Here is a 57671-nt window from a genome sequence, read left to right as displayed (position 1 = left end):
TAACCTCATTCGATCCATTCATCTGCCTGATAGTACCTGTACCTTCATAGCCAATATGCTCTTCAACGGCACTGATATTTTTGTCGGAAAGAGAAAAGATAACGTTTGAACCATAACTGTAGCCCACATTGAAGTAATCCGTACCGATTGATAACCAATTCTTTGAAAGGTTCCCTCCGTCAATATTTAGCGTACTAGCTCCATCGCCGCCTGTGATATTTCCTTTTACGTCAAGAATCCCGCCATGGAGATTATATGTGCCTTTGCCACCGGAGTTTTTACCGAGATAGAGGTCATTTGTTACCGTATTGGTTCCACCGTTCTGGGTGAAAATGCCCCTGCCGGAATTGCCTATAATCTCATAATCAGCCGACAGGCTACCTGTACCGCCTAATTCGTATGTTCCGTTGCTGCCAGATTGATTGCCTAAATATAGAATATTGATCAGCTCATTAAAGCCACCTGTCTGGGTAAAGGCACCTGCACCTTCATCACCGATAATTTCCGAGTTGGCAGCCAACTCTCCTGTGCCGCCTAATTCATATGTGCCAACACCACTGGAATTAAAACCGAGGGTTAGAAAAGCAGGGTTATTCGTCCCACCCGTCTGAGTAAAGATTCCTGAGCCATCATAGCCAATATACTCGTTCATAGCGGTGAGGTTCTTGCCGGACATAGCAAAAGCACCATTTGAACCGCTGCCGTAACCCACATTGAAGTTATCCACATTGATCCCTGCCCAGTTGTCCGAAAGTGTCCCCCCATCAATATTTATAATACTTGTTCCGGCTCCGCCTTCGATATTCCGTTGTACATCAAGAGAGCCCCCGTTGAGATTATATGTGCCTTCGCTGCCGGAGTTTTTGCCGAGATAGAGGTCATTTGTTACCGTATTTGTTCCGCCGTTCTGTGTGAAAGTGCCTCTGCCGGAATTGCCGATAATCTCCTCGTTAGCCGATAAACTGCCTGTTTTGCTTAATTCATACGTTCCAATAGCTCCGACAATGAAATGATTACTACCAAGATAGAGAGTGTTAGCCACCTCATTCGTTCCACCCATTTGGATGAAAATGCCTATACTATTGAAGCCGATGTATTCATCTTTGGCCGACAAACTTCCTGTACCGCTCAATTCATATATCCCCTTGCCTACACCGTTGAAAATATCAAAATACCTGCCGAGATAAAGACTTTCAGCTACCTCATTTTTCCCGCCAGTTTGGATAAATGTTGCAGTATCGTAATGTCCAATATATTCATTGTTGCTAGATAGGTAACCTGTGCCGCTTAATTCATACGTTCCTTCGCTGCCGGAATAATAGCTCATGTAAAGGCCATTTTTTACAGTGTTAGTTCCTGATGACTGGATATAAGTCCCGCTGCCGGAATAACCAACATATTCATTATTAGCAATCAAGGGGTGACTATAACCGCCGTAGCCCTGATTAAAAGTAATACTACCCGTTTCTGTTGCATCAATTCGGAAAGTATTTAAAACAGCAGAAGGGTAAACGCTGTTCCGGTAATAAACCGTATAGTCGTTAGCAACTATTTGGGTGAGATATACGTTATCACCGTTCATAGGTTGGCCGTGGGGATCCCAACAGGCGTAATCCCACCAGTTTGATCCCCCCATCCAATATTTGTCCGTAGCACGCCCTGTTCCAAGCATTGCAAACAGCAACACTGGCATAAACACCATCCATAAGAAAACATTTCTGTGAATAAATTTTCTCAAAGAGTGTAGTCTTATTTTATTGAATATCCTCAATCTGCTATCCTCCTTTATATTAATATTTTAACCTTTGGATGCAAGCCCTTCTGCGGATAACCACTAAACCGATAAAACCTGATATAAAAAGCCAAACCGCAGGTGGAACCGGCACAGCGGACTCAGTTATAGGAATTAAAAATCCGCCGTCGGTCAGGTTATATTTCAATCCGTCCAAGTATTCATTCCCCTCCGCTGAGGCTAAATAATAAATATTCAGTCCGTCCTGTCCGGATATATTGCTTACAATGTCACCAAGTAAAACTGCTCCGTCAAGAACAGAGAGGTATTGCGCCCCGCCTTCTGTTGCATTGCCGTCAAAAAGGTTTAAATTGCCTTCTACATTTAATGTGCCCCATGCAAAATTATCGGTATATCCTGAAATGTCTGCCCCCAGATCTTCACCGGCAAGATAGTATTCGTGTAAACCTGCGCCTGTAAAACCAAGAAGCGCCTCATCGGTATCCCAGAGTGTATCCTGAGTGCTGTTGTTAATGAAATCGGTTTCAATGAAGAAATTGTCCCCCAAGCCACCCAGCAGATAGCCTTCGGCTTCTACAGAGAGCGTATTGAAATAGTTTGTTGATGGGTCGGAGATATAGACACCGTGTTCCGAATATGTTCCGATAAAACGAGCAATGGTATCCGTGGTTTTTACAGTTCCATAGTTTGTTACGTTGCCGAATACGGTTCGTACACCCCCTCCGCTAATGTTAAAGTCAGCAGCAGCGTTATTGATAATATTTGCCTCCAGATTGCCGCCTGAAAAGTTGTAGCCTTTATTATTGGTAAGATTTAAAACTTTAAGACTTCCGCCCGACTGGTTGACAGTGTCGTTGTTAACAAGATTCAATGCCATAAGGCTTCCGCCGGAAAGATTGTAAGTTCCTTTTTTTGCGCCTGACGGTTTAATAAAAAGGTTATCGGTTGTAATAGCTCCTCCGCTCTGGTTAAACTCGCCTTCTCCTTCATAACCCACATAAGTGTTTTTTACAGTAAGGCTGCTTCCGATGCCGCTATCACTCAAAGAATAGGTTCCTTTACCTGTTGTTTCATAACCGAGATAAAGATATGTTGTGTCTATGATGCCCCCGGTCTGATTGACAGTTCCCGTTCCGGCTTTTCCAACATAAACCATATTTGCAAACAACATGCTGCCTTCACCGCCGTCACTCATGTTATAGGTTCCCTTACCTGAACTCAGTTCACCAAGCGATATTTTAGATGTTGTATTCAATCCGCCGCTTTGAGTTAATACTCCTGTACCGGAGTAGCCTATATGTTCATATTCTGCCGACAAATTACCGGTACCGCTCAATTTATAGGTACCGCTGGAGCCGGAGTTATTGCCGAGATAGAGAATATCTTTTACTGTATTTATACCACCACTTTGTGTAAAAGTTCCTTTACCAAAATCACCAATGTATTCCCAATTAGCAGACAAGCTTCCAGCACCACTGAGCTCATACGATCCTTTGCTACCGGAAGCATAGCCCAGACTAAGGTAATCACTTACTTCATTCGTACCACCCGTCTGGATAAAGTCACCAGTACCGTATCTGCCAACAAATTCCCTATATGCAGATAAACTTCCTTTGCCACTCAATTCATATGTACCGGTACTACCTGATTTTGAACCTATATGTAGATATGTTGTCTTATTGTTTCCTCCTGTCTGAGTAAAAACTCCTGTTCCGTCATAACCAATGACTTCAAAATCAGTAGTCGACAAGACTCCTGTTCCGTTTAATTTATATGTCCCGTTGCCGCCGGACTGATGACCTATATAGATGCTACTTACCTCATTAGTACCGCCAGCCTGATTGAAAGTGCCAGTACCATCATAGCCGATATACTCTTTATTTGCGTTGAGGTTCTTGCCGGTCATGTTAAAGTTACCGTTGGAGCTGCTGCTGTATCCCACATTGAAATTATCTACATTGATTGATAACCAATTGTTTAAAAGGGTTCCTCCATCAATATTAAAGGTACTTGTTCCTAAACCACCTACGATATTCCCTTGTACGTTGAGGATGCCGTCATTAAGATTATATGTACCGTAACTGCCTGAAGAATGACTGAGACTAAGAACTTTTGTTACCGTATTTGTTCCACCTACCTGGTCAAAAATACCTGTGCCGGAAACACCGATATTTTCATTGTCTACAGACAGGTTTCCTATACCACCCAATTCATAAGTACCTTTTCCTCCAATAAATATGCCAACACTGAGATTTTGAGTTATCGTATTCGTCCCGCCTGTCTGTTTGAAGACACCCGTGCCGGATTGACCAATGAATTCCTTGTTGGCGGACAAACTTCCTGTACCGCTTAATTCGTATGTTCCGTTTCCGCTAATAGAGCCACCAAGAATGAGGTTATTATTTACCGTGTTGGTCCCATCCATATGGATATAAGTACCATTGCCAGATTGACCGATGTCTTCATGTTCTACATTCAAGGCGTGACTGATACCATAAAGCCCTTGAAAAAGAGTAATCATACCTGTGCCTGTTGCATCAATACGGAGAGAGTTAAGAACTGCAGAAGGATAGGCCGTGTTATAATAATAGACTCCCCTGTTTATAGCATCCGTCTGGGTTAGATACACTTTATCACCGTTTTGTGGTTGACCACTCGGATTCCAGTTGGATACTTCATCCCAAGTGCCTGTTCCCCCTATCCAATACTTGTCCGTCGCCTGCCCTGATCCAGGCATTACAAGCATAAATACCGACATCACCAAGATCCATCTTAAAATATTTTGAGTTATTTTTTTTAGCATATTCATCCCTTTATCCTCCTTTATATTTATAAATTTATTCATAGCTATTATTCTCTTTCTGCCTGGTTCAAGATTAGAACCGATGCGGATATCGTCTTAATTATGCTGGATACCGGCTTTCGCTGGTATGACGAAACATGATGATTTTCGGCCTTTTATGAGTTAGGCACGACAGGTTGGGAGATTTTTTATGATATCTTACCGCTTACCTATTAAATATGTATTTGTCTTGCCATTTGCAGCATGTCTGGAAATGTCCAAAAGCAGCATAATTAAATATAATATACTGATTATTTGAGATATAATGCTAATTTACAGGTGGTTAATTTATGTTAGAAATTTGTTAAAGGTTTTTATTGCAAGGTTTAAGGAGAATGGCTTGCTAAAATAGGTTCAAGGAGCATGGAAATAGATTATTTCAGAATTTTGCTTTTCTCCCTGTATTTTGTCGGAGTATCGCCCATGATGCGGAAAAAAATCCGGTTGAAGGTACGAAGGCTTTCAAATCCGGCGATAAAAGTTATTGTTGTGTCATGCATCAATTGTCATCTCGACTGAAAGGAGATATCTTGCTTTTAAGAGATTTATAAAGATTTCTCCCGTTGGTCGAAATGACAGGTTGGTACATTTCATAGTTGATGTAACAATATGTTATTTATATACACTAAATTTCTTCTTGTAAAATATATAAAAACTTATATAATATTTTATTATGAAACTCCTGAAATTTATCGGATCAAGCCTTGATGATCTCCGTAATTTTCCGTATGAAGCACGTAAAGCAGCGGGTTTTGAATTATATTCCGTTCAATGCGGTCATGAACCAAGCGATTGGAAACCCATGTCCGGCATAGGTCGTGGAGTGAAGGAAATTCGAATACATGTTTTGGGAGAATGGCGTATTATCTATGTGGCAAAGTTTGAAAATGCTATTTATGTTCTTCACTCTTTTCAAAAAAAGACTCGGAAAACGGATAAACATGATATTGAAATTGCTCGCAGGCGATATAAGCAAATTGGAGGGTAGTATTATGAAAGAACCTGTTGTTAATTCTTCCGACAATGTATTTGCCGATCTGGGATTTCCTCCCGAGGAGGCCGCAATTCTTCAAATGCGTTCGGAAATAATGGCTGATCTCAGGAAGCTCATCAAAAACAAGAAACTTACACAGGCTGAAGCGGCTGAGATTTTTGGTGTCAGCCAGTCACGGGTTTCTGACCTAATTAGAGGCAAGTGGGAAAAATTCAGTTTGGAAATGCTTATCATTCTTGCAACAAAGGCCGGTATGCGTATCAGCCTTAAAAGAGCCGCATAATACATGAAATTTTGTATTGATATTCGGCCTTGTATATTTACTATTACTTATATCCGATGTTGCTTTCTTTCTGAATTTTGCTTTTCTCCCTGTATTTTGTCGGAGTATCGCCCATTATGCGGAAAAAAATTCGATTGAAAGTTCGCAGACTTTCAAATCCTGCATCAAAGGCTATGTCGATCACCTTTTTGTCGGTTTCCGACAGTTTGTCTGCTGCATAGCGAATCCGGCATTCATTCACATAATCGTTTATGGATTTTCCTGTTTGTGATTTGAAGCGCTTGCCGAGATAATCCGGATTCAATCCACACATGCCGGATAGTGTTTCCCTTGAAACATCCTGATCAAAATGGTTATCGATATAGTCTATTATTTTTTGCAGATTATCATCCTGCCTTGCTTCTTGAACACGTATGGGTTTTTCCAGGCTGAGTTCGGCCAGTTTTTCATTTAACAAAGCGTTTTCAATGGCGATGGCTGCCTGGGAAAGCAACAGATCAAGCAGTTTGACATCTTTTTCGGAAAACACACCTTCTGCCAGTAGGTTGTAAAGATAACACACACCATTTATCAGGTCGTTGTATTGAACAGGAACGCATAAAACGGATTTTAACTTGTTTCGTACTACGCTGTCTTGTGCGGCATATTGTGCATCCGCTTCAGCATTTGTTGTTATAACCGGCAGTCCGCTCTGAAAGACCTTATCTACTATTGTCATAGAATATAATGCAGTTTGTTCCGGGTTAATGCTTTGCCATGTTTTCAGTTCAACGGCATTGAAATCATCACTGCTGAGAAAAAGACCACCGGCCTGTGCGCCTGTGATCTCCAAAGCCTTTTGCATCACCAGTTCCATCATATTATTCAAACCACGACAGTCTGCAACTGCTTTTCCAAACGTCAGCACAATCTCCTTACGCTGTTTATCTATAACAGTATAGGCATTATCCTGTTTTTCTTCCTTAAGACCCAATGCTTTGGCTACCCGTTTTTTCCAGAAAGGCACATCAGTTTCATCGAATAAAGAATAGGCGGATTCAAGCTCATGCACAGCTTCGGCATCTTTGCCTGTATCCTTTAGAAAACAACCATAAGCATATCCGGCCCGTGCCTGTTTATAGCGCTGTTTGTAGTTTTTATGATGAGCAATTGAGAGTTTGAAAAAATCCTCAGCCTTTTTTATATTGCCTGAAATAGCATAATACTCTGCGTTTACTTTCAGCGTTCCGCCGAAAAGATTGGGGAAATGCTTGTTCTGCTTTAGCGCTTTATTACAATATTTCCCGATTTTTTTAAGTTCCTTTTTGCGGTTCTTTTCGGTCAATGCATGCTTTGTTTGCTGGAAAGACCGCAATAGCGCTTCTGTAAAAAGATTTTCCTTTTCGTTTATCAGATGCCGCATGAATTCATTTTTGCGATCTGCTTTATGGGCGATTTTCAAATAAAAAATCGCCTGTTCTATATCTCCTTTTTCCAGAAAAAGCTTTCCCAGCCAAATATTTGTTAAACAGTATTCAAATGTGCGTTCAGGCATATCGCAATATTTTTTCAGGCGTTTTTCAGCTAAATCAAAATCACATGAACAGATGTAGGCTAATGCTGCAAACCCTGCTGTAGATGACAACATTTCATCCGACTTGTTCATTGCTGCTTTTTGAATAAGAGCATCTAATTTCACAACTTCCCGAAATTCAGAAAGTTCGTATTTACCCATAGACAAGCCAATTGCTGAACTGTAAAATTCTATGAATTCTCTTGTTTTACGAAAATATTCAAAAGCTCCCTGTTCACATTTTATACTGTCCTGATATTTACCGGTAATCCCATAAAGAAATCCCAAATTAAGATAAATATAAAATTTCAGTCTTTCATCGTTTAATTTTCTGTTGATTGCAGCAGCCCGCCTGGTAAAGGCAAAGGCTCTTTTATACAGGCGCAATATTCCGCAAATCACGGAATATTGTACCAGACTGAACGCTTGTTCGTAAGACGGTCCGATACAAAATTCGCTGATATTAAGTCTGCGCAAAACCGTTCGGGGTAATTTCCACATTTCGTAAATATTATAAACAGGAAACAAAGCATATAAAAGATCGGTCTTTAAGCGGTCTTCTTCTTTTACGCCTTGTGTATCTTTTTTTAAAAACACCCCGGGGAGCATATGAAAAAGGAGATGAATACATATTTCTCTGATTAAACCTGTTATAACTCCAATTTTATTTACCGGCAGCCATTCACCGATTAATTTTAATCCTGTTTTGGCGGATGTTTCTGCCTTGCGATAATCGCCATTTAAGAGATTAGCTTTTGATATGCATAAATAAATCGATGCCTGTTTCACACGTTCAGTCATATGCGGCAACAGCATGTTTAACAAACTTAAAGCCTCATCACATTTGCGGGCCTGCAGATAAGTTTCGGCTAAATACCTGGTGCATTCAAGCCAATCCGGCTCACCCGGTTTACTTTTTTTTGCAAGAATATTATAAACCGCAAGCAGGTATTTAATAGCATCATCATAGGCATATTCGGCATTGGCCCTGCGTGCAGCCGGATAGGCCCAGGTCATAATGCTTTCATCATGGCCGCTTTCCATGTAATGATAAGCCAGATCAAACAGGACCGATGTGGTATCGGTGGAATGCATCTCTTCCATGGCCCGTCCGATTTTAAGATGCAGCGCTTTACGTTCATCGGAAGACAGCCTTTTGTAAAATGCCTCCCGTATTCGATCATGGGCAAATACCATAACTTTCGGCTGCAAAAAATTTTCTTCAATTATTTGATGGGCAAGTGCTGTATTCAGAGCCTCAGTAACCCGGCGGGTACTATCCTGTTCCTGATTTATATTTAATAGAAGCCAAATATCAAAGCGCTTGCCTATTACGGCTGCCATGCAAAGTATATTAATATCTTCCTGTGCAAGCCTGTCGATTCTTTTAAGGAGTATATCTATCATATCCTCAGAAACAAAGTTGTTTTCCATCCGCTCAAAATCAAATGACCATCCGGCTATATTTTTAAACAGCAGGCCTTCTGAAATCAGATAGGTTATAAGCTCCCGACTGTAAAACGGATTACCCATCGAGCGTTTATAGATATAGCCTGAAAAGCGCTTAAGCCACGATGCGTCCGTATTCAGCAAACATGAAATAAAAGATTGTATTTGTTTGTCATCAAACCGGTTAACAATAAGATGTTCTGCTGCATATCGTTTTTCATCGGGACGGATGAGGGTATAAAGTTCATGTTTTTCATCAACTTCATTGTTTCGGTAAGCACCGATAATTAAAAGCGACTGATCGGATATATTGCGGGCGATTTCCTTAAGAAGCATGAGGCTTGAATTATCGGACCATTGCAGATCATCCAACAGCACAACCATAACACCTTCGGCAAGAGACAGCGTATATGTAAACCGGGTGGCTGCCAGGCAGGTGCGTATTGACTCCTGATCGGGCGACAATTTGGCCGGTTCGGAGCAGTTGCCCAACATTGCCTGTGCAGCAGGATAAAGATTTACAATAATTTTCCCAATATCTTTGCAAGTTCTTTGCATTGTCTCACATACAACCGCCTTTTTATCCGGATCATGCCGGCTAAATCCATTAAGATAATCCCCAAGCGAATCCCTGAAGAGTCCCCAGGGAGTTTTGCTGTCTCTTTCAATGCAGCGGCCTTCGACAATAGTGATGTTTTCGGTTATGACAAAACGCCTGAATTCATCGAGAAGCCGGGTTTTGCCTATACCGGGCTCACCGGCAATCAAACAGACGGAGCCTTTTCCCTTACGGGCCAGGCTCAAAGCCTTTTTTAATTGCTTTAGTTCAGGCTCTCTTCCGATAAGCTGCGATGAAAGATGAACAGAGGAATTTGATTCCAGTTCGTCCGGCATAAATTCCGTATCGCCGGAGAGCAGTCGTTTTAAATCGTTTGAAAGCCCGATTGCACTCCGGTAACGGTTATCAGGATCTTGGGCAAGCAACTTCAGTATTATAGTATCAATTATCGGTAAAATTTCAGGAACTATCCGTGAAGGAGGTTCCGGTTTACGGGCTATTTGCTCGTGCAAGAGCATGGAAAGGCTTTCCGTTCGAAATGGATGGTGCCCGGTTAGAAGCTGATAAAATATAATTCCAAGCGAATACAAGTCGCTTCGTTCATCCACATTGCGACGAATCAGGCCGATTTGTTCCGGTGACATATATTGAAAGGTGCCACGGATTTTTTCATCTGACTCAATTGTATTCGGGTCCTTTATTCTGGCAAGGCCAAAATCCAGCAGCTTCATATGTAAATCCGTGTTGCCCACAATCATAATATTGGCAGGTTTCAGATCACAATGAATGATTTTTTTACTATGAACAAGATCAAGAGTATCGGCTATTTGTTTAATAACCGACAGGCGCTCATTTAAGGAGGGATTAAATTCTTCGTTCCATCTGTCAAGGGACTTGCCTTCGACATATTCCATTACAATGTAACATGAAAGCCCGAAAGATCCGTCAATTATTTTTCCGGTATCTAATATTCTGACAATATGTGTATGATTAAGTCGTGAAAGTATTTCAGCTTCAAGGCGTAAACGGTCGATATTCTCCGGCCTGCATTTATGCATCGGCAGAATCTTTATGGCCACGGCTGCGTTATGTTTAATGTCAAGTCCACGAAACACTGCGCCAAAATCGCTTTCTGCGATTTTATCGTATAGTTTGTAACAGCCGTTTATAATATTTTCCGTTAGATCTGTTTTCAAAGCTTTCCTATTTAAACCGGTTTTGATTTGACTCGATTAAGTAAATAGATATAAAAAGAAAGCTACCGAAAGGATTAATATTACATTCTCATTTTCTTTGCAAAAAGAAATTTATCAGAGCCAGTTTCAAAACGCCCCATTTTGGCCGATCTTAAGCGTTGGGCTCAAATTTCGCACGAAGTGACACGTAGTGAAGTATAGCGCTAACCTTTAGCGCTATCCTCGAAATACTAAATGTATTCCTGTGGTTGAAATTTTCGCCCGCCTTGAGCTTGACCAAACTGAAATGTTTTGAAAGTGGCTCTAAGAAATCAGGTTGAAATCCTGCACTTTTATCAAGGGACAATCTGTGACAAACCTTTCTCCCCGAATTTCATGGGAAGAAAAATGGCACAAATACTTATAATAATTACTGCTGAAAATGAAACTGCCGCCCATATCAGTTCGTAAAAGCGAAGAGATCTGTTATGCATTGAGGCCATGAATATATGATATACGGGGCCTGCTTCAAGAACTATTACTGCTGCAATAAACCCTGCGCAAATCATCATAAATAACAGACCGCCAAAACTTGTTACCGATTGTTCGGGATTTTCACACTTAAAGTCAGGGTATGCTGCTCCGAAACCTATTCCTATGGCCACGATTCCAGGAACCATAAGGAATACGGTTATAACAGATAAAAGCATTATAAAAGTGTCCGCTTTTAATATAATGTTTGTTGCCACAATAAGAATCTCGGAAAGAAAGAGCAAAGGGAAAAAATATATGAAAAATTTTATCCAAAGTACCGTTCTGATTTTAACAGGAGATGCTTTCACAAGCCAGAAGGCCTCTTTTTCTGAGCTTACAGCCGGATATGCAAAGCGGCCGGTTATGGCAGTCAGCACAAACATGCAAAGACCCATGTTAAGAAAAGACAAGAGATTTTGAAGATATACTGTTTTGATTGGTGCTTTTTCCAGCGGAAGTACATTAAAATTATAAATATATATTATAATAAGGGCTCCGATTAAAAGTATTTGTGACCATTGAGTCTGGTCCCTGAAAAAGGTTTTTATCTCTTTTACAAGAAATGCTCTGGTCGGGCCTGAAAGAAATTTTGAAAAAGGAAAATGCACAAATTTATATTTATACAACTTGAAAGAAACCGTTTGAGTTTTGGAAAATCCGTTAAAATAAGTAAGATCTGCTATAATTATATTTATCAAAAATATGACAGCAGAAAAGCTCCATGTAAGTCCGGAGTGAAACAGGCTTGCTTTTACAGACCCAAACAGGGCTTGATTTATGCTGTCATAGACCCAGGTGCTTGGAAGAAGAGGTGAGGAAGGAGCTTTTAGATTATTTAGATATACAACAACGGTTGCAAAGGCTTCAGGATCAACAAGCTGCTCCGGTTTTAAAAGCCTTAAAGCTAAAAACAGGATTAAAAAAAGGGCGAACCCCAAAGCCATTGTTATATTTTTCATACGATTTGCTGGAACAATAAAAACTAAAGCCATAACAAGCAAAGAACTTATACCGGATGAAATAAGCGAAATGGATATCAGATTACCGGCAATATTCAGATAAAAAAAAGGTCCGGCCTGGTAAACAATTCCGCAAGCAATAAGTACAGGAAGTATATATAATATTACCATCCATGAGCTGTCTATTGTGCTTTCGAGCCACCTTGCTATAAAAACTTTATAACTTGAAAGCGGCATGGAATGTATAAGGGGAAGATCTCTTGAAAGGTAAAGCTTGGAAAGTGCGGTAAGAATACTGCTGAAAATAAGAAATGAAAAAGAAATCAGAATAAGCATGGATAAGATTTTAAGAATAAGAATATCACCAAGACCTTCAATCCTTTTAAAGTATTTGAGCGTTCTTAATGTAATGACAAAGATGCCGCTCCAAAATATTACTCCTGCCGTTGCAAGAAAAAAAGTGCGGTAAATATCATTTTTAGATTTCTTTGAGATTAAGGGATTTTTAAAAGATAAAAATTTCGGCCTTAAAAGGATTAAGATTTCTTTAATGGATTCATTCATCTTATTCCCCCTCACCCTGACCCTCTCCCGCCAGGGGCGAGGGTAGTAGTATATATAAAATAGTGATAGAGCGACGCGAATCCATACTTCGATATTCCTTATTCGATATTCAATATTCAATATTTCCCGGACAAGCCTTTTTAGTTACGGCTTGTCCGGGTTAGGATGTAAGCTTTATAAACGCATCTTCTAAGTCAGGATCAATAAGCAGAGACTTTTTCTTCAAATCATCAGCAGTACCTATTGCAATTACAACTCCGTTTTTAATGATCCCGATACGGTGGCACACATCTTCTGCGACTTGCAGGGTATGGGTTGACATAAAAATAGTTAGTCCTTTTGTTGCAAGATGTTTCAGCAAATCTTTGACCATTCTTGCGGCAACCGGGTCAAGCCCTACCATAGGTTCATCGATTATTATTACTTCAGGATCATGCAAAAGTGCTGCCGCCATAATAAGTCTTTGTTTCATGCCGTGCGAGTAAGACTCGATAAGTTCATCCGCCCATTTGGTAAGAGAAAACATATCAAGAAGATTATCAGCTTTTTCGGAAAAATGATTATCACTTACACCGTAAAGGTTTCCGATAAATCTTAAAAATTCTTTTCCAGTAAGTTTTTCGTAAAGGTATGGTCTGTCCGGAATAAACCCGATAATTCTTTTTGCTTTTTCAGGTTCATCTTTCATGCTGATTCCGCCTATTTCAATCTGACCCGAAGTAGGCTCCATTATTCCGCCCATCATTTTTATGGTTGTTGTTTTCCCGGCACCATTAGGTCCCAGAAAACCGAAAATTTCGCCTTTGGGAATTGAAAGGCTAAGATCATTTACAGCAATAAATTCGCCATATTTTTTCGTAAGATTTTCAAGAAGTATCATTTGAATTCAATAACCTTTATTTTTATCTTTCCTAATAAGCTTAATATATCAAGCTGCTCTTTAGGTCCTCCTGTTGAAAATCGTATGTGGGTTACATCGGCAGGTATCTGACCAAAAAGAGGATCAATTGCAACCCATCTTCCAAAATACAAACTATTCCATGCGTGGTAATAAAAACCGCCATTTAAATATACTAGTCCTGCTTCTACTCTGGCAGGTATTCCTGCAGCGCGTGAAAGAGCGGCCATTAAAACTGCATGTTCGTTGCAATCCCCCGCTTTATTTTTAAGGGTTGAAACTGCATCAGGCAAAGATATTACCGGTCTTTTTTCGATATTGGAGTTTATCCAGCTTACAAGTTTTTTTGCTTTGATTATCGGCGGATCATCCGGGTTTACAGTTTTTTTGACGATGTTTTCTATCTCTCTGTTATCTGATTGTATGAAGGGCGTGGGCTTAATATAATAATATGAGGCTATATCCGGCACATAGACTTTATATTGTTTTGAAAGATGTTCTATGCTTTCTTTTTTTATGTGTAAAATACCGTTTTTTAATATTTGCCTGTCATCATTTATTTTAACAGAATCAAGCTCAACGCCTTTGATTTGTATTTTAAGGAATTTAAGCTTTTCAGGATTATTTAGTATAATATTTGAAGGTATGGAAACAAGTTTAGTAAGATCATCGCTTGCCGTAACAGGCATACCGTTTAATGCATCATCTTTTGTGGTTTTTTCAAGGCTTATGCCAAGAAATCCTTTTTCCTTTAAGATTTCTCCTTTATCGCTTACCCACAGTATCTGAGTCGTACCTTTAAATGATAGAAAAGTCTTGAATGCCTTATGATTTATCTTTCCAATTTGAATATCTTCTTTTTTTACTATCTTTAAAAGTACCGGTACCTGGCTCATTGAGGCAGGGTCGAAAACATTAAAAGTAAATACTTCTCCTTCTTTTAAGCCTGATGCAAATGCGGCATTTACTAAACCTGCCATTAGATATGGTTTGGTCTTAACAGGAATATCTATTTTTCTTTTATCCCCAAAACTTTGAGTCTGAATGGACAATATATCTTTTTTTGTTTCACCTTTTGCCGCAAAAGCAAACCTGCCGGAATTTATTTCAAAAGCAAACGTCCGCAAAGTAAAGTCCGGGTTTAAGTTCCCAAGAGTTTTAACATATATATCATGAAGCAATCCCATAGTATTAATCTTCATAAAGACATTTTCTTTTATTTCATATCCATTGTCATCTTTTAAAATAATTGTGTGGGAAAAGCCGATTTTATTATTATTTTGAAATATATTCATCCATGTATCTTTTTCAAAAAGTGCAATGGCAGAAGCTGATAATGAATGCTTATGAATGTTTTTTTCGAAAAGGCCAAGCCGTATGGAAAGCAATGATGCAAATACCAGAAACATTGCCAGACCGGTTAAAACAAGATATTTATTTTTATAAAGAGGCATTGATAAAATAATATCACAGCTTGTGCTATTTGGCCAGTTTGTTAAACTGTTGAGCCAGTTTCAAAACGCCCCATTTTGGCCGATCTCTGCGTTGGGCTCAAATTTCAATCCTCGAAATACTAAATGTATTCCTGTGGTTGAAATTTCCCCCCGCCTTGAGCTTGACCAAACTGAAACGTTTTGAAAGTGGCTCTGTTAACATCTTTCTTTTTAAAACAAATAATACTAAAGTGGAAATTGTAATTTATAAAGAATTTTGATAACGGATAAAAAATGTTCAGGAACTATTTTGTTTATTTGTTTACAACTTGTAACTTGATTTAAGAGGATATTAATGTACATAAAAAAAATTATCATAATGATTTTATTTATTATGTCAGTAACATGCAATGTGTTTGCCGATGAAATCCGGCTGAAAAACGGTGACCATATAACCGGCACGATTATTAAATTAGATGCGGAAAAGATGGCATTAAAAACATCTTATGCTGGCGAAATCAGTATTGTTTTTAAAGAAATTGCAGGAATGCGAACAGATTCCCCGATAGATGTAATATTAAGTGATGGTACAAAAGCAAAAGGTATAGTAACTACTGATTCGGATGGAAATATTAATATAAAAACAGAGTTGATAGAAGAACCTATATCAATTGCCCTCATACACATTAAACAAATTAACCCGCCGCCGCCACCTCCTGCTGTAAAACTAAAAGGCAGGCTTAATGTTGGAATTAATATAACGGATGGAAATACCAACACTAAAACATACAATGGTGACGGTGAATTAATTGCAAGAACCAAAGACAATCGTTTCACACTTGGCGGCAGATATAACAGAGCCGAAGATGATGGCGAAACCACAGTAAATAACCAAACCGCTTATATGAAATATGACCACTTTCTTTCCAAAAAATGGTATTTTCTTGCAAATGTTACGGGCACAAAAGATAAATTTAAAGATTTGAATTTAAAAACTTCTCTTGGTGTAGGCATGGGCTATCAATTTATTGAGACAGAAACGACTAATTTGTCTGTTGAGGCCGGGCCGAACTATGTAAACGAAGACTATATCGATGCCGAAGATAAAGATTTTATGTCCGCCCGCTGGGCAATAAACTTTGATCATTATATTTACAAGGATTATACGCAGTTTTTCTGCAATCATGTTGGTTTAATAAGCCTGGAAAATGCAGCGGATGTAAGTATTCAAAGCCAGACCGGATTTCGTTTTAAAATATACAATGGATTTAATGCAACTACTCAGGTAAACTATGACTGGGATAATAATCCTTCACTTGGAACTGAAGGGTCCGATACCACTTATATTTTAAGTCTTGGGTATCAATTTTGAAAGTATGGAGGACAATATGAAAAAAACAATTATTTTGGTTTTTATTATAATTTTTTGTACGTGTCCCGGTTTTGCAGATGAAAAAATATATAAATGGACAGGTGACGACGGGGTCTTGCATTTCAGTGATCAACCCCCGGAGGATGAAGTGGAACAATACGATACGATTAAAGTTGCCAAAGATAAATCATTGCCTGATACAGCAATAAATAATGAATCTGAAGAAACCCTTCGTCCCGGATATAATCAAATGGTTGAAAACGCCAAACAGGAAATGTCGCAATATGAGCAGGAAGAAAGGGTGCTTGAAATAGCTAAGGCGAAAGAGGAAAAAGAAAAAACCGAAGCTGAAAGATTAGCAAAAATTGAGGCAAAACAAAAAATACTCAGGGATAAAATTGATAATATAAAAAAAAGGCCTTTCGATAATAAACAATGGACCCCGGGGTTTAAAAATGCACAGATAAATTTAATGCAAAAGCAAATTGATGAACTTGAAAAGTTAAAATAAATACTATCTGATTTATTAATGAAAAAAGGCGAAGCAAATAATGCCCCGCCTTTGTATAAGTTGCTATAGCGCTTTAAGGAATTGTATTTGAGCCAGTTTCAAAACGCCCCATTTTGGCCGATCTCTGCGTTGGGTTTAAATTTCAATCCTCGAAATACTCAATGTATTCCTGTGGTTGAAATTTTCTCCCGCCTTGAGCTTGACCAAACTGAAACATTTTGAAAGTGGCTCATTTGAATTGGAATATTTATAAGTGGTGGTCCCAGCGGGGTTCGAACCCGCGTTACCGGCGTGAGAGGCCAGCGTCCTAACCACTAGACGATAGGACCATTATTTTAGAATATTGGGATAATTATAGAAAAGGTATTAGCTTGTCAAATGTTATTTTGAAATTATCAGTTACCGGTTTCATTTGAAACGGAATTTTCCGGAGTTTCTAACGGAATTTTTTTCCCCTTTCTGTATCCAATGGCAAAATATATAAGCGGCCCCAAAAAAGGTACGAGAGCTGTGACACCCCAGATAGCCTTTGTGGCGGTACTGCCAAAATTCTTTTTTGAAATATCTATTACAGCCCACCAGGTCAGAAGAAGAAAAACAAGCCCGGTACCAATAATTATTTTCGCCATTTTAAGTTATCCTTTCAGCTTTGCTGTTAGATTAAGTATTGTATTTATATAATAGCTGCTAGGGTTATACTGACGAATTACCCATCGGGCTTTTTTATCTTCTATTCCCTGCCGCCATCCGCTCTTACTAAGAAAGTTTGCGACACTGGCTATTGCATCGGCGTGATTGGTAAGATCCACACTTCCATCCATATTTCCATCTGTTGCGTATCTGATAATGTTGCTTGGAACAAATTGCGGAATCCCAACGGCTCCTGCATAAGAGCCATTTATTGTAAGAGGATTGATTTTCTCTTTTTCCGCATAAATAAGAAAAGACTTAAGTTCATTGTATGCCCAATTCGATTTTCTCATTGCTTTATTTTCAAATTTTTCAAAAGTAAGAATTGTTGAGCCGGAGATATATTCCCAAAACCTTTTTCTTATATTTACATCGAAAAGAGAGGCCATTGTCGAAAGTGTATTTAATACCGGCCGCTTTCCAATAGATTTTCCCAGCTTTGATTCTACAAGAATTATTGCGGTAATAAGTTCCTCTTCAACCCCATATTTTTCTTTAGCTTTAAAAAGCTCCGATTCATATATTTTCATATACAGTTTTGCTCCGGCTATTGATAGAGCTTTGGGGTACTGATTATAATTTACATTGGATTCCTTGTGAACAAAAAAAAGTGATACTCCCTTTGTATCAAAATTTACACGGCCATCATTGTAAATCCGTGCAAGCTTTTTCCTGTCGAATCCATCTGAAACAAGTTTATCCTGAAGCAACTTAAAATTGTAGTTGAAATCTTTGGTTGCCGTTTCTTCGTTTTGTGCGGATAAGGTTATAATGAATAACAAGCACAAAACAAAAATAAACCTTTTAATATATAAGGAAACAATGCCCATTATGAAGTATCCCAGTTCATTTGGCTGAAATTTCAATAAAAGAACGTTTTCTTTCAGTAAATACACAAACTTGTTTATATCCTGCTGAACGAATCAAAGGTAAAACTTTTTCATAATGACGGCCAATATTATCAGGTTCATGCGCATCCGAACCTATTGTTATTCCAACGCCATATTTGCAGCATTTTTTTAAAATATCAATAGAAGGGTAAGCATTTTGCGCAGTGTGGTCGTACCCGCTTGTGTTAACCTCAACAGCAATATTATTTTTTGCTATTTTTTTAATTATTTCATCAAGCTCTTTTTCAAAGCAATCAGGAAGATCCCTGCCGAATTTTTTCATAAGATCGATATGGCATATAAAATCAAAATAATTATTATCTAACATTTTATCAAGATATTCAAAATAAAGCCGGTAAATTTCATTGGTTTCGAGTCCTCCTTTGCTCCAGTCCGATTCGTAGCTTACCACATCCACCCCTTTCGGGAAATGAAGAGAACTTCCTATAACATCAAAAGAAAAAGTCTCTATAATTTTATTAATAAGATCAATATGATCAGGATGATAATCAGTCTCAAGTCCGGCTTTTATGCTTATGACTTCTCTGTAACGGATTTTTAGATTTTGGACAGATTGAAAATAAAACGGTACCTCAGAAGGTGCCATGGATTGTCTGTTTCCAGGCTCGCTTATAGTTAGATGATCAAGAAAACATATTTCATCAAAACCTGACAAAACAGCCTTTTTAATATAAGCCTCCATACCATATTTGGCATGATTGCAAAGCATGGTATGAATATGATAATCAATTTTGCAGGATATATTTGAATTTTCTTGATTCATCAGAAATTGCCATATTTTTTAGTGCAATAGGCAGTTGTTATGTTATATTGTTTTGAAAGTTGCTCGATAGAAATTATTTTCCATCAACAATATAATAACCTAAAACATCTATGGATAATGCGCAAGTTGAAAAAAAACACAAAAACAGTTTATACATGCCAGTCCTGTGGATATCAGGCCCCCAAATGGCTGGGTAAATGCCCGGACTGCGGCCAGTGGCAAAGCTTTGTTGAAGAATATCAAAATGCAAGACCTGCCGGAGTTCCAATAGACGGACTGCTGTCGGTTATGAGAGAGCCGGTTTCTATTGATGATATAGAATTTGAGGGCGAAGAACGCATTCTAACCGGAATAAGCGAGTTTGACCGGGTCCTTGGAGGCGGCATTGTTCCAGGAACAATGATTCTTATCGGCGGAGATCCGGGAATAGGCAAATCAACATTGATGCTGCAGGCTTTTTGCAGCCTAGCCGAAAAAGGTCTTAAAGTCTTATATGTTTCGGGTGAAGAATCGATAAGGCAAATAAGTTTAAGGAGCAAGAGGCTTTCTGCCAAAGCACCCGGACTTCTGGTTGCATCGGAGATTGATATTGAAGCAATTTTATCTATGGTTGGTTCCACAAAGCCCGATGTTCTTGTTATAGATTCGATACAGACGATGTTTTGCCCCGATCTTTCTTCTGCTCCCGGAAGTGTAAGCCAGGTAAGAGAATCTGCAATGAAACTCATGCTTTTGGCCAAAAAAACAAACCTGCCCACATTTCTTGTCGGGCATGTTACAAAAGATGGTGCCATAGCAGGGCCTAAACTTCTCGAGCATATGGTAGATACGGTTTTATATTTTGAGGGTGACCGGAATCATATTTTCAGAATTTTAAGATCAGTAAAAAACAGATTCGGTTCAACAAATGAAATAGGTGTGTTTGAGATGAAGGGAAACGGGCTTGATGAAGTTTTAAATCCTTCTGCCGCTTTTCTATCCGAAAAGCCCCTAAGTTCTCCAGGGTCTGTTGTTACTGCCAGCATGGAAGGTACAAGGCCAATTCTCATCGAGCTTCAGGCCCTTGCGAGCAGCACAAATTTTGGCACTCCCAGAAGGACAATTCTGGGTCTTGATAATAACAGAGTGGCATTACTTGCCGCTGTTATGGAAAAAAAACTGGGGATGCACCTTATGGGCTATGATATTTTCATGAATGTAGCAGGAGGAGTTAAGGTAGATGAACCTGCCGTTGATATGGGAATTATTGCAGCCATTGCCTCAAGCTTTCTGGATCGCCCTGTATCGGACGGGACGGTAGTTTTGGGTGAGGTAGGTTTGACCGGTGAGGTAAGAGCAATAGGTCATGCCGAAACAAGAGTTGCAGAAATTCAGAAAATGGGTTTTAAAAGATGTATTTTACCATATAGCAACCTAAAGCGTATAACCGGAACCGGCACAATAGAACTTTCCGGCATTAATAACATCACAGAAGCTATGGAGGTTTTGTTTTGAACGCAACAGAAACGGTAGAAACGCAATATTTTGAATGCGACAAGGCCTGTAGAGACGCAAAAATTTGGAGACGCAAGATTTTGGAGACGCAAGATTTTACGTCTCTACAGGTCCTCTATGCAAATATTCGTCTGTTCTTGACTTGGAAAGTACTTAAGAGTATATGAAGCGTTTATCCCCTAAGGCAAATAAATGGGAAGATCATTATTCCCGCCTGGCTAAAAAGGAAAATTATCCTGCAAGATCGGTTTATAAACTACAGGAAATTCAAAGCAGATATAAGCTAATAAAAAAAGGGGGCAGGGTTCTTGATCTGGGCTGTTATCCCGGTTCCTGGACTGTTTATGCTTCTTCTCTTGTAGGCGAAAAGGGAATTATAGTAGGAGTCGACTTAAAAAAGCTTGAAACAAATAATTTATCTAATGTCATAGCTTATCAGGCAGATATCCTTGATATAGATGACAAAACTCTTTTAGCAATAGGAAAAGATTTTGATGTTGTAATAAGCGATATGGCACCTGCTACTACTGGAAACAAAAATGTGGATGCTGTAAGGTCTTATGATTTATGTGTAGCGGCATTAGAAATAGCAACAAAAGTTCTTTTGTATAATGGTGCATTTTTATGTAAAATATTTCAGGGCGAAGATTTTAATAATTTTTTGGAAATGGTAAAAGCTGTATTTAAGTCTTATAAAATTTTTAAACCGCAGAGCAGTCGTAAATCCAGCAAAGAAATTTATATAATTGGTTTGGGTAAAAAATAGGAGGTTGGTATGTCAGGTCACAGCAAGTGGTCTTCCATAAAGCACAAAAAAGGCGCGGCAGACGCAAAGCGTGGGAAAGCATTTACTAAGATAATAAAAGAAATTACGGTTGCAGCACGAATGGGGGGAGGAGGCGATCCTAATTCAAACCCAAGACTAAGAACGGCAATGCTTGCTGCAAAGGCAGAAAACATGCCCAAGGAAAACATCGAAAGAGCCATTAAAAAAGGAACGGGCGAACTTGAAGGCGTAAGTTATGAAGAAATCACTTACGAAGGATATGGCCCATCCGGAGCAGCGGTTTTGGTTGAGTCTTTGACGGACAATAAAAACAGGACGGTTGCAGATATACGCCATATTTTCAGCAAAAGCGGTGGAAATCTCGGTGAGAACGGTTGCGTGGGCTGGATGTTTGAAAAAAAGGGGTATATTACTGTATCAAAAGAAAATGTGAGCGAAGAAACTATTATGGAAATCGCACTTGAAGCAGGTGCGGAAGATATAAGAGAAGATGTTGAAGTATTCGAAATTATCACAGCTCCGGATGATTTTGAAACGGTAAAAACCGCTTTAGATAATGCTTCTATCATTTGTGAGGAGTCGGAAATAACCATGCTTCCCAAAACCACAACAAATCTTGAAGGTAAAGATGCGGAAAAAATGATAAGACTTATGGAAACTTTGGAAGACTCTGACGATGTCCAAAAAGTATACACAAATGCGGATATCCCGGAAGACATGACATGAAACCTCGGTGTAATAGCTAATTGACTATTATTTCTTAAGGACATTGCCCATGCTTAAAACAGGAATAATCAAAGATTCTCTTTATCTTGAACATATCGCAGATGATTATCATCCCGAAAGTCATCACCGGCTTGAAGCAATTTATGAAATGCTTGAAGAAAAAGATATGGCGGGAAAGTTTGTCGATATAAAGCCGCGCGATGCCACAAGAGAAGAGCTGGGATATATACACACGCCCGAATACATTTCAAGAGTGGCTTCTACTAAAACAAGGTCAAGAGTAATGCTTGATCCGGATACTTATACTTCTCCAAGATCATGGGAGGCGGCTTCCCGTGCTGCCGGCGGTTTTCTGGAGCTGATAGATAAATTGATGCAAAATAAGATCGATAACGGATTTGCTTTTGTAAGACCTCCGGGTCACCATGCAGAGTATGATCGGGCTATGGGTTTTTGTCTTTTCAATAATGTTGCCATAGGAGCAAAATACGCTATCGAAAAATATAATCTGGAGCGTATTCTTATAATAGACTGGGATATTCATCACGGCAATGGCACTCAGCGATCTTTTTATGATGACCCAAAGGTACTCTATTTTTCCACTCACCAATACCCCTACTATCCTGGAACAGGCGATTTGAATGAGTTGGGAGATGGTAAAGGAGAAGGGTTTAATATAAATGTACCCCTTTCGCCGGGTGCCGGTGATGATGAATATGCCGAAATTTTTTTAGATATTTTAAAGCCGATCACCCTGGAATACAAGCCTCAGTTAATACTGGTTTCTGCGGGATTTGACACTTACTTTGATGACCCGCTTGGAGGAATGAGAGTTACCCCCCAAGGTTTTGCCCACCTTGCAAAAATTATATTAGAGCTTGCCGAAAAAGTCTGTGAAGGAAAAGCGCTTTTCATACTGGAAGGCGGTTACAATCTTAATGGCCTTCGTGACTCGGTAAAGGCTGTATTGATAGAGCTTCTGGGCGAAAACAGTCTTTTTAAAGGAAGGGCTTTACTTGATGAAAAAATCGATAGCAATGCAATATCCTCAAGGATCAAACAGGTCAAAATTGCTATTAAGCCTTTTTGGCCCGACATTATTTAAAGATTTTGTAAAAAGCTCCTAAACCGTTATGTAGTATAACCACATTTGGAATTTACCTGAAACCAAAAAGCGTAAACCATGTACCCGGTCTAAAATGTAATCGATGTTATTGCTGCACACTACTCTCAAATTCCCCCTTATAAAAGGGGGACAAAGGGGGTTGTATAAAATTGAAAGTACTACCAATAAAACTCTGCTACTAAACAACCCCCTACACCCCTTTGTTAAGGGGGAATTTAAAGACTTTCCTTTCTTCTTGCGAAAATAGTCAGAGTGAGGGGAATACAAACAGTGTTACTAAGGTTATCTGTTGGAATCAATTGAATTACTATACAGCAAAAAACCATCCTCCGGTTTAATTTTGGCTTTGATGAATCCGGTTATATACGATCATGCGGTAAATGATTGCCATCTGATCGAAACGCATGCCTCATGGATTATCCTCACAGGAGATTTTGCTTATAAAATCAAAAAGCCTGTTAACCTCGGTTTTCTTGATTTTTCTACCCTTGAAAAAAGGCATTTTCTTTGTAAAGAAGAACTTCGCCTAAACCAAAGACTTGCACCGCAAATGTATCTGGAGCTTGTAACTATTACTGGTACACCGGAAAAACCTGTTTTAAATGGAACAGGAAAGCCTGTTGAGTTTGCTGTAAGAATGCTTCAGTTTCCGCAGGAAGTGCAACTTGATCGCATGCTGGCAAGCGGTGAAATCGGAACTTTTCATATTGATACCATTGCCCGCTTGGTTGCTGATTTTCACAAAAAGACAATGGTTGCCTCAAAAGACAGTACTTACGGAGACCCGGAACACATCAGAAAACCTGTTGAAAATAATTTTATTCAAATTAATAAAAATAGAAAAAAGGCTGAACATCCCCTGAGCAATGAATTGGAAGCCTGGTGTAAATCCTTTTTTGATGAGCTTAAGCCTGTTTTTATAAAGCGCAAAGCCGAAGGATTTATCCGTGAATGTCACGGAGATATGCATTTAAGAAACATCGCCTGGATAAATAATACACCTGTAGTATTTGATTGCATAGAATTTGATCCGGACCTTAGGTGGATTGATGTGATAAGTGAAATTGCATTTCTTGTCATGGATTTTGAGGCACGTATGCATCCTCAACTATCAAGACGCTTTTTGAACGTTTACCTGGAAGAAAGCGGAGATTATGCAGGTGTTAGGGTTTTGCCATTTTATCTGGTTTACAGAGCGCTTGTGCGTACCAAAATAGCTGCAATAAGGGCCGGGCAACAGGATATCAGCGAAGAAGAAAAAGCAGAAGCCGAAAAAGAGTTCTTCAATTATCTCCAACTTGCAAAGAGTTCTTCTAAAATATCTGCTCCTAAACTTATAATCACCCGCGGACTGTCAGCATCGGGTAAAAGCACGATAACTATGCAACTACTTGAGCAAATGGATGCAATCCGCATACGTTCAGATGTTGAACGCAAAAGAATCTTTGGGATAAGCCGGAAAGAAAGCATTGAGACAACTTACTGTCAAAATATATATAGTCCTGAGGCGACAAAAAAGACTTATGATAAACTTGCCGGGCTTGCAGAAAAGATATTGGATACCGGTTATCCGGTGATTGTTGATGCGGCATTTCTTAAATTTGAAGAACGTGGGAAATTTAGAGAATTGGCGGAAGCAAAGAAAGTACCGTTTATCATTCTCGAATTCTTAGCCACACATGATACTTTACGTCAGCGAATAATAAAGCGTGAAAAAAATGTATCTGATGCCGACCTTTCAGTATTGGAACAACAGATTGCAAAATGGCAGCCGCTTGACAAAAGAGAAAAAGATCGGGCAATTACTATAGATACCGAAACTCCTGTTGATATCATGCTGCTCGCAGAAAAGGTAAAGGACTTTTATTAAAGGCTTTTCTTCTTATTTCATTACTCCGGATATATTTGCAATTATTTCAGACGCAGCGCCACTTTTCCAAAAATATAAACCTGCACCAAGAACTATGAACGCTATGACATAGAACACACGATTCTCACCAATACTTGCAGTGAATACTTTTGTTAAATTATAGATCATCAGGAATACTACTATTGCTGTAATTATATTTACGGTATTAATATATTCCATGCGTAGCTCCTTGTTATAATATATTTTATTCATTATTCTCAGTTCTCATATAATAGGGTAAATGCGGACAAACCCCGGCCAAATGAGAGCAGAAGAATTATTCTCCGGTAATAAGCAAGAAGTATTTAGAGCCAAAGTCAAAAAAGTTTATTCAAAACCTGGCCTGTTATAACCTTTGGATAGAAATATGTTGATTTTCTCGGCATAATCAGGCCTTCCCCGGCAATTCTTTGTACCTGTTCTATCTTTGTGGGATTTAATATAAAAGCAATATCGTATTTGCCGGAAATTGTTTTTTCCATTGCTTCTTTATCGGAGCTTGAATAAGAAATAAGATTTTCATTATCTAAACCTGTTTGATCAAATCCAAGGACTTCGGTAAGAATAAGCCTTGTAAGTACTGTTACATCAAGATCCATAAGAGATTCGGATAATTCATCTCCAAACAATTTCTTCATAATTCCCGTTTTAGTAGAGAGAATGTAAAAATCATTACTGCTTTTCAGAAGTACTCCGATTTTATTTTTTGGCTCTTCCGATCTTAGTGATGAGATAAATTGATCTTTTGCTTTTTCAATATCATTAGTATCGGTTGCAATTGTTGTAATATCAAAATACTCCGAGGCCTTTTGCACAAAGCCGGAAAGGGTTTTAGCATCTACGCCGCTTAACAAACGGTGAGCCGGCAGTATAATCATTCCGGGATCTTCCATACTACAGATAAACATCATTATAAAATTGGCAGGATGTGTTGGTGAAAACTCAGGATTGTTTTTTGATACCCACTCCTTGTAGTTTAAAGCAGTTTCATACCGGTGGTGTCCATCGGCAATATAAAGAATTTTATCATTAAAGGCTGATGTAATACTTTCCTGTATATTAGCATCGGTTATTTTCCAAAGTCTTTGACGGTGACCTTTGCCATCTGTGAAATCAAAATCTGCAGAGCTTTCGGAAGCTTTCTTTTCTATAATATTAAGGGCGTCAATTTTACCTGAATACAGGGAAAAAATCGGGCTGAAATTGGCATGACAGGCTTTCATAAGTTTTAGTCGTTCCGACTTGGTCTTTGAATAAGTTTTCTCGTGAGGAAGGATAATTCCCTTTTCGAAAGGCTCAAGACCAACTAAGGCTGTAAGACCAAAACGCCTGAACATTTTGCCTTCAACCATAAAATCAACAGCAGTAAGATAATAAGCAGGACTTTTATCTGTAATAAGAGTTTCTTCTAAAAGCCAATTGTTAAAAAAAGCCGCTGCCCTTGTATAGCGGCTATTTTCTTCATTATCTTCCTTTGTTTCAGTGCCCAGAATAAGGCGGATTATGTTTTGAGGATGTTTGTTATGAAAATTTATCTGTTCTTCTTTAGAAATAACATCATACGGAGGTGTTGTAACATCTGCCAAATCGCCGATCTTTTCCGGGTTGTAAAGAATCCCACTGAAAGGGATTACATTTGCCATTTTTATTTTTCCTTCCCTGTTGATTGATAAAAGAATTTACGGAACTGATACTAGAAAGAATCTGACTGTTCAAGCAAAAGATTTTCAAAATATGCCGGTGAGATAAAAAAAGGAGTATTATTTTTTGATAATTAACCATATACCTCCTTGTTCTGCAATTTTGCATTTGCTTGTTAATTCCGAATCTTTTACAATCTTTTCCAGTTCTTTTATGCTGATCCTTCGTCTTCCCAAATTATCATTTAATCTGCGGGATTCATCAGCAATTTCGTCTATTATCTTTTGCGGAGTGTCTTTTCCGAATCCACCGCCCACAAAGGCCATGCCTCCGGGTTTTAAAATGCGAAATATTTCACCAAGAAAGTTATTCTTTTCATTTAAGAAAAAAAAGGCTCCTCTTAATATTACCAAATCAAATTGAGCATCATCAAAGTCAAGGTGATTGAACTCCGTTTGCTTAAAGTTTATTTTATGGCAGCAGCCGGAAATTGAAATCTCCTGTTTTAAATATTTCAGCACTTCCTTTGAATTATCTGCAATTGTTATATTAAATTCAGGGTATAATTTTAATAGCTCAACCGAAATACCACCTGAAAAAGGGCCGAGTTCCAAAACTTCTCCACTGTTTTTCAGATAGCTTTCCATTAGTTGTGAAACAAGGTATGGATATATATTTATCCAAAGGTCGTTTACCTGCTTAAGTTCATTAATATCCATATGAAATATATATGGATATTAGTATATTATGTCAATAAGAAACCGGTTCCGGAGTCCAAGGATACGATTCCCATATAGAATTATAAAATTACTGCAATTTTATAATTTCTTGTTGATAAATCTAACTAACTGCTATAATTTAATTTTGATTACTTGCCCTGTTAGAGAGCGATGAGAATTGAACATTTCAAAGGCATTGAGGCCTGGCAACCGGCTTGTGAATTTACTCAAAACGTTTACCCATATGACTCCGGTATTTATATATGAAGGGTTCAACGCAATCAACCGTGAACCGTGAACCTTGAACCGTGAACTTTGAACCGTGAACCGTGAACTTTGAACTTTGAACCTTGAACCTTGAACCGTGAACTTTGAACTTTGAACCTTGAACCTTGAACTTTGAACCTTGAACCCAATAACCTGAATAATAACTATGTATAATTATTTTTCATTTTTTTCAACAATCGGGTGGCAGGATGTAGTTGATATTATATTAAACAGCTACATCCTGTTCAGATTCTATATCCTTTTTCGAGGAACAAACGTTTTTCGGGTTCTTATAGTAATAGCCTTTCTCTGGTTTTTCCAGAGGATAGCTTTTTCTTTAGAACTTATAATAACTAGTTGGGCTCTTCAGGGCATTACCGCTGTTGCAGCGCTTATAATTATAGTTGTTTTTAGAAATGAAATCAGAACTGTATTGCAGGCAAAAAATTTAAAGTCATTTTTATGGGGTTTTCCACAAAAAACATCTATAACACCTGTCGAAATAATTTCAGAAAGCGCTTTTGAACTGGCTAATAAACGTATAGGAGCACTGCTGGTATTTCCTGCAAAAGACGATCTGGAAGAATATGTAAAAGGCGGTTTATCATGGCGCGGGGTTATTTCCAAAGAAATGATAATGAGCATTTTCTGGCCCAACAACCCTGTGCATGATGGTGCTGCAATACTCAGAAAAGATAGAGTTGCAGAGGTATCCTGCATTCTCCCTCTTTCACACAAAAATAATCTTCCTTCACATTATGGAACAAGGCACAGAGCAGCACTTGGACTGGCTGAAGCTACCGACGCAATGGTTATAGCCGTTTCCGAAGAAAGGGGCACGGTTTCCGTAGCTAAAGATTCCGGAATACATCGCGTTAATCGAAAAAAGGATCTTGAGCGTATGCTTATGGAGCATATGGGCGACGCTCCAAAACCTGATAATGATAAGCGCAAGGAAAAACTTGAAATATTCTTTGCAGCTCTTGTTTCATTTCTTTTTATTGTGGGAGTATGGTTTAGTTTCTCAAGAGGTTTGGAAGCCCTTATTAATATTGAAGTGCCTGTTGAATATATGAATCGCGATTCAGAATTGGAAATTATGGATACGTCGGCAAATTCTGTTATTCTCAACATGGGGGGTTCGGATTCTCTGATTAAATCAATCCGGCCTGAACAATTAAAAGTCAGAATAGATCTGGCAAAAGCAGCTGCCGGAAAAAGCTCTTACCTGCTAACAGATAAAAACGTAACTCTTCCGCCTGGAATAGTACTGAAAAAAATTAATCCATCAGCCATTAAAGTTACACTTGGAGCTTCTGCAATAAAAGAATTACCGGTAAAGGTTGTTTGGGCAGGAAAACTTCCGAGTAACTTAATGCTTGATAATGTCAAAATTATTCCGGATAAAGTCAAGGTGGTGGGTGTAAGGCGTACTCTGGATGGGATTAAAACTGCAAATACGTATAAGGTTTATCTTAACAATATTAATGAATCAGGAGCAACTACCGTTAAACTTGCTCTTAGTCCACCCTCTCTAAAAATTGCGCCAGGCTCAAATGATATGGTTACCGTGGAATATACTGTCAAAACAAAATAAATCAAAATGTTATATTGTTATCAATAACCGAATTCCTTTCCACTAGTACAGGTGTATTACTTGTATTGTTTATTGATATATTACCAGTAATTTTTACATCTTTTTCAAAAAAAACATCCCCAAGTATTGACAAAGATTCACATTCTACTAAGGAGGGTACTCCTTCTTTAAATCTGTCATCAAATTGATCTATTTTGCCATAATACCTGGAATCAAGGTTTATTCGAATTTCAGGAAGTTTTCTTTCAGGGTTATAAACTAGTTTTTCATCTCTGATCATATAGCAATCAGATCGTACCGCAAGCAGGTCACTGCATTTTTTAACAGGAAAAAATCTTGTCCTCGGAACCCTTACTGCATTTGCTCCGTCAAAAAGAGAAATTGCAGAACCCATAGCGGTTTCTATCTGATATACTTCAGGACTGGTCTCGTTTCTTGGATCCAAAGTTTTCGGGTTCAAGATTAACGGAAGATAAACAAATCCTTTTTCTCTAATAAGTTCTTTCAAATATACTATGTTTATCCAGATATTGTTTGTATTAAAAAAACTGTAACAACTTATGTCTCTAAAAGCATCCAACTCACTATCAATACATTGTGCCGCCTCGCGCAAAATAAGATGACCGTTTTTGTGTCTTGCGATGTGCCCGCCTTTTAAATCAGATTGGGTTCTGTCTGATACTTCCATCAAAAAAGGGAAATTGTTTTGAGCAAAATAGCCCAAAATAGCTTCATCAACTGTAGCTCCCAGGTTATCGGAATTTGAGATAAAAGCGTATTTTACTCCTTGCATGATTAGTTGTTCAAGCACTCCTGAAGTATAAAGAGCGGCATAAATATCTCCATGGCCGGGCGGGTTCCATTCCATTTTGGCGTTTTCCGGCCAAACCGCAGGGCCAAAGCTATTGCGAAGTATTTTTGGGTACTTATGCTGAAGAAACATAATGGGCAAGACAGGTAAATCCATTTTCTGTAAAGCATCAGATGTATCTTTATCGGTTCCGAAACTGTTCATAAAAGCAAGTTTTATATTACTTTTTTCAGCTTGCTGTACTATTATGTCAAGGAATGTTTTTCCTTCTCTTACTTTAATAAGTGATTTGGCTTTGCTTAAGCCCATACTTGTTCCCAGGCCACCGTTTAACACTATCCTGACAGTATTGTTTATCGCTTTTTTCCCCGAAACCGAATATCCGGATAAATCATTTGAATAAACGATTTCATTTTCCCTCATACATTCAATATCTTTGTCATATATTATACCTGTTTCACCATTTATAACTTTATGGTAATAATACAAAAAGCTATCAACAACCATCCGGGGTAGTTTTTCGTTTTCTAATTTTTCGATAAAAGATGCGATATGGTTTTGTGTGTCAGGAATTTTCACCTATCTTCTCCATAAGTTTCTACAAGTTATACTTGTCATGAACTTTAAGAGGCAATTGCTTGATCAATCCACCCCATAGTATCTTTTTCTTTTCCATACTGAATACCTGTTAAAGCTTTAAACAGCTTATTGGCTATAGGGCCGACTTTCCCATCCGAAACCGTGATAATTTTATCTCCATATTTTAGCTCTCCGACAGGAGAAATTACTGCTGCGGTTCCGGAACCGAACACTTCTTTAAGTTTTCCCGCGGTATGAGCTTCCATGACCTCATCAATACTTATCTGGCGCTCAACCGTTTTAATTCCCCAGGATTTGGCAAGAGCAATAACCGAATCCCTGGTGATTCCTGAAAGAATGCTGCCGTTTAAAGCAGGTGTTATTATTTCATCATCAATCACAAAAAAGATATTCATAGAACCAACTTCTTCAATATATTTCTGCTTAATGCCGTCCAGCCATAAAACCTGGGTATAGCCTTCTTTATGGGCTGCTTCGCCTGCATAAAGACTTGCTGCATAGTTTGCGGAAGCTTTTGCTTCGCCCAGACCACCGCGAACAGCTCTGACATGATCTTTGCTGACAAGGATTTTAACAGGGTTAAAACCTGCCGAATAGTAAGCACCTACAGGTGAAAGAATAATAAATAAACGATAGGTATAAGATGCCCGCACTCCCAGAAAAGGATCCATAGCAATAATTGTAGGTCTTATATACAAAGAAGTGCCGGGAGCATCCGGAACCCAATGCTTTTCAATGTTTAATAATTGCTTAAGTGAATCCAGAAGAAATTCTTCATCAACTTCAGGTATGCAAAGAAGCCTGCATGATTTATTGAAGCGTTTAAAATTATCTTTTGGCCTGAAAAGCAAAATTGAACCGCTATCGGTACGATAAGCTTTTAAGCCCTCAAATATGGATTGGCCGTAATGAAGCACCATTGTTGATGGGTCCATATTAATCGGCGCATAAGGTTCTATCCTTGGGTTATGCCATCCTTTTTCAGGACTATAATCCATGTTAAACATATGATCGGTAAATATTGTTCCAAAACTAAGAGCAGAGCTGTCGGGAATCGGCTTTTTTTTCTCTGCTATTTTTATAGATAGTTGCATTTAAACCTCCAATAATACGATATATTAAATCAAATACAAAGGCTAAAAGCTTGTCTGTATTCAGTTTGTGCTTTATCAGATATCCGGTTTGCCCAATTGTCAACCATAAAAACTGGTGCTTTTTAATCCAAATATCTTAACTTGTTGATACAGCAAGATTATGCTTTAAATCAAGAACTAAGTTTATCCAATAAGCACATTTGCCTGTAAATTAATAAATATTGCATCATCATAGCTTGATGGGCTCATAGAATATATGTATAAATCCAATATGGAAAGATAGACGATTTTTGTTTTGCTTAAGGTATGCAACCTGCCTCTTTCTTCAAGAGAGCTTTGAAAAGCTGATTATTGGTTTTTTACTTTCGAAATGAGGAAGGGGTATTTTGATTTTGAAAATATCAAACGCCTTGACAGGTTAGCCTTATAAGGTTAGTTAGACTAAAAAATAAGCATAAATCTGTTTTTACAAAATAAATATTGATTTCGTATTATTAAGGATACAACTCGATGGATACAGAAAACAACATGGAAAGCATAGATCCTGTCAAGTACAGCCTGGACAGCAAATTTCAATTCAGATGCCACAGCAAGCTTGAATGTTTTACCAAATGCTGTAGAGGTATAACTATTATTTTAACACCTTATGATATAATAAAACTGAAAGACATTCTTTCTCTTTCTTCAGAGGAATTTTTGGCAATATATACAGAGCCACAGCTTCTTGAAAAAACTGATTTGCCTATTGTAACTCTAAAGCTTCTTGATGATGAACAGAAATCCTGCCCATTTGTAAGAGATGACGGGTGCCTTGTATACACACACAGGCCCACTGCATGCCGGTATTATCCTGTGGGAGTGGCCTCTCTTAATTTTAAAGAAGATTCTGATGAAGACGGATTCTATTTTTTTGTAAAGGAACCGCACTGTTTGGGGTTTGAGGAAGAGAAGGAATGGACAATTGCAGATTGGCGTATTGATCAGGGAGTTGATATACATGATAAAATCAATGCCGGATGGGCTGATTTAATAGTAAAGAAAAGATCATTTCCGAAAAACATCATGCTTACGGAAAAAACCAAAAGCATGTTTTTTACCGCATGCTATGATGTTGATAAATTCAGGAGGTTTATTTTCGAAAGCTCATTTTTGACCCTTTACAAAATTGATGATGCAACTGCTGAAAAAATCAAAAAAGATGATGTAGCACTTATTGAGTTTGCATGCGGCTGGCTTGACTCAATCTTGTTTAAAGGTGAAAAGTTCAAGACAAATGAAGAAGAAGTGGCACGAAGAGCAAAAAAATAATTATTTTTGCTGCAATCATTGATAATGATGGACTCTCAATGAGTCCATCAAATAGTCAATAATATTTATAGCTAGTAACTTTGATAACAAAGGTCTTTAGCAACCGCATTATCTTTAAGTCTTTTCTCTATATTGATATCAAAAAACTCTTCTACCGGCTTAAATATTTCCGGATTATTGGTTTGTATATTGCGTAATATCCCAATAACCTTCTCAAACCCGTTTAAGGTCAATTTCCCCAAAGGCCTCCTGCAACCTCCGGAAGGCATTCCAAGGATTGTCATTGCAGCCTTGATGGCAAGGGGGTTTCTTGCTCTGCAAACTACATCTCCGTAAGGAGTCTTTTCAGTAGTTTTGACTGTAACAAGTTCAAATAAAGGATCAAGAGCAGTCTTTATTTTCTTTGCTTCAGCCTTATTGCCTTGAATCAAAGCTTTTACCATTAAAACAACAGCTTTTGGTGCAATATTGGATATAACGGAAATAACCCCAGCCGCATTTATTTCCGGATCAGTCATCATATCATAAGTTAAACCATCATCGCCGGAAAGTATTTTATAATCAGCTCCGCAACACTTTCTTGTTTTTTTCATATTATCCAAATTGCCTGTTGCTTCTTTTACTGTGTTGACATTACTGTGTTCCCTGAAAAGAATTGCTAAATCTTCGGGCAGCAACTGGGCCCCGGTTCTTCCAGGAATTACATATGGTATAATATCTATATCAGGAAAAGCGGAAGCAACAGGTTCTATATATTCTTTGCGTATTTCAAGAGAGCTGGGTCCATTGTAATAAGGGTCAACAAGCAATACGGCATCAACTCCGACATTTGCGGCATGCTTTGTTGCAGCAAGGGCCTCTTTTGTATTATTGCTGCCGGTCCCGGCAATACACATACATTTGCCTTTGGATTTTTTTGTAACTTTTTCTATAATTCCGTTGTGCTCATCCCATGTCAGAGTTGGGCTTTCGCCTGTTGTCCCAACGGCTAAAATTCCTGTTATTCCATTTGTAATCTGGAAATCAATAAGTGTTGAAAGACCCTCATAATCTACAGAATCATTTGTAAATGGTGTCACAAGGGCGGTAAAGCATCCGGTAATCATAAAATCCCCTTCATTTCTGTTATTCATAATGTCTGTTTGCCTTTTTACTTGACAATCTTCTTGACAATCTTACTGTTGCATAATAACCCCTAATAAAAAAATCTCAAGGATATAATTATGGTACAAGCAAAAAATGTAGAAGAATATATTGATATGCAGAGAGCGGCTATCGCATCAAACCCTGAATGCGGGACGTCTCATTACAATCTTGCTGTAGCTTTGATCGGGCAAAAAAAATATGACGAGGCAGAGGCAGAGCTGCAAGAAGCTATTGGTTGCAGCCCCAGTCTGGCTGAAGCCTATGTGCAGCTTGGAGGTATTTGCTTGCAGCGTGGCGATCTTGACGGTTGCCTGCATTATAACACTCAGTCAATAAATTCACGGGCAGGCTTTTCCGAAGGTTATGGAAATATAGGTTTTATTCATCTCCAGAAAGGTGACCTTGATAAAGCTATCGCAGCTTTAAAAAAGGCTATTATATATAACTCGAATTTTTTACAGGCATATACAACACTTGCTAATGCCTACCTTATGAAAGGCCTTGTTTTAGAAAGCATAGCAGCAAGTCTGAAAGCTCTTGAAATTGAGCCGGATTTTGCGATCGCCCATAATAACCTCGCAATATCTTATATGCAAAATGATCAATTTGATAAAGCTATTGAACATATTGATATAGCAATAAAACTTGGATATGCTGTGGCACCGGAAATTATAAAGGAACTTGAACAATACAGGTAGCCACCCATTGTCGAAAAGTTTAAATCCACTAGAGCCACTTCCAAAACGTTTCAGTTTGGTCAAGCTCAAGGCGGGAGAAAATTTCAACCACAGGAATACATCGGGTATTTCGAGGATTGGAATTTGAGCCCAACGCAGAGATCGGCCAAAATGGGCCGTTTTGAAACTGGCTCACCAGTTAAGTTTTTCCTGACCGGTCAGGAAAAACTTATCAACCCTGACAGCGAGCTCTGGAATACGCCGCTGCCTTCAAACAGAAAAAATACACAAGTAAAATCGAGTGAAGATAATCCCGATACTATTACTTATGGAGATTATTTTGAAGCTGCTGCTGCTTTTATTAAAAAAAATAACTATGAAATTATATTAAATGCTTTGTCTTATTCAAAACAGGAGATATGTCTTGAGCAAATAGATGAGATACAGATTTTACTTGTAAAGCATGGTCAGTTTTATCATCCGGCAAAGGTTGTAGCCGTTGCACTCAATTCCAAAATCCCCTTTGTTTTAAATGTTGCCGTATCACAAGACGGTATCAAATGTTCCGAAAATGAGTATTTGACTTTACAAAGGCTTCATCAAGAAATACCCAATGATTTGATTCCATTTGTGTATGGATATGGCAGTATTATATCAAAAAGGAATAATCTTCCTATCAGTATGTTTCTCGCCCGGTGGTTTGAAGGATATAATGAATTTCATATTTCAAAGGACCCCGCAGACGGTAGAAATAAAATAATTGTGTGGGATCATATCAATGGCAATGTGTTTATATCAGATGATCATGCCACAGAAATATACCGGCAGGCTGCCATGATAATGACTTTTTTTTATAACATTTTTACATTTGAGCAGATATTTCCATGGCATCATGCGGCTGGAGATTTTGTAGTAAAGATTACAGATAACAAACCTGATGTAAAACTTATAACCGTCAGACAATATACTTCTTTATACGCAATAGAGAATATGACTGATTGTTTGCTTGCAGATTCTAATGAGGTTTTTGAAGGATTACTGATGTTTCTTGCAGTACTTTCAATAAGGATGCGTCTTGATAGGTTAGATGGAACAGGTAATATAGTCTGGGCTGATAATAAAGCGGTCGAAGGAACAATAAAAGGCTTTATGGATGGGATACTTATAAAAATTGAATCAAATAAGATTCCAGGTGATTTTAATCATAATCTTATAGATTATCTCTTATCCTATTCTAAAGATCAATTGATGGAGCTATTAACTATTGTTGTAAATTCATTTAACCAATCAGCACCGGATATCATGGTTATAAACAAAAACTTGCCCAGACATTCCGGGGAATTATATGAGGCAATAAGAAATTTTTTAGCTGTATCCTGACATTCCTTTTTTATTGACAAGGAAAAATAATAATTTTATACGATAAACTCCTTCGGAATAATGATTTTAAAAAGAATATTTTATAAAATAATATAAATGTGCTAGAGCGAGGGGAGGTGAACGCGGAAGCTTTGGTTATATAATTTGTTGTTCTTTGCTTGTATACTTAGTCATAATAATAACATGGAGGTAAAACAATGAAACATAAGACCCCTTTGTTGGATCAGCTTGAAAGCGGGCCATGGCCTAGCTTTGTATCTGATTTAAAGCAAGAGGCAGATGTAAGAGCTAAAAATGCAAAAGGTATAGAATACCAGATCCCAACAGATGTATGTGAAGATCTCCTGGGAATATTGGAACTTTCTTTTAAACATGGAAGAACTCACTGGAAACATGGTGGAATCGTTGGTGTTTTTGGTTACGGTGGTGGTGTTATCGGAAGATATTGTGACCAACCCGAAAAATTTCCGGGTGTAGCACATTTTCACACTGTTCGTGTAAGCCAGCCGGCCGGTAAGTTCTATTCAACAAAATATTTAAAGCAACTTTGCGATCTGTGGGAAATGCGTGGAAGTGGTATTACTAATATGCACGGATCAACAGGTGATATAGTCTGGATCGGCACAACAACTCCACAGCTTGAAGAAATATTTTTTGAATTGACCCATAACCTTAATCAGGATCTGGGCGGTTCAGGTTCAAACTTAAGAACTCCTTCAGATTGTATAGGTACAGCACGATGCGAGTATGCATGTTATGATACTCAGCACTTATGTCATACTTTTACAAATGAATATCAGGACGAACTTCATCGTCCTGCTTTTCCATATAAATTTAAATTTAAATTTGACGGCTGTCCAAACTGCTGCGTTGCTTCAATAGCACGCTCTGACATGTCTTTTATTGGTACATGGCGTGATGAAATCAGGATTGATCAGAAGGAAGTTAAAGCCTATGTCGGTGGCGAATATCCACCTAATGGTGGCGCTCATTCGGGACGCGACTGGGGCAAATTTGACATTCAGAAGGAAGTAGTTGGTCTCTGCCCGACAGGCTGCATGCGTTATGAAGGCGATAAGCTTGAAATCAACGACAAAGAATGCACAAGATGCATGCATTGCATCAACGTTATGCCTCGTGCTTTAAGAATCGGTAACGACAGAGGCCTTTCAATACTTGTTGGAGCTAAGGCCCCGATCCTTGATGGTGCTCAGATGGGTTCTTTGCTTGTTCCATTTATTAAAGCTGAAGATCCTTATGATGAAATCAAAGAAGTTGTCGAAGCTGTTTGGGATTGGTGGATGGAAGAAGGGAAAAACCGTGAAAGACTTGGCGAGCTGATTAAACGCCAGGGTTTCCAGAAACTTCTTGAAATGACAAACATAACACCGATGCCGCAGCATGTTCAAGAGCCCAGATCCAATCCTTACATCTTCTGGAAAGAAGACGAAGTTGAGGGCGGCTTTTCACGTGACATTAACGAATTCAGAAAACATCATCAGAGATAGGGGGTAAAGACAATGGCATTTATATCCTCGGGATACAATCCAGCAAAACCGATGGAAAACAGAATAACTGACATCGGTCCGAGACAATATGATGAGTTCTATCATCCGATCATTGCTAAAAACAAAGGCCAATGGCTGTATCATGAAATTCTTGAGCCGGGTGTTTTAGTTCACGTTTCAGAAACAGGTGATAAATTATTTACAGTAAGAGTAGGTGGTTGCCGTCTTATGAGTTGTACTCATATTCGTGAAATCTGTGAAATTGCGGATAAGCATTGCGGTGGACATTTACGGTTTACTACAAGAAACAATATAGAATTTTTCACAGACAGCTTAGAAGGTGTTGCTGCTTTGAAAAAAGACCTTGAAAGCAGAAAATTTGACGGCGGAAGTTTCAAATTTCCTGTGGGCGGCACAGGCGCCGGAATAACCAATATAGTTCATACACAGGGATGGATTCATTGCCATACCCCTGCAACCGATGCTTCAGGGCCGGTAAAAGCAACTATGGATGTTCTTTTCGACGATTTCAAAAGCATGAGAATGCCTGCACATCTGCGTGTTTCTCTTGCCTGCTGTCTTAACATGTGCGGCGCTGTTCATTGCTCTGATATCGCTATTCTCGGATATCACCGCAAACCTCCGCTTCTGGATCATGAATATCTGGACAAGATGTGTGAAATTCCTCTTGCAATTGCCTCATGTCCCACAGCAGCCATCAAACCTGCAAAAGTAGAAGTTAATGGAGCAAAACTTAACAGTGTTGCAGTAAACAATGAAAGATGTATGTTCTGTGGTAACTGCTATACAATGTGCCCCTCCATGCCTCTTGCTGATGATGTCGGCGACGGTATAGTAATCATGGCCGGTGGTAAGGTTTCCAACAGGATAAGCACTCCAAAGTTTTCAAAGGTTGTAGTTGCTTTTCTTCCCAATGAGGCTCCGCGTTGGCCCCAGACAACAGCTGTAATTAAGAAGATAGTAGAAACTTATGCCAATGACGCAAACAAATATGAGCGTCTTGGAGAATGGGCAGAAAGAATCGGATGGGAAAGATTTTTTGATAAATGTGAAATTCCGTTTACTCATCATCTCATCGATGATTTCCGTGATCCGGCTTATTTTACATGGCGTCAGACAACACAATTTAAGTTCTAGTCGTTTTTAACATATAACCGGGGTATTTATTGCCCCGGTTTATACTATTTGTGAGGCCATAAAATGGATGAAGAAGCTTTAAAAAAGACAATAGTTGAAACTCTTCAAGGCAAAAAAGGAAAATCCAAATTTTATCTTAAGGATTTCTACGCAATGGCTCCTGAAGAAAAACCAAGAGCTGTAAAAAATCTGGTAAATAAAATGGTTGGCGAAGGGACACTTGAATACTGGTCAAGCGGAAGTACTACTTTGATTGGTCTCAAAGGTGTAGGCAAACAAGCTCACGCTGAAGACGAAGATTAATTTTATTAATTAATGCCGGATAATATGGTTTTCCCAAGAGTAGTTATTTCAGCAATAAGAGGCGGCTCAGGAAAAACTATTATATCTACCGGCATAATTTCCGCTTTAAAACTTGCCGGAAAACAAATATATCCTTTCAAAAAAGGTCCTGATTACATTGATTCGGGCTGGCTTGCCCTTGCTGCGGGCCGGCCCTGCTACAATCTGGATACTTTTCTTGCACCTGTAGAGCAAGTTCTTAATTCATTTTTTTCCCACTCTGTAAATTCAGGCTTATCAGTTATTGAAGGAAACCGCGGATTATATGATGGTATAGATGTTGAAGGAACTACTAGTACAGCAGCGCTTGCAAAGCTTTTAAAAGCACCTGTTATTTTATGTATGGATTGCACAAAAAGTACAAGAACAATGGCTGCGGTTGTATTAGGTTGCCTGCATTTTGATCACGATATTGATATCAAAGGCGTAATACTAAACAGAGTGGCCGGATCAAGGCATGAGAATATATTAAGAAAAACTATTGAGCATCACACCGGAATATTCGTGCTTGGTTCCATTCCAAAGCTTGGGAAGCAAAATTTTCCCGAAAGGCATATGGGGCTTGTTCCGACACCGGAACATGAATGGGCGGGTAATTCAATTTCTGCCGCAGCTGACATGGCAAAGAAATATATAAATCTTGATATGCTTTTTCAGATCGGTGTCAATGCCCCGGATCTTTCGAAAATAAGTATTAAGGACAAAATACCTGAAAAAAAAGTTAGTACTTTGACAATATCTTCTGAACATAATCCCAGGATAGGTGTTATCAAAGATTCCGCCTTTCAGTTTTATTACCATGAGAACCTTGATGCCCTTATTTCAGCCGGAGCCAAACTGGTGTACTTAAGCCCTCTGTCTGATAAAAGCATTCCCGATATTGATGCATTATATATCGGAGGCGGCTTTCCTGAAACTCATGCCAAAGAGCTTGCCGAAAATACTTCTTTCAAAGAAAAATTAAAGTTACTGGCAGCAGAAGGCCTTCCTATTTACGCCGAATGTGGTGGTCTGATGTATCTGGGCAAAGAACTTATTTTTAATGGACAAACCTATGCCATGGCAGGAGTTTTACCGGTTGTTTTCGGATTTTCAAAAAAACCCCAGGCTCACGGATATACTATTTGTAAAGTTAAAGAAAAAAATCCGTATTACGAAGTTGGAAGCAAAATCTATGGGCATGAATTCCATTATTCTAATGTTCTTAAATGGGATGGGGATGAAAAAGATCTTGCTTTCAGTTTGGAAAGAGGAACAGGATTTATAAAAAAACAAGATGGAATTATTTTTAAAAACGTTTTTGCCACATATACCCATATTCATGCATTCGGCACACCTGACTGGGCAAAAGCCATGATAAATAATGCTATCAATTACAGTAGTAAAAAAACCAAATCCCAATAATCAGATCTCAAATTGAAGTAACTATTCAGTGAAAAGAAATAAAAATTGGGGAAAAAGACGGGTACAATCCACAAAAACAAAGAAAAAAGGGATTAGCCAAGCCAGCTAAACCCTTGATTCCTTTGGTGCCTAGGACGAGACTTGAACTCGTACAGGGATAAACCCCGAGGGATTTTAAGTCCCTTGCGTCTACCAATTCCGCCACCCAGGCATCTTTTTCAAATACATGCTATAAAAACTATTGTCAAGAATTCATGTCCGTATTTATTGTAAATAATTTTTTCTTCTGGTAACAGTGATTATATGGATATAAATTATAAAAAAAACAATGCTCCCTTTTTGATTCTGGCCTCAAAATCCGCCCGCAGAAGGTATCTGTTAAAACAGGCCGGTATTAATTTTTCCGTAATTCCAAGCGATTTTGATGAAAATACTGTTCCGGTTTCTTCTCCCGAAATATATGTAAAAATCCTTGCCGAATCAAAAGCAAAATATATATCGGATAAATATCCTGATAGCTGGGTAATAGGAGCTGATACGATTGTTGTAATAAACGGAAAGATTCTTGGAAAACCTTCAGATCGTGATGATGCCAGAATAATGTTGAAAGACCTAAGCGGTCAAACCCATGAGGTAGTTACCGGCTATTGCATATGCTGCAAAGCAAAAGAAAGATCTTTTTCCGAATCGATTATTACAAAAGTATTGTTCAAGGATTTATCTGAAAATGAAATTGAGTGGTATATTCACACAAAGGAGCCTTTCGATAAAGCCGGAGGATATGCTATTCAGGGCTTAGGCACCTTTCTTGTAAAAAGCATAAACGGTTCTTATACAAACGTTGTTGGTTTGCCGGTTTGTGAAGTTATTGAATTTTTGATAAAAGAAGGCATTATAGGTTTTGATTCGATAAAGAGGATCAATAATTATTAAGGAAAAATATTGAAAGAAATAATTACCAAAATCAAAAATCGAATTTCCAAAGCTGCAACTTCATGTGGCCGTAACCCCGAAGATATTAAAATTATCGCAGTAACAAAAACAGTACCTGCGGATAGAATTCTAGAAGCAATAGAATCCGGCATGCAAATTATTGGCGAAAGCTATATTCAGGATGCCAGAGATAAATATCTTCTTTTGTCATCAACCGATGTTTCATGGCATTTTATCGGGCATCTTCAGACAAACAAGGCAAAATATGCCGTAAAAATGTTTGATCTGATACATACTGTTGATTCATACAAACTGGCAGTAGAGCTTGATTCGCAAGCTAAAAAAATCAATAAGATACAGCAGATACTTATTCAGGTTAATATTGGAAAAGAGAAGTCAAAATCAGGAATTACGGAAGAAAACGTTTTTGACCTTATAAAAAATATAAGCGGTCTTAAAAATCTGTTAGTTAAAGGCCTGATGGTAATTCCGCCATTTTTCGATGATCCCGAAAAATCAAGGCCATATTTTGCCGCTGCAAGATTATTGCGAGACAAAATAATAAAGTCCCTTGATTTGGAAGGTATCGGAAATGTTTTGATGGATGAACTTTCCATGGGAATGACCGGAGATTTTGAGACGGCAATAGAAGAAGGAGCAACTCTTGTAAGAATAGGAACCGCTATTTTTGGTGAAAGAAAATGAAAATTCTTCTTCACATATGTTGTGCGCCTTGCTCTATCTACCCGGTAACAATACTACGTAATGAAAAAATGAATGTTTCCGGATATTTTTATAATAACAACATTCACCCATACACCGAGTATAAAAATAGGCGGGATACTCTGGTTCAATTTTCAAAACAAATTGATCTAAAAGTAATCTATCGCGATGATTACGATTTAGAAGGCTTTTTGCAAAAAACTGCTTTCAGGGAGAAAAACAGGTGTATTGTCTGTTATTACGAACGTTTAAATGCAACTGCCGTTTTTGCAAAAGAAAATAAATTTGATTTTTTTACCACAACACTTTTGTATAGCGTCTACCAGAAACATGATGTTATCAAAGCAATAGGAGAATCTTTGGGAAAATCCATTGGAATTGAATTTTACTACAACGATTTTCGCACAGGATGGAAAGAAGGGGTAGATGAATCAAGAAGGCTGGATCTTTACAGGCAGAAATATTGCGGTTGCATATACAGTGAAAAAGAAAGATATCTGAAATAATAATAATAATCTCATATGTTTAAAAACTTTATATATTTTATTTTTTTTGTTCTGATATATTCTACAAATACTTATTCTGAAGCCAAAGGAAATGGCATTTCACTTGAAAATGTTTTCCTGTTTTTTGGTTTAGCAATAATATTTTCATGTATTTCTTATCTGAAATTTAAAAAGCTTGAAAAAAGTATTTTATACGAAAGCATCCGTTTTGCTGAACACAAATTTGAATCTTTATCAACGCAACTCTTAATACTTGCCATTTTTCTTTTTGCCATAAACATTTACTGGTTTGCACTTCCTTCTTATACTCAAAAGATTAGTCTTTTCAGATCAGCCCCTACTTTTGAAGCACTTCTATTTATATGTCTTTTTGTATCTTATCTATCTATTGTATGGGCATGCTCATATGGGGCTTACCAAAAACTTTATCCTTCTGATGAAATGTCAAGACGTTCGTACATAACATCAAATATTTCTTTTGGTGTTCCTGTTATCCTGCCCTGGCTGCTGCTTTCAGTCATTATCGATATAATTAATAACCTGCCATTTGACGGTCCTAAAAACTTTCTTTCAACTACTTTCGGCGAACTTGCTTTTGTAATATTTTTTCTTTTTATAATCGCCATCACCGGCCCTGTCATGATTCTTAAAATCTGGAGATGCAAACCTCTTGAACAGGGAGAACATCGCTTTTTAATCGAAGAGATGTGCAATAGGGCCGGTGTTAAATTTTCAGAGATTTTATACTGGCCGCTGTTCGGAAACAGAATGATCACAGCAGGAGTCATGGGACTTGCAAAAAGATTCCGCTATATTTTAGTTACAAAACCGCTTTTACGAGTACTTGATCCTGATGAAGTGAAAACCGTAATAGCCCATGAAATAGGACATGTTAAACGGCATCATCTTGCATTTTATCTTTTGTTTTTTTTAGGCTACATAATAGTATCGTTTTCCGTGCTTGATTTAATCTTATATGCCGGAATTTATGCTAAACCAGCATTTCTTTTTTTAAGCGGTTTGGGGGTAGAATATTCAACTGTTATATCAATTTCGTCAGGCATCTTAATAATTGCAATATTTCTTGTGTATTTCCGATTTATTTTTGCGTACTTTATGCGAAATTTCGAACGCCAGGCAGATGCTTATGTTTATTCATTTTTTACCAGCGCAAAACCTCTCATATCCGCATTTCAAAAAATCTCATACATTAGCGGACAACCTCCTGACAAACCAAACTGGCATCATTTCAGCATAAAAGAACGGATTGAATATCTTTATAAATGTGAGGATGACAAAAGCTGGATAAAGCGCCAAGACAGAAAAATACAAAAAAGCATCGCTGTTTATCTTGTGTGTTTGATCATTACAGGAGTTATCGGATATAATTTGAATTTCGGGGAAAGCAGTAAAAGAATAAAAATATTTTTTTCAGAAAAGATAATTCTTGGTTTAATCCAGGATAATCCGGATGATCAAAAATTTCCTGCCATGCTTGGAGACCTGTACTACAGTATCAACCTTTATGAAAAAGCAAAAAATGCTTACAAACAATCTCTTTCTATTGATTCCAAAAATCCAGAAGTTCTAAATAACCTTGCCTGGCTTTACGCAACTTGTGAAGATAAAAACATAAGAAACGCTAATCTGGCGATTATATATGCCGAAGCTGCGGTAAAAAAAGAGAAAGCCCCCCATACACTCGATACTCTGGCCCAAAGTTATTTTGTAGCTGGCCGGTATAAAGACGCTGTAGAAGCTGGAAGGAAAGCTCTTTCGATGGCTGGAAAAGACAAGCAGTATTATGAAAAACAACTTGCTAAATTTACAGATCATCTGCAAATGGGCCGGTAAGAGAAACTATTTAATACAGACCTTTCTTACCTGCAGCAAATCGGTATGCCCTTTAAAAATTTTATCTATTCCATCCTGTTTAAGCGTAGTCATACCATCCTTTATCGCCTGATTTCGTATATCCTCAATTTTGGCCAGACTCTGAATCAGACTTTTCATCTCATCGGTGCCCATCAGCAGCTCATGGATGCCCATACGACCCTGATAACCCGTATTATTACACTCATCACATCCATTGCTTTTGTATAAAACAAGATCGTCCGTGTAAGGGATATGAAGATTTTTTTCAAAAGCTTCCTGACCATATTCTCTTAAAAGTTCATCATATTCAGCTTGTGTAGGATGATAGGTCTGCTTGCACCTGCTACAAAGCGTTCTTACAAGCCGCTGGGCAAGAATACATAAGATAGCATCGGCAAAATTAAAGGGATCCATACCCATATCAAGAAGCCTTGTTATGCTTTCAGGAGCGCTGTTTGTGTGAAGTGTTGAAAATACAAGATGGCCTGTCAGAGAAGCTTCTATACCTATATGAGTGGTTTCTTTATCACGCATTTCACCTACCATGATAACATCAGGGTCGGCTCGCAAAAACGATCTCATTGCGGCAGCAAAGTCAAAGCCTATCTTGGGCTTAACCTGAACCTGTCTTAATCCTCTTTGTGTGATTTCAACAGGGTCTTCCGCTGTCCATATTTTTGTTTCGGGCTTGTTGATATAGCTGAGCGCTGAATGAAGCGTTGTTGTTTTTCCCGAACCGGTAGGACCGCACACAAAAGCTATGCCGTAAGGCTTGGTTATGGCGCCTATAAAATTATCATAATTCTTCTCTGAAAAACCCATTTTACTAAGAGGTAAAGGTTCTCCCGCCGCCAGTATACGCATAACCACATCTTCAAGCCCGCCCTGGGTCGGAACGGTTGCAACACGAAGCTCTATATCTTTTCCACCATATTTTTTAAACTTTATCTTTCCATCCTGCGGTTTGCGACGTTCGGCAATATCAAGGTCGGACATGATTTTTATACGGGATACAAGCGCATTTTTATAGCTGTACGGAACCGTCTGATAAAGTGTGCAGGCGCCATCAATTCTTATTCTTACCTGCGTATTTTGTTTTCCGGGATAAGGTTCTATATGTATATCAGAAGCCCTTCTTGCATAAGCATCAAGAATTATTTTATTTACAAGCATAACAACCGCACTGTCTTCTTCCCCTACACCGGCCTCGGCTTCTTCAATCTCCTCCGATTCTGCTGCAAGTTTGGAAAGGATGTCATCTATACCTGCAAGCTCTTTTTCATCATGCGTAAACAGCTTGATAAGATCAAGTATATCCTGTTTTAAAGCCACGGAAAATATCAGGGTTTTACCGGGAAATAAAGCCTTAATTTCATCTATCTTCTGAATATCCTGAGGGTTGTCTATCGCTATTATGATTTTATTTTCTTCTCTTCGCAAAGGAACCCAAAGGTTATTACGCATGAAAGGAACTTTTAATCCTGTCAAAAGATCACCCGGAATCGGAAAGGTAGGAGTATATTCGGCAGATGAAACCTTGTAATATTCCGCAAGGGATTTTAATATTTCCTTTTTTGCGATCTTTAATTCTGATATTAAAATATTTTCAACATTTTCTCTTCGCTGCCTTGCATCAGATATCGCCTTTTCAAGTTCTTTCTGTGTAAGAATATGATTTTCCAAAAGGTAGTCGAATTTTGTAGCTCTGGACTTTGCTATCCGTTTTTGATTATAAAGGGCAATGCCAAGAATTTTTGCAAGCTCTTCAACGGCATGTTCATCTATTTCTTTAAAAGAGGAACCGTCTTTCCGGTTAATAAGCTGAATTACTCCCAGCAAATACTTTTTAAATATGATCGGATAAGCAAGTACTTGTTTTGTAACAAATCCGGTTTTCTTATCCCAGCTTTTATCAAATTTTAATACAGCATCAATTGAGGCAAGTTCTTTCTCATCGTACACGTTTTTAATATTAATCAGCTTCTGTTTCGTGGCCGAATACCCGGCGAGACTGTTTATGGAAACGGGAATACGAATTTCAGATACCTCGGAACCGGATTTAAATCTTGAGACAAGTTCTCTTGTTTTCCCGTCAACAACGAAAACAGTTATTCTTTCAGCTTCAAAAAGCGAAGTTATTTCATTTTTAAGGTTAACCAGTATCTCGTCCAGATTTGAAGCGGCATATATTTTATTGCATATATCCTGTAGCTTTGTCCTGGATTGAACCTCTGATTTAAGGTTTTGCACACTATCTTTGGCATTAAAATTTTCAGTATTTCTCAGCATAAGCTTTTTATCACCGTATAATTTTATTATCCTGCCGGAATAATAAGATCTAATCTGCAAAACAATAGTTAATGCACTTGCCGTTTAGATTTAATTATCCGGCTCTTTACCATTAGATTTGCCACAATATTTATAGATTTTTTTAAGCCCGCCACCAACCAGTAAAACACCCAGAAGATAAAAACAAAACTTGATAAAGTACTTTTCGGAAGAAAGATGTTTGATCTGTTCCAGCTGCTCCATTTTATATGGAATCTGGTAAAATACGCCGATTCCTGCAACAATAAGGGCTATCGCCCATATCAGCTGGATAATTATTTTTGGTTTTTCCATACCGGTCTCGTTATATTTAAAACTGATAGCATCAGTTTTTATGTCCCGCTAAATAGAGGCTTATATTATCCAATTATTACGGCTATGTCAATTGTTTACAATCGAGCCAGTTTCAAAACGCCCCATTTTGGCCGATCTCTGCGTTGGGTGAAAATTTTAATCCTCGAAATACTCCATGTATTCCTGCGGTTAAAATTTTCACCCGCCTTGAGCTTGATCAAACTGAAACGTTTTGAAAGTGGCTCAATCAATAAATTATTATAGTTAGCGGTAAGTCACATCAAGATGCAAAACCTGTTAATCTTTCAGGCTGCCTTTAAAAACCGCTTTTCTTTTTTCAAGAAAAGCGGTTGTGCCTTCATTTTTATCCTTACTTGACATACACAAGGCAAATGCATCTGCTTCTATGCTGCACCCGGTAACAAGATCAGCATTAATACCATTGTTAACGGCCTGCTTTGCGGCACGTAAAGAAACTTTTCCTTTTGAAGCAATCAGTTTAGCCGTTTTAAGAGTCTCTTCCATAAGGGCATCAGGAGCAAAAACTCTGTTTACCAGCCCGATTGTCATCGCCTCTGCTGCCGGAATCATCTTGCCGGTAAAAATCATTTCCTTTGCCATATTAGTACCAATAAGCCTGGGAAGTCTCTGAGTACCTCCAAATCCAGGGATCAGGCCAAGATTGATTTCAGGCAGTCCGAACATGGCTTTTTCGGAAGCATATACTATATCACACGCAAGTACAACTTCACAGCCTCCGCCAAGCGCAAATCCGTTTACGGCAGCTATAACCGGTATAGGCAATTCCTGAAGCCTGCCAATGAGAGTTTGACCTTTTTTTGCAAATATTTTACCTTCAAGCGAATTAAACTTGGCAAGTTCGGTAATGTCGGCGCCGGCAACAAAAGATTTTTCCCCGGCACCGGTCAGAATAAGTACCCGAACATCTTCATCACATGAAATATTATCAAGAGCGTCGGAAAGCTCTTTAAATAATTCCTCGTTTAATGCATTAAGTGCTTTGGGCCTGTTAAAAGCGATAGTTGCTATTTTATCTTCAACTGTAAAAATAATATTTTCGTAATTCATAATTGTACCTCCTCCATATTAAGACTCTTATAACGTAATTAGGTAATATTCTATTTAAGATTTAAAATTGCTCATGTTGTTATAAGTTCACGGTTCATGGTTCATGGTTCATGGTTGGTTCCTTTGAGTCCTGTATCTCTTTAACCTTTAACCATGAACTTAAAAAACTGTGAACCTGAGCAGTTATGATTTAACCGCCTTTTTCAGGTGATTCTCTCAAAAAAGCGGTAGGATTTATTTCATTTATATAGCTGCGGATGCCTTTGATTATGCCATCGCATAAGTGATCCTGGTATTTGGAACTGCTTAACCGTTGGCATTCTCTCTTATTGCTGATAAAAGATGTCTCTATTAATATGGCCGGCATCTGCGCTCCCAATAAAACATAGAAAGGCGCCTGCTTAACGCCTTTATTTTTTATCATGCTGTATTTTCCATTTAAATGCCTGCAAACAGATTCCTGCACATGGCTTGCAAGGCGGCTTGATTCGTTTATTTTGGCATTTTGCATAAGATCATCTAAAATTGTTTGTAAATCACTAATGTTTTTTGTTGAAGTGGCATTTTCGCGTGCTGCTACCTGAATAGCGTCATTGTCTGTAGCAAGATTTAAAAAATATGTCTCAATACCATATGCCTGTTTATTCCGGGCAGCATTGGTATGCAAAGATATAAAAAGATCTGAATTTTTTGTGTTTGCGATAGCCGTACGCTCTTCAAGAGTAAGATATTTATCACTGCTTCTGGTCATTACTACTTCACAATTAAGCTCTTTCCGGATTTTTTCAGCAAGCTTTTTGCCTAATAGAAGAACAATATTCTTCTCGTGTGTTCCTTTTACATAACCTGGAGCCCCATAATCCTGTCCTCCGTGCCCCATATCGATAGTAATTTTTTTAACACCCAGAGCAAACTGCTTGGCCAGATCCCCAGTTCCATTTTCTTTGTTTTTTGAAGATGCATAAACCTGTTTATCTTCTTCATCACGGGTTCCCCATACATCTATTACAACCCGAAACGGATTTTTAAGGGAAAATATTTTATAGGTTTTAAAAGATTTAATATCAACAACAACTCTTACTGTTTCAGGCATATACTGTCCTGCTCTTGCATCAATCAGTAAATCATCATTGATCGGAATTACCTTTTTTATGTTGCTGCCAAGTCTGCTGTTTTTTAAATCTATGAACAAACGTTGAGGTTTATTAATGGATGGGTCCTGTTTTAACAATTTGTATGTATATACTGTTTCATCATCCGCATCGATAACAATTCTTGTGTAATTAGGATTCGACCAGTGCCTCAAATCCTTTATCGTTGCAATGCCTGTGCTTTTTGAACCTGTGCTTTTCTTATCATATTCATTCTGAGTGTTTATCTGCTCAATAATATCTTTGATCGAATCCGAAATTTCCGCCGGCAAATCAACATCGGTTCCAAATTGTTTTTCACTATCTTCTTTTAAACCTGTTTCCGGTCCATCAAAACTTACGTCCTTTCTATCAGCTAATTTTTTTTCCGAAATGTTTTCAATTTCTTTTTTGGCTCTAACAAAATACCTACTGTCCGGAAAACGTTTTATTATCCGTTCATACGCATCAAGAGACTCATTTTTATCCGATTTTAAATAAGAATGTTTATAAAGTTCATAATAAAGTTGGCCGGACATATAAAGACTTGCGGCAGCCCAGGGTCCTTCCGGATCTTCACGATATGCGTTTTCAAATTTTTTAATGCATTCCAGCCAGAACTGCCTGTATTTTTGCCTGGCAGTATTATTTCTTAATGATTTATAGGCAACTTCTGCTTCAAAGTATTTACTTTTCGCGTTACCGGCAAATGATACGCAAGACTGACACAGGATAATAGCAAGATAGAAGACTGCAAGATAAAACATGTGTCTTCTTAATTTTAAAATTATATTACGCAAGATTCCGCTTTCATCTTTGCAGATTTGTTGATTCATTGCTTAACCACCCCGGTTTGTTTCATTATGCGTTATTCGCCTTTTCCTGTAGTTCGTTAATGAAATTTAATGCGTCAAGAGGAGTCATTTTTGTTATATCAACATTTTTGAGCCTTTCAACAATAAAGTTTTCAGGTTTCGGAAACATATCAAGCTGAATTTGGCCATGTTTTAATCCGGACTCGCTTTGGGCAAACAAAGGCGTCCCGCTTATTGCATGTTCATCTTCTATCTTATAAAGAATTTTTTTTGCTCTTGCTATAATTTTTTCCGGAATACCTGCAAGCCTTGCAACCTGAATTCCATAGCTCCTGTTTGTTCCGCCATCAACCAGTTTTCTTAAAAATACTATTTCATCATTCCATTCTTTTACTAAAATATTAAAATTTTTCACCCGCTTTTTTGTTAAAGCCAGATCAATCAGTTCATGATAATGTGTTGCAAACAGTGTTTTAACCCCTTTATCATTAAGATCATGCAGATATTCGGCAACCGCCCATGCTATACTGATACCATCAAAGGTACTGGTTCCCCTTCCTATTTCATCCATTATAATAAGACTTCTTGCACTGGAATTATTTAAAATATTAGCTGTTTCCTGCATCTCAACCATAAAGGTACTTTGGCCTGACGAAAGATTATCCAAAGCCCCAACTCTTGTAAAAATTTTGTCGGTAATATTTATTGAAGCTTTTTGAGCAGGCACAAAGGACCCGATATGCGCCAAAAGAACGATCAGTGCAACCTGGCGTAAAATTGTTGATTTTCCCGCCATATTAGGACCGGTTATTATAAGAATCTGATTGTTTTCATCATCCATAGTTATTGAATTAGGCACAAATCTTTCGCCTGTTATCATTTTTTCAACTACCGGATGGCGGCCTTCTTCTATTGATATGATACCTTCATTGTTCAAATCGGGTTTTGAATAATTATTTTCATGGGCAACTTCGGAAAGTGCACCAGCACAATCAAGCCTTGCTATAAAATGTGCAATCTGTTGAATAGCCGGATTAAGTTTTGCAACTTTTTCTCTTATTTGAGAAAATAATTCATGTTCCAGGATGTTTCTTCTGTCCTGTGAATTTAGAATATCCTTTTCATATTGTTTCAGTTCATCAGTAATATATCTTTCAGCATTAACAAGCGTTTGTTTTCTTATATAATGAGCGGGCACAAATTTTGACTGGGATTTCGATACTTCTATATAATATCCGAAAACCTTATTAAACCTGACTTTAAGAGAATTTATTTTTGTTTCTTCTTTCTCCTTTGCTTCAAGCTTTGCAAGCCAACCCTTGCCCTGGCTTGACGCTTTTATAAGAGCATCAAGTTCTTCATTAAATCCTTCTTTTATCAATCCCCCCTCATTTAATACAGGAGGGGCATCTTCTCTGATTGCTTTTTCAATTATTTCTGCAAGGAAATATAAATCATCGATTTCTTGATCCCATGCAAAAAAAGGTGATTTGAAATTTTCAACACAGGTTTTTATTGAGGGAATTGTAAAAAGAGAATATTTAAGCGCTACAAGATCTCTGGCATTACAATGGCCCATTACAATTTTACTTCCCAGGCGCTCTATGTCATAAACGGTTTTTAAAAGTTCCCTTATATTTTTTCTATCCGCAACATCATTTACTAATTCTTCTACCGCATCTGTCCGGTATAGTATTTCTTCTTTGCTTTGCAGCGGATATCTTAACCATCTTCGCAAAAGCCTTCCGCCCATAGGTGTTTTGGTGCAATCCAAAACACCAAGAAGTGTTCCATGCTTTGTACCGGTTCGTATGTTTTTAAATATCTCAAGATTCTGACAGCTTGTTTCGTCAATAAGAAGATATTTTTCAAGATTATAGGTTTCAATTGAGGTAAGATGCCCTGCGCTTTGCTTCTGGGTTTCGCGTATGTAATATATCAGCGCCCCTGCGGCACAGATGCCTGCTTTTTTATCCTCACATCCGAATCCCTCAAGCGATAAGGTTTTAAAAAGCTCGACAAGTCTTTCGCGGGACTTGTCAAAATCAAATTTATTGTCATCAAGATAGGTAACAGGAATTGTGTTTAATCCATTTATCAAACCGGATAAAGATTGATCGCTTTTTGATATTTGGGGCAAAAGTATCTCACTTGGAGCAACTCTTTGTATTTCTTCGGCAAGAAGTAAAAGATCGCCGGTTTCTGTCAATCGGAACAGCCCGGTTGAAATATCAATACAGGAAAGTCCAAAGGTATTTAAATTACGGGAAACTGAAAGAATATAATTATTGGCTTTTTCATCTAAAAATTCATCTTCGATGATCATGCCAGGAGTAATAACTCTTACAACGTCTCTTTTAACAAGGCCTTTTGCTTCGGCAGGATTTTCCTTTTGATCGCATATAGCAACCTTAAAGCCATTAGTAATTAATTTTGCAATATAACTCTTCACAGCCTTGTGAGGAACCCCGCACATTGGCACAGGATTCTCTTCTTTTTTATTTCGTGATGTTAAGGTGATTTCAAGAACTTTGGATGCTGTTTTGGCATCCTCAAAAAACATCTCATAGAAATCTCCCATTCTATACAAAAGTATTGCATCAGGATAGTTTTGTTTAATGGAAAGATACTGTTTTATCATTGGTGTTGCGTTAGATGGATACATACAGCAAGGCACTCTTGAAATAATTTAAAACTAAAAATGAAGTATTAAATGTGTTCTATCTGTTTTTGTTCTTTCTGGTTTTGTTTGTCCTGGAATGTAGATACTTCTTTTTTAATAGAAGCAACCTCATTTTTAAGATCAGCAATCTTTTCTATATTAGACTCTATAGTATAATTTAAGCCTTTAATTATATTATTTAATGTAAAACGTTCAAATAGCGCTACTATATATTCGACAAGATATCCTGCAACAAAACATATAAGCATAATTATCCCTACATGTAATGCCGGGGTATTGTATTCTTTAAGAACATAGAAGTTTATGACAAAACTTTTCTTCTCAAGAAGAAAAGCAATATTTTGCACAACAAACAAACCTAAGACTCCCAAAATGACTGATAAAAGTCCTATTTTGAATTTTTTCATTTGAATCTCCTGTTTTTTTGCGAGTCCATATTTGATTTTGTCTTACAACCCAGCCAAATTATCAAAGTGTGGTTTTAAATTATTATAAGTAGCCATTATATGCTCAGGGATAACTCTTACATCGGCAAATACTGTAAGCGCATTTGTATCGCCGAACCATCTCGGCACTATATGAAAATGCAGATGCTCTTCAATGCCTGCTCCGGCAACCTTTCCAAGGTTTAAGCCTACATTGAATCCATCCGGTTTCATTACAAGCTTTAATATTGATATTGATCTATCCACAAGTTCAAGCAAATCCGCTTTTTCTTTTCTGTCAAGCTCATCCAAACCGGCAATGTGCTTAACCGGTGCAACAAGAAGATGGCCGTTGATATAAGGAAATTTATTCATTACTACCATGGATAATTTCCCCTTAAACAGAGTCAGGGCGTCATCTTTGCCTAAAGCATTACAAAAAACACAACCTGAACTTTTATTATTATCAAGAATATATTCTATGCGCCAGGGTGCCCAAACAGTTTTCATTACAACCTCTAGTTTATTATAACGGCTGCGCCGTTTATTAAGGGTTCAAGGATTCAAGGGGTCAAGGGTTCAAGGGTTCGAGTGAAACACCACAAATCGCCAAGCATGGAACCCTTGGCCCCTTGAATCCTCATATGCTCAGCAGCTCTTTTGTAGGTAAACCAAACCTTTTAATTGCCAAATAACAAGCTGTATCTACAGAGACACCACCTCTATATCTCCCCAGAAACCGGCAGCATCACCAATTATAATAACAATCCCTTTAACACCTTCAATTGTATTGCCGAATTTTATAGCATCATTAATATCTTTTTTTTTCTTAACACGATTTCCTAAAGAAGTTGCCACAGCATCCGCAAGAGAACATGAATCAGATACTATACAAACCGCATCGGCTTTTCCAAAGCTAAGCGAGTGGCCCACAGTCCCTGATGAGGTACATACTGCAACAGGTTGACCACAAGAGTCAATACGCAATCCGATTTTAAGACTCAATGGAGAATCAGCAGCATAAATGCCGACTGTAAGCGCATTATTTGTTTTAAAAAATACATCTCCGCCGTTTTCAACTATTACTTCATCCGAATATAGCAAAAGATCATTGCCGACATTTTGCGCAACAGCACCTGCTACAGCAGCCATCGGACCAACCCCGGCTTTTTTACCGGCATTTATCATATCTCTTATAATTTTTGGTGCAAAGCCTTCGATATTCCATGGAACTATCGTTTTTAAAAATTCAGGATTTTCTCTGATATACTTTTCAATAAAACCTCTGTGTTTTAAAACCATCTCCAGAGTTAATTTATTTAATGGCTTTTTGGCATGTACCAGTAAATCCGTTTCCTGGGAAATAACATTAAACGAAACAAGACTATCCGATTTTATTAAATTCCGGTAAGTTCTTTGCTGATATCCGGTACTTATCATATATTTTCGTTATTTTACAATTGCCGGTTAAAATAATGTGCAAGGCTTATAAATTATTTCCTATATATCAACTAAGCATTATTAAAGCAAAAATTTTTTTAGAATGGAATATTTAATAATCAGAAATCAAGCGGACTTTTGGCCTCCTTTAAGGTTTGGCTCTTTACCGTATGGGCATATAATCTCCTTCTTCCGGATAGCTTGAGGGTTATGTTACATTAACAAAGGTTGGTATATTTCATAGTTGACGTGGCATTACTGCTGAAGCTTCACCACCATACTACACAATCTTTCTTAAGGTGTATATTTTTAACCCTTAACCCATAGTATTGTATATAATGTGTAAATATTTGCTCTTTATAAAAATAATTTGCATTATTTAATATTGTGGTTTATAATATGCCTAATTTTAAACTTTAATCAACTATAATACTTTAATATACACTATTGGTGACATTATGGCATTCAATAAAATATCCCCGGCTGCTATAGCGGAACAATTAGGAGACAGACTAAAACAAGCGAGGTTGAATACCGATTTAACCCAGGACCAATTGGCATCAAAAACCGGTTTAAGCAGGAGAACGATTCTGAATGCAGAAAAAGGTAACGTCCAGCTAAAAAATCTGGTCGCAATTATGGCTGGACTGGACTTGGCAGACCACCTTAATTTTTTCTTACCCGCACAAGAAATATCTCCTTTACAATTGGCTAAACTAAAAGGGAAAAAACGACAACGCGCTTCAAGATCTCAAAAGAAAGAATTACCAATCAGAGAGGATAAGCCTTTATGGTAATAGAAGTCGTTAGAGTAAAATACAATGGGCAAGATGTTGGTGCTGTCAGTTTTAATGCTGAAACAAGTGTAGGTGCATTTGAGTTTGAATCTCGCTTTATTAAAACTGGCATAGAGCTTTCGCCTATAAAAATGCCTTTATCCAAAAGGATTTACTCGTTTCCGGAAAATAATAATGAAACTTTCAAAGGGTTACCTGGCTTAATTGCCGATTCTCTGCCTGATGATTTTGGTAATGCGGTGATGAATGCCTGGATAGCTGCTCAAGGAAAGTCAGCAAAAGAAATCACCCCATTGCAACGCCTTCAATATACTGGCAACCGTGGCATGGGGGCATTAACCTATTCTCCGGCAATCCAACGAAAAAACTTGAATAAGTCTCAACATATTGAAATCCAATCTTTGGTTTCTATCGCCCAGGAAATTTTAGCTAAACGAGAACAATTCAAAGCAACGCTTGGGTCACAAGGACAAGAAAATAAAGAAGCAATGATGGCACTATTATCTGTTGGTATGAGTGCAGGTGGTGCCAGACCTAAAGCAGTACTTGCATTTAATAAAGACTTCACTCAGGTGAGATCTGGGCAGACAGACGCACCTGAAGGGTTCACTCATTTCGTAATGAAATTTGATGGAGTCAGTGAAACGAACAAAAATAAGGAAACATTTGGAGACCCAATGGGGTATGGCACAATGGAATATGTTTATCACCTCATGGCAAAAGCATGCGGGATAGATATGATGCCCTGTCACTTGCTGAATGAAGGAAACAGACGCCATTTCATTACCAAACGGTTCGACCGGAACGGCAATCATAAGATACACATACAAACATTAAATGGTATAGCACATGTCGATTATAAAAAAGTCGGTTCTTATTCATATGAGGAAGTATTCTCACTTGCAAGAGATCTTGGATTAAGCCCGAATGATGCATTGCAAATATTTAAACGCATGGTTTTTAATATCATTGCACGTAATCACGACGATCATTCTAAAAATTTTGGATTCATGCTGGATAACCAGCATCAGTGGCAATTGGCTCCAGCCTATGATTTAGCTTACAGTTACAAACCAGGGAGTCTTTGGGTAAGCAGTCATTGGATGAGGCTCAATGGGAAGAGAGACAATTTTATACGTGAAGATTTCTATGGCCTTGAAAAATTAAGCCCGATATTTGTCAAACGGAAAATTGATCATATCATTGACGAAACCACAGAGCACATTTCAGCATGGAACGAATTGGCAATTGAGCATGGCGTTCCAAAATCATTGGTAGAAATGATAAATAACAATTTACGATTGAAAATCAAATAATCAGAAATCAAGCGGACTTTTGGCCTCCTTTAAAGTTTGGCTCTTTACCGTATGCGTGTAAATCATAGTGGTTCTTACATCACTATGCCCCAGCAACTCCTGAATGGTTCTTATATCATAGTTAGCCTGCAATAAATGACTGGCAAAACTATGGCGAAAAGTATGAGCAGTGGCACGTTTGGTAATCCTTGATTTGTCTACCGCTTTTTTTATCGCCTTTTGCACAAGAGTTTCATGAAGATGATATCGCCTGTATTTCCCGCTCTTTTGTTCATAGGTTAATTGTATTGCCGGGAAAAACCACTGCCATGTAAAACTCTTTGCTGCATTTTTGTATTTTGCCTCTAATGCATTTACTAAAAAAACTCCGGCATATTTTTT

47 protein-coding genes and 2 tRNA genes (1 of these 49 running past the window's edge) are annotated in these 57671 nt (G+C 38.1%); 23 read left to right on the top strand and 26 right to left on the bottom strand.

All coding sequences use genetic code 11. The annotated features are described in order from the left end of the window. Window positions 1-1693 carry part of the coding region annotated (locus KKC46_16395; protein MBU1055379.1) for a hypothetical protein on the bottom strand (this coding region is incomplete at its 3' end). Its footprint begins 752 nt before the window's first position, so 1693 of the 2445 annotated nt are shown. A 97-nt stretch (window positions 1694-1790) separates the two neighbouring features. Continuing rightward, the gene (locus KKC46_16390) at window positions 1791-4562 is read right to left on the bottom strand and encodes a hypothetical protein (GenBank protein MBU1055378.1); all 2772 of its coding nucleotides are present in this window, start codon (window positions 4560-4562) and stop codon (window positions 1791-1793) included. 706 nt (window positions 4563-5268) lie between these two features. Here KKC46_16390 and KKC46_16385 point away from each other — a divergent pair. Further along, window positions 5269-5583: a type II toxin-antitoxin system RelE/ParE family toxin gene (locus tag KKC46_16385; protein MBU1055377.1), complete on the top strand. Its 315-nt coding sequence runs from the start codon at window positions 5269-5271 to the stop codon at window positions 5581-5583. Between the two features lie 4 nt (window positions 5584-5587). Beyond that, entirely contained in the window at window positions 5588-5872 is a 285-nt protein-coding gene (locus KKC46_16380) for a helix-turn-helix domain-containing protein (protein ID MBU1055376.1), read from the top strand. A gap of 43 nt (window positions 5873-5915) precedes the next feature. On the opposite strand, the gene KKC46_16375 is transcribed toward KKC46_16380, so the two are convergent. From KKC46_16375 to KKC46_16360, 4 genes are all read right to left on the bottom strand, one after another. Beyond that, window positions 5916-10628: a protein kinase gene (locus KKC46_16375; protein ID MBU1055375.1), complete on the bottom strand. Its 4713-nt coding sequence runs from the start codon at window positions 10626-10628 to the stop codon at window positions 5916-5918. Window positions 10629-10963: 335 nt separating this feature from the next. Further along, window positions 10964-12664 (bottom strand): hypothetical protein, encoded by a 1701-nt coding sequence (locus KKC46_16370; GenBank protein MBU1055374.1) that lies wholly within the window; start codon window positions 12662-12664, stop codon window positions 10964-10966. Window positions 12665-12824: 160 nt separating this feature from the next. After that, window positions 12825-13544: an ABC transporter ATP-binding protein gene (locus tag KKC46_16365; protein ID MBU1055373.1), complete on the bottom strand. Its 720-nt coding sequence runs from the start codon at window positions 13542-13544 to the stop codon at window positions 12825-12827. Next, the gene (locus tag KKC46_16360; GenBank protein ID MBU1055372.1) at window positions 13541-15016 is read right to left on the bottom strand and encodes a transglutaminase-like domain-containing protein; all 1476 of its coding nucleotides are present in this window, start codon (window positions 15014-15016) and stop codon (window positions 13541-13543) included. The genes KKC46_16365 and KKC46_16360 overlap by 4 nt, the downstream gene beginning before the upstream one ends. A 334-nt stretch (window positions 15017-15350) precedes the next feature. On the opposite strand from KKC46_16360, the gene KKC46_16355 reads away from it, so the two are divergent. After that, window positions 15351-16367: a DUF481 domain-containing protein gene (locus KKC46_16355; GenBank protein MBU1055371.1), complete on the top strand. Its 1017-nt coding sequence runs from the start codon at window positions 15351-15353 to the stop codon at window positions 16365-16367. Window positions 16368-16383: 16 nt separating this feature from the next. Continuing rightward, the gene (locus KKC46_16350) at window positions 16384-16878 is read left to right on the top strand and encodes a DUF4124 domain-containing protein (protein ID MBU1055370.1); all 495 of its coding nucleotides are present in this window, start codon (window positions 16384-16386) and stop codon (window positions 16876-16878) included. 254 nt (window positions 16879-17132) lie between these two features. On the opposite strand, the gene KKC46_16345 is transcribed toward KKC46_16350, so the two are convergent. From KKC46_16345 to KKC46_16330, 4 genes are all read right to left on the bottom strand, one after another. After that, window positions 17133-17207 (bottom strand) — tRNA-Glu (locus tag KKC46_16345). Between the two features lie 66 nt (window positions 17208-17273). After that, the gene (locus KKC46_16340; protein MBU1055369.1) at window positions 17274-17507 is read right to left on the bottom strand and encodes a PLD nuclease N-terminal domain-containing protein; all 234 of its coding nucleotides are present in this window, start codon (window positions 17505-17507) and stop codon (window positions 17274-17276) included. Window positions 17508-17513: 6 nt separating this feature from the next. Continuing rightward, entirely contained in the window at window positions 17514-18398 is an 885-nt protein-coding gene (locus tag KKC46_16335) for a lytic murein transglycosylase (protein ID MBU1055368.1), read from the bottom strand. 16 nt (window positions 18399-18414) lie between these two features. Then, entirely contained in the window at window positions 18415-19242 is an 828-nt protein-coding gene (locus tag KKC46_16330; protein ID MBU1055367.1) for a histidinol-phosphatase, read from the bottom strand. Between the two features lie 117 nt (window positions 19243-19359). On the opposite strand from KKC46_16330, the gene radA reads away from it, so the two are divergent. From radA to KKC46_16305, 5 genes are all read left to right on the top strand, one after another. Continuing rightward, window positions 19360-20736 carry a DNA repair protein RadA gene (gene radA, locus KKC46_16325; protein ID MBU1055366.1) on the top strand — a complete coding sequence of 459 codons (1377 nt, stop codon included), beginning with the start codon at window positions 19360-19362 and terminating at the stop codon, window positions 20734-20736. Between the two features lie 163 nt (window positions 20737-20899). Beyond that, the gene (locus KKC46_16320) at window positions 20900-21502 is read left to right on the top strand and encodes an RlmE family RNA methyltransferase (GenBank protein ID MBU1055365.1); all 603 of its coding nucleotides are present in this window, start codon (window positions 20900-20902) and stop codon (window positions 21500-21502) included. A gap of 9 nt (window positions 21503-21511) precedes the next feature. Continuing rightward, on the top strand, window positions 21512-22249 hold the full coding sequence (locus KKC46_16315) for a YebC/PmpR family DNA-binding transcriptional regulator (protein MBU1055364.1): 738 nt from the start codon (window positions 21512-21514) through the stop codon (window positions 22247-22249). Window positions 22250-22298: 49 nt separating this feature from the next. Continuing rightward, window positions 22299-23354 carry a histone deacetylase gene (locus tag KKC46_16310; protein ID MBU1055363.1) on the top strand — a complete coding sequence of 352 codons (1056 nt, stop codon included), beginning with the start codon at window positions 22299-22301 and terminating at the stop codon, window positions 23352-23354. A 310-nt stretch (window positions 23355-23664) separates the two neighbouring features. Beyond that, window positions 23665-25245 carry an AAA family ATPase gene (locus KKC46_16305; protein ID MBU1055362.1) on the top strand — a complete coding sequence of 527 codons (1581 nt, stop codon included), beginning with the start codon at window positions 23665-23667 and terminating at the stop codon, window positions 25243-25245. 12 nt (window positions 25246-25257) lie between these two features. On the opposite strand, the gene KKC46_16300 is transcribed toward KKC46_16305, so the two are convergent. The 3 genes from KKC46_16300 to KKC46_16290 all read right to left on the bottom strand — a co-directional run bounded on the left by KKC46_16300 (window position 25258) and on the right by KKC46_16290 (window position 27644). Beyond that, complete coding sequence (locus KKC46_16300) at window positions 25258-25464, bottom strand: hypothetical protein (GenBank protein ID MBU1055361.1); 207 nt, start codon at window positions 25462-25464, stop codon at window positions 25258-25260. A 137-nt stretch (window positions 25465-25601) separates the two neighbouring features. Continuing rightward, entirely contained in the window at window positions 25602-26927 is a 1326-nt protein-coding gene (locus tag KKC46_16295) for a DUF1015 domain-containing protein (GenBank protein MBU1055360.1), read from the bottom strand. A gap of 117 nt (window positions 26928-27044) precedes the next feature. Then, on the bottom strand, window positions 27045-27644 hold the full coding sequence (locus KKC46_16290) for a class I SAM-dependent methyltransferase (protein ID MBU1055359.1): 600 nt from the start codon (window positions 27642-27644) through the stop codon (window positions 27045-27047). Window positions 27645-28077: 433 nt separating this feature from the next. Between KKC46_16290 and KKC46_16285 the strand changes: the two genes are divergently transcribed. Next, entirely contained in the window at window positions 28078-29508 is a 1431-nt protein-coding gene (locus KKC46_16285) for a diadenylate cyclase (protein MBU1055358.1), read from the top strand. Window position 29509: 1 nt separating this feature from the next. On the opposite strand, the gene KKC46_16280 is transcribed toward KKC46_16285, so the two are convergent. Together KKC46_16280 and KKC46_16275 are read right to left on the bottom strand one after the other, a co-directional pair. Next, complete coding sequence (locus KKC46_16280; protein ID MBU1055357.1) at window positions 29510-30898, bottom strand: UTP--glucose-1-phosphate uridylyltransferase; 1389 nt, start codon at window positions 30896-30898, stop codon at window positions 29510-29512. Window positions 30899-30942: 44 nt separating this feature from the next. Then, complete coding sequence (locus KKC46_16275; protein ID MBU1055356.1) at window positions 30943-32013, bottom strand: branched-chain amino acid aminotransferase; 1071 nt, start codon at window positions 32011-32013, stop codon at window positions 30943-30945. A 510-nt stretch (window positions 32014-32523) separates the two neighbouring features. On the opposite strand from KKC46_16275, the gene KKC46_16270 reads away from it, so the two are divergent. Beyond that, complete coding sequence (locus tag KKC46_16270; protein ID MBU1055355.1) at window positions 32524-33321, top strand: YkgJ family cysteine cluster protein; 798 nt, start codon at window positions 32524-32526, stop codon at window positions 33319-33321. 71 nt (window positions 33322-33392) lie between these two features. On the opposite strand, the gene dapA is transcribed toward KKC46_16270, so the two are convergent. Next, window positions 33393-34427: a 4-hydroxy-tetrahydrodipicolinate synthase gene (gene dapA / locus KKC46_16265; protein MBU1055354.1), complete on the bottom strand. Its 1035-nt coding sequence runs from the start codon at window positions 34425-34427 to the stop codon at window positions 33393-33395. A 117-nt stretch (window positions 34428-34544) separates the two neighbouring features. Here dapA and KKC46_16260 point away from each other — a divergent pair, with 117 nt between their 5' ends. From KKC46_16260 to cobB, 6 genes are all read left to right on the top strand, one after another. Further along, window positions 34545-35165: a tetratricopeptide repeat protein gene (locus tag KKC46_16260; GenBank protein MBU1055353.1), complete on the top strand. Its 621-nt coding sequence runs from the start codon at window positions 34545-34547 to the stop codon at window positions 35163-35165. Window positions 35166-35315: 150 nt separating this feature from the next. Then, window positions 35316-36524: a hypothetical protein gene (locus KKC46_16255; protein ID MBU1055352.1), complete on the top strand. Its 1209-nt coding sequence runs from the start codon at window positions 35316-35318 to the stop codon at window positions 36522-36524. Between the two features lie 197 nt (window positions 36525-36721). After that, window positions 36722-38032, top strand: a complete 1311-nt coding sequence (gene dsrA / locus KKC46_16250) for a dissimilatory-type sulfite reductase subunit alpha (GenBank protein ID MBU1055351.1) — start codon at window positions 36722-36724, stop codon at window positions 38030-38032. Between the two features lie 12 nt (window positions 38033-38044). Next, a complete protein-coding gene (gene dsrB / locus KKC46_16245) occupies window positions 38045-39190 on the top strand; it encodes a dissimilatory-type sulfite reductase subunit beta (GenBank protein ID MBU1055350.1) in 1146 nt (381 codons plus the stop codon). A 63-nt stretch (window positions 39191-39253) separates the two neighbouring features. Then, window positions 39254-39493 (top strand): dissimilatory sulfite reductase D family protein, encoded by a 240-nt coding sequence (locus KKC46_16240; protein MBU1055349.1) that lies wholly within the window; start codon window positions 39254-39256, stop codon window positions 39491-39493. A gap of 24 nt (window positions 39494-39517) precedes the next feature. Next, window positions 39518-40936, top strand: coding sequence for a hydrogenobyrinic acid a,c-diamide synthase (glutamine-hydrolyzing) (gene cobB / locus KKC46_16235; protein MBU1055348.1), 1419 nt, complete (start codon window positions 39518-39520; stop codon window positions 40934-40936). A 123-nt stretch (window positions 40937-41059) separates the two neighbouring features. On the opposite strand, the gene KKC46_16230 is transcribed toward cobB, so the two are convergent. Further along, window positions 41060-41147, bottom strand: a tRNA-Leu gene (locus KKC46_16230). A gap of 92 nt (window positions 41148-41239) precedes the next feature. Here KKC46_16230 and maf point away from each other — a divergent pair. From maf to KKC46_16210, 4 genes are read left to right on the top strand one after another with little or no spacing between them, the layout of a single operon-like run. Continuing rightward, on the top strand, window positions 41240-41869 hold the full coding sequence (gene maf / locus KKC46_16225; protein ID MBU1055347.1) for a septum formation inhibitor Maf: 630 nt from the start codon (window positions 41240-41242) through the stop codon (window positions 41867-41869). A 9-nt stretch (window positions 41870-41878) separates the two neighbouring features. Continuing rightward, on the top strand, window positions 41879-42574 hold the full coding sequence (locus KKC46_16220; GenBank protein ID MBU1055346.1) for a YggS family pyridoxal phosphate-dependent enzyme: 696 nt from the start codon (window positions 41879-41881) through the stop codon (window positions 42572-42574). Further along, window positions 42571-43098, top strand: coding sequence for an epoxyqueuosine reductase QueH (locus KKC46_16215; GenBank protein ID MBU1055345.1), 528 nt, complete (start codon window positions 42571-42573; stop codon window positions 43096-43098). The genes KKC46_16220 and KKC46_16215 overlap by 4 nt, the downstream gene beginning before the upstream one ends. A gap of 15 nt (window positions 43099-43113) precedes the next feature. Next, window positions 43114-44952 (top strand): M48 family metalloprotease, encoded by a 1839-nt coding sequence (locus KKC46_16210; GenBank protein MBU1055344.1) that lies wholly within the window; start codon window positions 43114-43116, stop codon window positions 44950-44952. 6 nt (window positions 44953-44958) lie between these two features. Here KKC46_16210 and KKC46_16205 read toward each other — a convergent pair whose 3' ends face one another. The 8 genes from KKC46_16205 to KKC46_16170 all read right to left on the bottom strand — a co-directional run bounded on the left by KKC46_16205 (window position 44959) and on the right by KKC46_16170 (window position 55177). Next, window positions 44959-47262, bottom strand: a complete 2304-nt coding sequence (locus KKC46_16205) for a GspE/PulE family protein (protein ID MBU1055343.1) — start codon at window positions 47260-47262, stop codon at window positions 44959-44961. A gap of 90 nt (window positions 47263-47352) precedes the next feature. Further along, entirely contained in the window at window positions 47353-47595 is a 243-nt protein-coding gene (locus tag KKC46_16200) for a hypothetical protein (protein ID MBU1055342.1), read from the bottom strand. Window positions 47596-47892: 297 nt separating this feature from the next. After that, the gene (locus KKC46_16195) at window positions 47893-48684 is read right to left on the bottom strand and encodes an enoyl-CoA hydratase/isomerase family protein (GenBank protein ID MBU1055341.1); all 792 of its coding nucleotides are present in this window, start codon (window positions 48682-48684) and stop codon (window positions 47893-47895) included. A 190-nt stretch (window positions 48685-48874) separates the two neighbouring features. Next, window positions 48875-50650 (bottom strand): N-acetylmuramoyl-L-alanine amidase, encoded by a 1776-nt coding sequence (locus tag KKC46_16190; protein MBU1055340.1) that lies wholly within the window; start codon window positions 50648-50650, stop codon window positions 48875-48877. Between the two features lie 25 nt (window positions 50651-50675). Continuing rightward, window positions 50676-53294, bottom strand: a complete 2619-nt coding sequence (mutS, locus tag KKC46_16185; GenBank protein ID MBU1055339.1) for a DNA mismatch repair protein MutS — start codon at window positions 53292-53294, stop codon at window positions 50676-50678. Window positions 53295-53338: 44 nt separating this feature from the next. Then, window positions 53339-53719 carry a hypothetical protein gene (locus KKC46_16180; GenBank protein ID MBU1055338.1) on the bottom strand — a complete coding sequence of 127 codons (381 nt, stop codon included), beginning with the start codon at window positions 53717-53719 and terminating at the stop codon, window positions 53339-53341. A 42-nt stretch (window positions 53720-53761) separates the two neighbouring features. Further along, window positions 53762-54247, bottom strand: a complete 486-nt coding sequence (locus tag KKC46_16175; protein MBU1055337.1) for an HIT domain-containing protein — start codon at window positions 54245-54247, stop codon at window positions 53762-53764. A gap of 195 nt (window positions 54248-54442) precedes the next feature. Then, on the bottom strand, window positions 54443-55177 hold the full coding sequence (locus KKC46_16170; protein ID MBU1055336.1) for a UPF0280 family protein: 735 nt from the start codon (window positions 55175-55177) through the stop codon (window positions 54443-54445). 458 nt (window positions 55178-55635) lie between these two features. Between KKC46_16170 and KKC46_16165 the strand changes: the two genes are divergently transcribed. Together KKC46_16165 and KKC46_16160 are read left to right on the top strand one after the other, a co-directional pair. Continuing rightward, complete coding sequence (locus tag KKC46_16165) at window positions 55636-55974, top strand: helix-turn-helix domain-containing protein (protein ID MBU1055335.1); 339 nt, start codon at window positions 55636-55638, stop codon at window positions 55972-55974. Then, window positions 55968-57290 (top strand): type II toxin-antitoxin system HipA family toxin, encoded by a 1323-nt coding sequence (locus tag KKC46_16160; GenBank protein MBU1055334.1) that lies wholly within the window; start codon window positions 55968-55970, stop codon window positions 57288-57290. Before KKC46_16165 ends, KKC46_16160 begins: the two co-directional genes overlap by 7 nt. On the opposite strand, the gene KKC46_16155 is transcribed toward KKC46_16160, so the two are convergent. Beyond that, window positions 57291-57671: tyrosine-type recombinase/integrase (locus tag KKC46_16155; GenBank protein ID MBU1055333.1), on the bottom strand; the 381-nt coding region annotated here is incomplete at its 5' end.

It is taken from the genome of Pseudomonadota bacterium (assembly GCA_018817425.1).
Classification (GTDB): Bacteria; Desulfobacterota; Desulfobacteria; order Desulfobacterales; family RPRI01; genus RPRI01.
Note: the sequence above shows the minus strand (reverse complement) of the source record. Positions and strands in the feature narration are given on the sequence as shown.

Excerpts from the sequence above, each read along its gene's own strand:
- mutS (MBU1055339.1), bottom strand. The coding sequence starts at position 53,294 with ATGTATCCATCTAACGCAACACCAATGATAAAACAGTATCTTTCCATT.
- KKC46_16260 (MBU1055353.1), top strand. The coding sequence starts at position 34,545 with ATGGTACAAGCAAAAAATGTAGAAGAATATATTGATATGCAGAGAGCG.
- KKC46_16350 (MBU1055370.1), top strand. The coding sequence starts at position 16,384 with ATGAAAAAAACAATTATTTTGGTTTTTATTATAATTTTTTGTACGTGT.
- KKC46_16270 (MBU1055355.1), top strand. The coding sequence starts at position 32,524 with ATGGATACAGAAAACAACATGGAAAGCATAGATCCTGTCAAGTACAGC.
- KKC46_16290 (MBU1055359.1), bottom strand. The coding sequence starts at position 27,644 with ATGGATATTAATGAACTTAAGCAGGTAAACGACCTTTGGATAAATATA.
- KKC46_16200 (MBU1055342.1), bottom strand. The coding sequence starts at position 47,595 with ATGGAAAAACCAAAAATAATTATCCAGCTGATATGGGCGATAGCCCTT.
- KKC46_16205 (MBU1055343.1), bottom strand. The coding sequence starts at position 47,262 with ATGCTGAGAAATACTGAAAATTTTAATGCCAAAGATAGTGTGCAAAAC.
- KKC46_16275 (MBU1055356.1), bottom strand. The coding sequence starts at position 32,013 with ATGCAACTATCTATAAAAATAGCAGAGAAAAAAAAGCCGATTCCCGAC.
- dsrA (MBU1055351.1), top strand. The coding sequence starts at position 36,722 with ATGAAACATAAGACCCCTTTGTTGGATCAGCTTGAAAGCGGGCCATGG.
- KKC46_16215 (MBU1055345.1), top strand. The coding sequence starts at position 42,571 with ATGAAAATTCTTCTTCACATATGTTGTGCGCCTTGCTCTATCTACCCG.
- KKC46_16190 (MBU1055340.1), bottom strand. The coding sequence starts at position 50,650 with ATGAATCAACAAATCTGCAAAGATGAAAGCGGAATCTTGCGTAATATA.
- KKC46_16335 (MBU1055368.1), bottom strand. The coding sequence starts at position 18,398 with ATGGGCATTGTTTCCTTATATATTAAAAGGTTTATTTTTGTTTTGTGC.
- radA (MBU1055366.1), top strand. The coding sequence starts at position 19,360 with ATGCGCAAGTTGAAAAAAAACACAAAAACAGTTTATACATGCCAGTCC.
- KKC46_16180 (MBU1055338.1), bottom strand. The coding sequence starts at position 53,719 with ATGAAAAAATTCAAAATAGGACTTTTATCAGTCATTTTGGGAGTCTTA.
- KKC46_16340 (MBU1055369.1), bottom strand. The coding sequence starts at position 17,507 with ATGGCGAAAATAATTATTGGTACCGGGCTTGTTTTTCTTCTTCTGACC.
- KKC46_16365 (MBU1055373.1), bottom strand. The coding sequence starts at position 13,544 with ATGATACTTCTTGAAAATCTTACGAAAAAATATGGCGAATTTATTGCT.
- KKC46_16285 (MBU1055358.1), top strand. The coding sequence starts at position 28,078 with ATGTATAATTATTTTTCATTTTTTTCAACAATCGGGTGGCAGGATGTA.
- maf (MBU1055347.1), top strand. The coding sequence starts at position 41,240 with ATGGATATAAATTATAAAAAAAACAATGCTCCCTTTTTGATTCTGGCC.
- KKC46_16320 (MBU1055365.1), top strand. The coding sequence starts at position 20,900 with ATGAAGCGTTTATCCCCTAAGGCAAATAAATGGGAAGATCATTATTCC.
- KKC46_16360 (MBU1055372.1), bottom strand. The coding sequence starts at position 15,016 with ATGCCTCTTTATAAAAATAAATATCTTGTTTTAACCGGTCTGGCAATG.
- KKC46_16355 (MBU1055371.1), top strand. The coding sequence starts at position 15,351 with ATGTACATAAAAAAAATTATCATAATGATTTTATTTATTATGTCAGTA.
- KKC46_16390 (MBU1055378.1), bottom strand. The coding sequence starts at position 4,562 with ATGAATATGCTAAAAAAAATAACTCAAAATATTTTAAGATGGATCTTG.
- KKC46_16165 (MBU1055335.1), top strand. The coding sequence starts at position 55,636 with ATGGCATTCAATAAAATATCCCCGGCTGCTATAGCGGAACAATTAGGA.
- KKC46_16315 (MBU1055364.1), top strand. The coding sequence starts at position 21,512 with ATGTCAGGTCACAGCAAGTGGTCTTCCATAAAGCACAAAAAAGGCGCG.
- KKC46_16385 (MBU1055377.1), top strand. The coding sequence starts at position 5,269 with ATGAAACTCCTGAAATTTATCGGATCAAGCCTTGATGATCTCCGTAAT.
- KKC46_16210 (MBU1055344.1), top strand. The coding sequence starts at position 43,114 with ATGTTTAAAAACTTTATATATTTTATTTTTTTTGTTCTGATATATTCT.
- KKC46_16310 (MBU1055363.1), top strand. The coding sequence starts at position 22,299 with ATGCTTAAAACAGGAATAATCAAAGATTCTCTTTATCTTGAACATATC.
- dsrB (MBU1055350.1), top strand. The coding sequence starts at position 38,045 with ATGGCATTTATATCCTCGGGATACAATCCAGCAAAACCGATGGAAAAC.
- KKC46_16170 (MBU1055336.1), bottom strand. The coding sequence starts at position 55,177 with ATGATAAGTACCGGATATCAGCAAAGAACTTACCGGAATTTAATAAAA.
- KKC46_16160 (MBU1055334.1), top strand. The coding sequence starts at position 55,968 with ATGGTAATAGAAGTCGTTAGAGTAAAATACAATGGGCAAGATGTTGGT.
- KKC46_16240 (MBU1055349.1), top strand. The coding sequence starts at position 39,254 with ATGGATGAAGAAGCTTTAAAAAAGACAATAGTTGAAACTCTTCAAGGC.
- KKC46_16330 (MBU1055367.1), bottom strand. The coding sequence starts at position 19,242 with ATGAATCAAGAAAATTCAAATATATCCTGCAAAATTGATTATCATATT.
- KKC46_16300 (MBU1055361.1), bottom strand. The coding sequence starts at position 25,464 with ATGGAATATATTAATACCGTAAATATAATTACAGCAATAGTAGTATTC.
- cobB (MBU1055348.1), top strand. The coding sequence starts at position 39,518 with ATGGTTTTCCCAAGAGTAGTTATTTCAGCAATAAGAGGCGGCTCAGGA.
- KKC46_16370 (MBU1055374.1), bottom strand. The coding sequence starts at position 12,664 with ATGAATGAATCCATTAAAGAAATCTTAATCCTTTTAAGGCCGAAATTT.
- dapA (MBU1055354.1), bottom strand. The coding sequence starts at position 34,427 with ATGATTACCGGATGCTTTACCGCCCTTGTGACACCATTTACAAATGAT.
- KKC46_16295 (MBU1055360.1), bottom strand. The coding sequence starts at position 26,927 with ATGGCAAATGTAATCCCTTTCAGTGGGATTCTTTACAACCCGGAAAAG.
- KKC46_16195 (MBU1055341.1), bottom strand. The coding sequence starts at position 48,684 with ATGAATTACGAAAATATTATTTTTACAGTTGAAGATAAAATAGCAACT.
- KKC46_16380 (MBU1055376.1), top strand. The coding sequence starts at position 5,588 with ATGAAAGAACCTGTTGTTAATTCTTCCGACAATGTATTTGCCGATCTG.
- KKC46_16255 (MBU1055352.1), top strand. The coding sequence starts at position 35,316 with ATGGGCCGTTTTGAAACTGGCTCACCAGTTAAGTTTTTCCTGACCGGT.
- KKC46_16175 (MBU1055337.1), bottom strand. The coding sequence starts at position 54,247 with ATGAAAACTGTTTGGGCACCCTGGCGCATAGAATATATTCTTGATAAT.